This window comes from Nocardiopsis coralli (assembly GCF_014892575.1).
Lineage (GTDB): Bacteria > Actinomycetota > Actinomycetes > Streptosporangiales > Streptosporangiaceae > Nocardiopsis > Nocardiopsis coralli.
On record NZ_JADBGI010000004.1, the window covers coordinates 285,631 to 343,301 of the forward strand.

50 protein-coding genes (2 of these 50 only partly in view) are annotated in these 57,671 nt (G+C 71.6%); 26 read left to right on the forward strand and 24 right to left on the reverse strand.

The window, feature by feature from the left end:
* The 7 genes from IDM40_RS06350 to IDM40_RS06380 form a co-directional block, all read left to right on the forward strand.
* Positions 1-333 carry the end of an ABC transporter permease gene (locus tag IDM40_RS06350; protein ID WP_193120957.1) on the forward strand. It extends 678 nt beyond the left edge of the window, so 333 of the gene's 1,011 nt are visible here — the last part of the coding sequence; its start codon lies beyond the left edge, outside the window; its stop codon occupies positions 331-333.
* Positions 326-1,243, forward strand: a complete 918-nt coding sequence (locus IDM40_RS06355) for an ABC transporter permease (protein ID WP_193120958.1) — start codon at positions 326-328, stop codon at positions 1,241-1,243. The genes IDM40_RS06350 and IDM40_RS06355 overlap by 8 nt, the downstream gene beginning before the upstream one ends.
* A complete protein-coding gene (locus IDM40_RS06360) occupies positions 1,240-3,441 on the forward strand; it encodes an ABC transporter ATP-binding protein (RefSeq protein ID WP_193120959.1) in 2,202 nt (733 codons plus the stop codon). The genes IDM40_RS06355 and IDM40_RS06360 overlap by 4 nt, the downstream gene beginning before the upstream one ends.
* Before the next feature lie 128 nt (positions 3,442-3,569).
* A complete protein-coding gene (dacB, locus tag IDM40_RS06365) occupies positions 3,570-5,210 on the forward strand; it encodes a D-alanyl-D-alanine carboxypeptidase/D-alanyl-D-alanine endopeptidase (protein ID WP_193120960.1) in 1,641 nt (546 codons plus the stop codon).
* Between the two features lie 298 nt (positions 5,211-5,508).
* The gene (locus IDM40_RS06370; protein WP_193120961.1) at positions 5,509-7,509 is read left to right on the forward strand and encodes an ABC1 kinase family protein; all 2,001 of its coding nucleotides are present in this window, start codon (positions 5,509-5,511) and stop codon (positions 7,507-7,509) included.
* A 192-nt stretch (positions 7,510-7,701) separates the two neighbouring features.
* A complete protein-coding gene (locus IDM40_RS06375) occupies positions 7,702-8,523 on the forward strand; it encodes a helix-turn-helix transcriptional regulator (protein ID WP_193120962.1) in 822 nt (273 codons plus the stop codon).
* Positions 8,524-8,567: 44 nt separating this feature from the next.
* Positions 8,568-10,619, forward strand: a complete 2,052-nt coding sequence (locus IDM40_RS06380) for a HelD family protein (protein ID WP_193120963.1) — start codon at positions 8,568-8,570, stop codon at positions 10,617-10,619.
* A gap of 69 nt (positions 10,620-10,688) precedes the next feature.
* On the opposite strand, the gene atzF is transcribed toward IDM40_RS06380, so the two are convergent.
* The 4 genes from atzF to IDM40_RS06400 form a co-directional block, all read right to left on the reverse strand.
* Positions 10,689-12,377 carry an allophanate hydrolase gene (gene atzF / locus IDM40_RS06385; protein ID WP_193120964.1) on the reverse strand — a complete coding sequence of 563 codons (1,689 nt, stop codon included), beginning with the start codon at positions 12,375-12,377 and terminating at the stop codon, positions 10,689-10,691.
* The gene (uca, locus tag IDM40_RS06390) at positions 12,377-15,982 is read right to left on the reverse strand and encodes an urea carboxylase (RefSeq protein ID WP_193120965.1); all 3,606 of its coding nucleotides are present in this window, start codon (positions 15,980-15,982) and stop codon (positions 12,377-12,379) included. Before uca ends, atzF begins: the two co-directional genes overlap by 1 nt.
* Positions 15,983-16,014: 32 nt before the next feature.
* A complete protein-coding gene (locus tag IDM40_RS06395; protein ID WP_193120966.1) occupies positions 16,015-16,740 on the reverse strand; it encodes a GntR family transcriptional regulator in 726 nt (241 codons plus the stop codon).
* 223 nt (positions 16,741-16,963) lie between these two features.
* Complete coding sequence (locus IDM40_RS06400; protein WP_193120967.1) at positions 16,964-18,526, reverse strand: SLC13 family permease; 1,563 nt, start codon at positions 18,524-18,526, stop codon at positions 16,964-16,966.
* A 272-nt stretch (positions 18,527-18,798) separates the two neighbouring features.
* Between IDM40_RS06400 and IDM40_RS06405 the strand changes: the two genes are divergently transcribed.
* Positions 18,799-19,746, forward strand: coding sequence for a TAXI family TRAP transporter solute-binding subunit (locus IDM40_RS06405; RefSeq protein WP_193120968.1), 948 nt, complete (start codon positions 18,799-18,801; stop codon positions 19,744-19,746).
* A 64-nt stretch (positions 19,747-19,810) separates the two neighbouring features.
* Here IDM40_RS06405 and IDM40_RS06410 read toward each other — a convergent pair whose 3' ends face one another.
* Entirely contained in the window at positions 19,811-20,677 is an 867-nt protein-coding gene (locus IDM40_RS06410) for a CPBP family intramembrane glutamic endopeptidase (RefSeq protein ID WP_193120969.1), read from the reverse strand.
* A gap of 37 nt (positions 20,678-20,714) precedes the next feature.
* Between IDM40_RS06410 and IDM40_RS06415 the strand changes: the two genes are divergently transcribed.
* Positions 20,715-21,392, forward strand: coding sequence for a TetR/AcrR family transcriptional regulator (locus IDM40_RS06415; RefSeq protein WP_193120970.1), 678 nt, complete (start codon positions 20,715-20,717; stop codon positions 21,390-21,392).
* A gap of 55 nt (positions 21,393-21,447) precedes the next feature.
* On the opposite strand, the gene IDM40_RS06420 is transcribed toward IDM40_RS06415, so the two are convergent.
* Together IDM40_RS06420 and IDM40_RS06425 are read right to left on the reverse strand one after the other, a co-directional pair.
* Entirely contained in the window at positions 21,448-23,865 is a 2,418-nt protein-coding gene (locus IDM40_RS06420; RefSeq protein ID WP_193120971.1) for an ABC transporter permease, read from the reverse strand.
* The gene (locus IDM40_RS06425) at positions 23,862-24,626 is read right to left on the reverse strand and encodes an ABC transporter ATP-binding protein (protein ID WP_193120972.1); all 765 of its coding nucleotides are present in this window, start codon (positions 24,624-24,626) and stop codon (positions 23,862-23,864) included. Before IDM40_RS06425 ends, IDM40_RS06420 begins: the two co-directional genes overlap by 4 nt.
* A gap of 110 nt (positions 24,627-24,736) precedes the next feature.
* On the opposite strand from IDM40_RS06425, the gene IDM40_RS06430 reads away from it, so the two are divergent.
* Together IDM40_RS06430 and IDM40_RS06435 are read left to right on the forward strand one after the other, a co-directional pair.
* Complete coding sequence (locus tag IDM40_RS06430; RefSeq protein WP_193120973.1) at positions 24,737-25,987, forward strand: sensor histidine kinase; 1,251 nt, start codon at positions 24,737-24,739, stop codon at positions 25,985-25,987.
* Positions 25,984-26,637: a response regulator transcription factor gene (locus IDM40_RS06435; RefSeq protein WP_193120974.1), complete on the forward strand. Its 654-nt coding sequence runs from the start codon at positions 25,984-25,986 to the stop codon at positions 26,635-26,637. Before IDM40_RS06430 ends, IDM40_RS06435 begins: the two co-directional genes overlap by 4 nt.
* Before the next feature lie 9 nt (positions 26,638-26,646).
* Here the strand turns inward: IDM40_RS06435 and IDM40_RS06440 are convergent, their stop codons facing one another.
* The 9 genes from IDM40_RS06440 to IDM40_RS06480 all read right to left on the reverse strand — a co-directional run bounded on the left by IDM40_RS06440 (position 26,647) and on the right by IDM40_RS06480 (position 35,743).
* On the reverse strand, positions 26,647-28,032 hold the full coding sequence (locus IDM40_RS06440; RefSeq protein ID WP_193120975.1) for a HAMP domain-containing sensor histidine kinase: 1,386 nt from the start codon (positions 28,030-28,032) through the stop codon (positions 26,647-26,649).
* 3 nt (positions 28,033-28,035) lie between these two features.
* The gene (locus tag IDM40_RS06445) at positions 28,036-28,713 is read right to left on the reverse strand and encodes a response regulator transcription factor (protein ID WP_193120976.1); all 678 of its coding nucleotides are present in this window, start codon (positions 28,711-28,713) and stop codon (positions 28,036-28,038) included.
* A gap of 62 nt (positions 28,714-28,775) precedes the next feature.
* Positions 28,776-29,114, reverse strand: a complete 339-nt coding sequence (locus tag IDM40_RS06450) for a CU044_2847 family protein (protein WP_328806950.1) — start codon at positions 29,112-29,114, stop codon at positions 28,776-28,778.
* Positions 29,111-30,751 carry an SAV_2336 N-terminal domain-related protein gene (locus tag IDM40_RS06455; protein ID WP_193120977.1) on the reverse strand — a complete coding sequence of 547 codons (1,641 nt, stop codon included), beginning with the start codon at positions 30,749-30,751 and terminating at the stop codon, positions 29,111-29,113. Before IDM40_RS06455 ends, IDM40_RS06450 begins: the two co-directional genes overlap by 4 nt.
* Positions 30,748-31,875: an AAA family ATPase gene (locus IDM40_RS06460; RefSeq protein ID WP_193120978.1), complete on the reverse strand. Its 1,128-nt coding sequence runs from the start codon at positions 31,873-31,875 to the stop codon at positions 30,748-30,750. Before IDM40_RS06460 ends, IDM40_RS06455 begins: the two co-directional genes overlap by 4 nt.
* A gap of 34 nt (positions 31,876-31,909) precedes the next feature.
* Positions 31,910-33,394: a hypothetical protein gene (locus IDM40_RS06465; RefSeq protein WP_193120979.1), complete on the reverse strand. Its 1,485-nt coding sequence runs from the start codon at positions 33,392-33,394 to the stop codon at positions 31,910-31,912.
* Complete coding sequence (locus tag IDM40_RS06470) at positions 33,384-34,367, reverse strand: trypsin-like serine peptidase (RefSeq protein ID WP_193120980.1); 984 nt, start codon at positions 34,365-34,367, stop codon at positions 33,384-33,386. The genes IDM40_RS06465 and IDM40_RS06470 overlap by 11 nt, the downstream gene beginning before the upstream one ends.
* Positions 34,368-34,654: 287 nt before the next feature.
* Complete coding sequence (locus IDM40_RS06475; protein ID WP_193120981.1) at positions 34,655-35,119, reverse strand: DoxX family protein; 465 nt, start codon at positions 35,117-35,119, stop codon at positions 34,655-34,657.
* Between the two features lie 141 nt (positions 35,120-35,260).
* Positions 35,261-35,743, reverse strand: coding sequence for a MarR family winged helix-turn-helix transcriptional regulator (locus IDM40_RS06480; RefSeq protein ID WP_193120982.1), 483 nt, complete (start codon positions 35,741-35,743; stop codon positions 35,261-35,263).
* A 171-nt stretch (positions 35,744-35,914) separates the two neighbouring features.
* Between IDM40_RS06480 and IDM40_RS06485 the strand changes: the two genes are divergently transcribed.
* Both IDM40_RS06485 and IDM40_RS06490 read left to right on the forward strand, forming a co-directional pair.
* Positions 35,915-36,154 carry a hypothetical protein gene (locus IDM40_RS06485; protein WP_193120983.1) on the forward strand — a complete coding sequence of 80 codons (240 nt, stop codon included), beginning with the start codon at positions 35,915-35,917 and terminating at the stop codon, positions 36,152-36,154.
* 64 nt (positions 36,155-36,218) lie between these two features.
* Positions 36,219-36,842, forward strand: a complete 624-nt coding sequence (locus IDM40_RS06490) for a hypothetical protein (protein WP_193120984.1) — start codon at positions 36,219-36,221, stop codon at positions 36,840-36,842.
* On the opposite strand, the gene IDM40_RS06495 is transcribed toward IDM40_RS06490, so the two are convergent.
* Positions 36,830-37,264 carry a MarR family winged helix-turn-helix transcriptional regulator gene (locus IDM40_RS06495; protein WP_193120985.1) on the reverse strand — a complete coding sequence of 145 codons (435 nt, stop codon included), beginning with the start codon at positions 37,262-37,264 and terminating at the stop codon, positions 36,830-36,832. The genes IDM40_RS06490 and IDM40_RS06495 overlap by 13 nt on opposite strands.
* 161 nt (positions 37,265-37,425) lie before the next feature.
* Here IDM40_RS06495 and IDM40_RS06500 point away from each other — a divergent pair, with 161 nt between their 5' ends.
* Together IDM40_RS06500 and fmdA are read left to right on the forward strand one after the other, a co-directional pair.
* Positions 37,426-37,641 carry a transcriptional regulator gene (locus IDM40_RS06500; RefSeq protein ID WP_193120986.1) on the forward strand — a complete coding sequence of 72 codons (216 nt, stop codon included), beginning with the start codon at positions 37,426-37,428 and terminating at the stop codon, positions 37,639-37,641.
* A 36-nt stretch (positions 37,642-37,677) separates the two neighbouring features.
* The gene (fmdA, locus tag IDM40_RS06505; protein WP_193120987.1) at positions 37,678-38,934 is read left to right on the forward strand and encodes a formamidase; all 1,257 of its coding nucleotides are present in this window, start codon (positions 37,678-37,680) and stop codon (positions 38,932-38,934) included.
* Positions 38,935-39,007: 73 nt separating this feature from the next.
* Here the strand turns inward: fmdA and IDM40_RS06510 are convergent, their stop codons facing one another.
* Positions 39,008-40,285 (reverse strand): L,D-transpeptidase, encoded by a 1,278-nt coding sequence (locus tag IDM40_RS06510; RefSeq protein WP_193120988.1) that lies wholly within the window; start codon positions 40,283-40,285, stop codon positions 39,008-39,010.
* 301 nt (positions 40,286-40,586) lie between these two features.
* Here IDM40_RS06510 and IDM40_RS06515 point away from each other — a divergent pair, with 301 nt between their 5' ends.
* Together IDM40_RS06515 and IDM40_RS06520 are read left to right on the forward strand one after the other, a co-directional pair.
* Entirely contained in the window at positions 40,587-40,910 is a 324-nt protein-coding gene (locus tag IDM40_RS06515; RefSeq protein ID WP_193120989.1) for a DMT family transporter, read from the forward strand.
* A 17-nt stretch (positions 40,911-40,927) separates the two neighbouring features.
* Positions 40,928-41,488, forward strand: a complete 561-nt coding sequence (locus IDM40_RS06520; RefSeq protein WP_193120990.1) for a TetR/AcrR family transcriptional regulator — start codon at positions 40,928-40,930, stop codon at positions 41,486-41,488.
* Between the two features lie 7 nt (positions 41,489-41,495).
* Here the strand turns inward: IDM40_RS06520 and IDM40_RS06525 are convergent, their stop codons facing one another.
* From IDM40_RS06525 to IDM40_RS06550, 6 genes are all read right to left on the reverse strand, one after another.
* Complete coding sequence (locus tag IDM40_RS06525; RefSeq protein WP_193120991.1) at positions 41,496-42,200, reverse strand: hypothetical protein; 705 nt, start codon at positions 42,198-42,200, stop codon at positions 41,496-41,498.
* A gap of 48 nt (positions 42,201-42,248) precedes the next feature.
* Positions 42,249-43,007, reverse strand: a complete 759-nt coding sequence (locus tag IDM40_RS06530; protein WP_193120992.1) for an iron ABC transporter ATP-binding protein — start codon at positions 43,005-43,007, stop codon at positions 42,249-42,251.
* Positions 43,004-44,029, reverse strand: coding sequence for an iron chelate uptake ABC transporter family permease subunit (locus tag IDM40_RS06535; protein ID WP_193120993.1), 1,026 nt, complete (start codon positions 44,027-44,029; stop codon positions 43,004-43,006). The genes IDM40_RS06530 and IDM40_RS06535 overlap by 4 nt, the downstream gene beginning before the upstream one ends.
* Positions 44,016-45,050, reverse strand: coding sequence for an ABC transporter permease (locus IDM40_RS06540; protein WP_328806951.1), 1,035 nt, complete (start codon positions 45,048-45,050; stop codon positions 44,016-44,018). Before IDM40_RS06540 ends, IDM40_RS06535 begins: the two co-directional genes overlap by 14 nt.
* A gap of 15 nt (positions 45,051-45,065) precedes the next feature.
* Positions 45,066-46,013, reverse strand: a complete 948-nt coding sequence (locus IDM40_RS06545) for a siderophore ABC transporter substrate-binding protein (RefSeq protein WP_193120994.1) — start codon at positions 46,011-46,013, stop codon at positions 45,066-45,068.
* Between the two features lie 243 nt (positions 46,014-46,256).
* Positions 46,257-47,144 carry an alpha/beta fold hydrolase gene (locus IDM40_RS06550; RefSeq protein WP_193120995.1) on the reverse strand — a complete coding sequence of 296 codons (888 nt, stop codon included), beginning with the start codon at positions 47,142-47,144 and terminating at the stop codon, positions 46,257-46,259.
* 514 nt (positions 47,145-47,658) lie between these two features.
* Between IDM40_RS06550 and IDM40_RS06555 the strand changes: the two genes are divergently transcribed.
* The 9 genes from IDM40_RS06555 to IDM40_RS06595 all read left to right on the forward strand — a co-directional run.
* The gene (locus tag IDM40_RS06555) at positions 47,659-50,562 is read left to right on the forward strand and encodes a DUF4040 family protein (protein ID WP_193120996.1); all 2,904 of its coding nucleotides are present in this window, start codon (positions 47,659-47,661) and stop codon (positions 50,560-50,562) included.
* A complete protein-coding gene (locus IDM40_RS06560; RefSeq protein WP_193120997.1) occupies positions 50,559-50,867 on the forward strand; it encodes a sodium:proton antiporter in 309 nt (102 codons plus the stop codon). Before IDM40_RS06555 ends, IDM40_RS06560 begins: the two co-directional genes overlap by 4 nt.
* The gene (locus tag IDM40_RS06565; RefSeq protein ID WP_193120998.1) at positions 50,864-52,372 is read left to right on the forward strand and encodes a monovalent cation/H+ antiporter subunit D family protein; all 1,509 of its coding nucleotides are present in this window, start codon (positions 50,864-50,866) and stop codon (positions 52,370-52,372) included. Before IDM40_RS06560 ends, IDM40_RS06565 begins: the two co-directional genes overlap by 4 nt.
* Positions 52,372-52,767, forward strand: a complete 396-nt coding sequence (locus IDM40_RS06570) for a Na+/H+ antiporter subunit E (protein WP_193120999.1) — start codon at positions 52,372-52,374, stop codon at positions 52,765-52,767. Before IDM40_RS06565 ends, IDM40_RS06570 begins: the two co-directional genes overlap by 1 nt.
* On the forward strand, positions 52,767-53,024 hold the full coding sequence (locus tag IDM40_RS06575) for a monovalent cation/H+ antiporter complex subunit F (protein ID WP_193121000.1): 258 nt from the start codon (positions 52,767-52,769) through the stop codon (positions 53,022-53,024). Before IDM40_RS06570 ends, IDM40_RS06575 begins: the two co-directional genes overlap by 1 nt.
* A complete protein-coding gene (locus IDM40_RS06580; protein ID WP_193121001.1) occupies positions 53,021-53,380 on the forward strand; it encodes a cation:proton antiporter in 360 nt (119 codons plus the stop codon). Before IDM40_RS06575 ends, IDM40_RS06580 begins: the two co-directional genes overlap by 4 nt.
* A 541-nt stretch (positions 53,381-53,921) precedes the next feature.
* Positions 53,922-56,807, forward strand: a complete 2,886-nt coding sequence (locus IDM40_RS06585) for a DUF4040 family protein (protein WP_193121002.1) — start codon at positions 53,922-53,924, stop codon at positions 56,805-56,807.
* Complete coding sequence (locus IDM40_RS06590; RefSeq protein WP_193121003.1) at positions 56,804-57,112, forward strand: sodium:proton antiporter; 309 nt, start codon at positions 56,804-56,806, stop codon at positions 57,110-57,112. Before IDM40_RS06585 ends, IDM40_RS06590 begins: the two co-directional genes overlap by 4 nt.
* On the forward strand, positions 57,109-57,671 hold the 5' end (the start) of the coding sequence (locus tag IDM40_RS06595; RefSeq protein ID WP_193121004.1) for a monovalent cation/H+ antiporter subunit D family protein. Its footprint extends 946 nt past the window's final position; the window shows 563 of its 1,509 coding nt (coding positions 1-563); its start codon is at positions 57,109-57,111; its stop codon lies beyond the right edge, outside the window. Before IDM40_RS06590 ends, IDM40_RS06595 begins: the two co-directional genes overlap by 4 nt.

Genomic DNA, 57,671 nt, shown 5'->3' on the forward strand with positions numbered 1-57,671 from the left:
CTGGAGGTCCTCAACAGCGACTACGTGCGGCTGGCCCGGGCCAAGGGGCTGCGCAACAAGACGGTGATCCGCCGCCACGCGCTGCGGACGGCGCTGATCCCGCTGACCACGGTATTCGCGCTCGGTGTCGCCGGCATCATCGATGGCGCGATCCTCACCGAGACGGTCTTCCAGTGGCGCGGTCTCGGCGACTTCTTCATCACCGCCGTGGAGAACAACGACTCCTACGCGCTGATGGGATGGCTGCTGCTGAGCGGCGTCCTGGTCATCCTGGCCAACCTCATCGCCGACCTCCTGTACGGCGTGCTCGACCCGAGGATCCGCTATGAGTGACAACGGCACGCCCATCACCTCGCCCGGCACGGCCGCGCAGCGGTCGGCGGCCGACCGCACCCAGCTCCAGACGATCGTGATCCGGTTCGTCCGGCACCGCCCCGCGATGATCAGCCTGTTCCTGCTGGTGGTCATCGCCGGGTTCGCGTTCCTCGGACCGCTGTTCTGGAAGTGGGACCACACGGTCTCCTCGGACATCCTCAGCAACCAGCCGCCCGGTGGTGACCACCCGCTCGGCACGTCCTCGGCCGGCCACGACGTGCTCGGCCAGCTCATGCGCGGCGCCCAGCAGACCCTCAAGGTCGCGCTGACCGTCTCGCTGTCGGCCACCGCGTTCGGGTCCCTGTGGGGCGCCACCGCCGGCTACTTCGGCGGGCGGACCGACGCGATCATGATGCGGATCGTGGACGTGTTCCTCATCGTCCCGCCGCTCGTCGCGGTCGCAGCGCTGTCGGGCAACACCAGTGGCGGCACGACCTGGGCCACGATCGCGGTCATCATCGCCCTCTTCTCGTGGGCACAGATCGCCCGTGTGGTGCGCGGCGTCGTGCTGTCCCTGAGGGAGCAGGAGTTCGTCGAGGCGGCCAAGGCCTCCGGCGCGTCCGCTCCGTGGATCATCATCCGCCACCTGCTGCCCAACGCGGCGGGCCCGATCATCGTCGCCGCGACGCTGCTCGTGGCGATCGCGATCCTCATGGAGGCGGGGCTGTCCTTCCTCCAGTTCGGGATCCAGCTGCCCGACATCTCGCTCGGCCAGATGATCGGCGAGGCCCGCACGGCGGTCTCCACCCGGCCGTGGACCTTCTACCCGCCGGGTGTGCTGCTGGTGCTGATCTGCCTGACGATCAACTTCATCGGCGACGGCCTGCGGGACGCGCTCGATCCGAAACAGACCAGGGTGCGGCGATGACGACAGAGAACACCATCACCACGGACACGGCGCTCGAGGTCGACGCGCTCAGTGTCACCTTCCCCTCCGACGACGGGCCCCTGCCCGCGGTCCGCGAGGTCTCCTACACCCTGCGCCGGGGCGAGGCCCTGGGCATCGTGGGGGAGTCCGGGTCGGGCAAGTCGGTGACCTCGATGGCGGTCATGGGCCTGCTGCCCAAGAACGCGAAGGTCGAGGGCTCGGTCCGGCTCATGGGCGAGGAGATCCTCGGCCTGCCCGACAAGGCCATCAGCGAGGTGCGCGGGCAGAAGATCGCGATGATCTTCCAGGACCCGCTGACCTCCCTCAACCCCGTCTACACGATCGGGTACCAGATCGCCGAGGCGGTGCTGGCGCACAACGCCGTCGGCAAGCAGAAGGCGTGGGAACGCTCGCGCGAGCTGCTCGAGATCGTCGGCATCCCCTCGCCGGACCAGCGGCTGCGCCAGTACCCGCACGAGCTCTCCGGCGGTATGCGCCAGCGTGTGGTGATCGCGATCGCGATGGCCAACGACCCGGACGTCATCATCGCCGACGAGCCCACCACCGCGCTGGACGTGACCGTCCAGGCGCAGGTGCTGGAGGCGCTGCAGTCCGCCCGCCGGGAGACCGGCGCGGCTCTGGTGCTCATCACCCACGACCTGGGTGTGGTCGCCGGGCAGGTCGAACGGGTCGCCGTCATGTACGGCGGGCGCATCGTGGAGTCCGGGCCGGTCGAGGAGGTCTTCTACCGGCCGCGCATGCCCTACGCGCTCGGCCTCCTCGGGTCGCTGCCCCGGTTGGACGAGGCACGCGCCGAGCGCCTCACCCCCATCCTGGGCACACCGCCCTCGCTCGTGGCCATGCCGCAGGGGTGCACGTTCGCGCCCCGCTGCCCCATGGCCCGGGAACAGTGCCACACCGAGGAGCCGGTGCTGCTGCGCACCCTCGACAACGGCGACCGGGTCCCCGCGCAGCCGGGGGACGCCGACGCCCACGTCGCGGCCTGCCACTTCAGCGACGAGCTGCGCGCCGACACCCGGCCCGAGGACCTCTTCCGGGCCACGGCCGTGGACACCGAGGGCGTGGAGTCGGTCGAGGAGCTCGACGAGGCGGAGGCATCGGTCGCCGGGGCCGCCGAGGGGTTCGGGAGCGCCGGCGAGGGCCCCGAACCGGAGCCCGAGGGCGAGCCCGAGGTGCTGCTGCGCGCCGAGGACCTGGTGAAGAACTTCCCGATCCGGTCCAAGGGCCTGCTCAAGCGCAAGGTCGGCGACGTCCAGGCGGTCTCCGGGGTCTCCCTGGAACTGCGCGAACGCGAGACCCTCGCGCTGGTGGGGGAGTCGGGGTGCGGCAAGTCCACGACCGCGCGGCTGCTGCTCAACCTCGTGCGGTTGACGTCGGGCGGCGTGAGCTACATGGGCAAACCGCTGCAGGGGCTGACCGACAAGCAGATGCGGCCGCTCCGCCGCGACCTGCAGATCGTGTTCCAGGACCCGTTCGCGTCGCTGGACCCGAGGATGACGGTGGCCGACATCATCGCCGAGCCGATGCTGATCCACCGCACCCGCAACGGGGACGCGAAGAAGCGGGTCAAGGAGCTGCTGGAACTGGTCGGGCTCAACCCCGAGCACGGGTCCCGGTACCCGCACGAGTTCTCCGGCGGTCAGCGCCAGCGCATCGGGGTGGCCCGGGCGCTCTCGCTCAACCCGAAGGTGCTGGTGCTGGACGAGCCGGTCTCGGCCCTGGACGTGTCGATCCAGGCGGGCGTGATCAACCTGCTGGAGGACCTCCAGGAGGAGCTGGGGCTGTCGTACCTGTTCGTCTCGCACGACCTGTCGGTGGTCAAGCACATCGCCGACCGGGTGGCGGTGATGTACCTCGGCAAGATCGTGGAGACCGCCACGACCGAGCAGCTGTTCGAGGCGCCCGCGCACCCGTACACGCAGGCGCTGATCTCGGCGATCCCGCTCCCGGACCCGGTCAAGGAGCGCACGCGCGAGCGCATCGTGGTGACCGGCGACGTCCCGAGCCCGGCCGACCCGCCGTCGGGGTGCCGGTTCCGGACGCGGTGCCCGAAGTTCGCGAACGAGCTGTCGGAGGCCGAGCGGAGCAAGTGCGTCGACCAGGTTCCCGAGCTGCGGGAACGCGGGTCGGGGCACCGCGACGCCTGCCACTACTCGGAGGTGGTCGAGCTCCTCTGAACAGAGGGTGACCGGAACCGGGCGACTTCCCATTGGGTTCGATACGGGGACATACCGGCGCGCAAGCATGGCGCACGCCCGGTTCCGGGGGTACCTTCGTGGCTTCGTTGGTGACCGGTAGGAGACACATGAATCACGTTCCGTCACCGGACCGCACTCGTCGCGGCCCGTCCCGCACCGTCCGTCCCCGACGTGAGCGCACGTGGTTGGCCGCGGCGGCCGTCGCCGCCGTCCCCCTGGTGCCGCTGGCCCCGGTCGGAGCGCCCGCGGCCCACGCCGACGTGGCCCCCGGCGCCGGCTCCGAGGAGCTCGTCGAACGCATCGAGGAGGCGCTCGACGACCCCGCCCTGGAGGGCGCGACCTCCGGGGTGCTCGTCGAGGACCCCGAGACCGGCGAGGTCCTCTACGGGGACGAGACCGGCGCCCAGTTGATGCCCGCCTCCAACATGAAGATGTTCACCGCCGCCGCGGCCCTGGAGGCCCTCGGCCCCGACCACACCTTCGAGACCCGGGTGGTGGCCGAGAACGCCGACGGGGCCCCGTCCTCGGTCGAGGACCTCCACCTGGTCGGCGGCGGCGACCCCACGCTGTCCGCCGACGACATCGACACCCTCGCGGCCGAGGTGGCCGACGCCGGTGTCGAGGTCGTCGAGGGCGACCTGCTCGCCGACGACAGCCGCTTCGACGGGGAGCGCCTGGTCGACGACTGGTGGGAGGAGGACGAACCCTTCGCCTACGGGGCGCAGATCTCCGCGCTGACCGTCGCCCACGGGGACCGCTTCGACACCGGTGTCACCGAGGTCGCCGTCGAACCCGCCGGCGAGGGCGAGGCCGTCACCGTCGACCTCGGTGCCGCCGACGGTTACGCCGAGCTCGACAACAGCGCCGAGACCGGTGCCCCCGGCAGTGAGGACACCCTGCAGATCGACCGGCCCACCGGCACGAACACCATCGAGGTCACGGGCTCCCTGCCCGCGGACGCCGGCGCGGTCGAGGAACTGCGCACCGTCGACGAGCCGGCGGGACTGGCCGGGCACCTGTTCGCCGGGGCGCTGGAGGAGCACGGTGTCGAGGTGCAGGGCGACCTCCAGTACGGGCAGCTGCCCGGCGAGTGGGACGACCCGCTCGACCTGGCCGGGCACACCTCGCCCGAGCTGGCCGAGATCCTCGTGCCGTTCATGAAGTTCAGCAACAACGCCCACGCCGAGATGCTCGTCAAGGAGATGGGTCAGGAGGCCGCGGGCGAGGGCAGCTGGGAGACCGGGCTCGCCGAGCTCGAGTCGACCCTCGAGGGGATCGGCGTGGACACCGCGCAGCTCGAACTGAACGACGGTTCCGGGCTCTCCCGCAGCAACCTCGTCACCGCCTCGACCGTGAGCGACCTGCTGGTTCAGGCCCGCGGCGCCGAGTGGTCCGAGGACTTCCGCACGTCACTGCCGGTGGCAGGGGAGTCCGACCCGTTCGTGGGTGGGACGCTGTCCGAGCGCATGACCGACAGCGCCGCCGAAGGTGTGCTGACCGCCAAGACCGGGACGCTGTCCGGGGTGAGCGCGCTGTCCGGGTACGTGCCCGCGCCCGACGGCGGCGAGCTCGTCTTCAGCGTGGTCAACAACGGCCACGAGGGCGCGGCCCCCACCCACGTGCAGGACGCGATCGGCATCGCGGTGGCCGAGCACCTGGGCCACGGGGCCGGATCCGGCGCGGCACCGCTGCGCGCCGGGGAGTCCTCCGGCGGTGAGGTCGAGTGCTCCTGGTCGGGCACCTGCTGACCGCACGCCCGCGCTGACGCGGGACCGACACGGTCGGGCCCCGGTTCACCGGAAACCCTCCGGTGAACCGGGGCCCGACGTGTGTCCGGGGCGGTGCCGGGTCGGTGATCCGAGCGGTTGTCCACAGGTGGGAAAACCCGGATGTCGCTCCGTGGAAGAGGCTGGCAGTCTGGACATGGAGGAGACACCGACCCCTCGCGCGCCGGGCCAGGCACTGACCCGCCGGACCCCGGTCGGCCCTCCGGATCACCCCCTCCTGCGCCCCTGACCGGGGCGCGACACCACCCGGAAGGCACGTATGGCTCTGCCCGACATCGGCGCGTGGATCGGCCAGCTCCTGTCCGTCCTCGTCTTCCTCCCGATCCTGCTCCTGCTGGGGTTCCTGGCCAGCCGCATGATGGGCGTGCCCTTCAGCGTGCCGCGCCTGGTCTTCTCCGGCGCCGTCGGCATGCTCCTGGGCAGCGTGCTCTCGGTGGTGCTCTACTACGGCTCGTTCGAGGTGGCCAACCAGCGGGGCGACACCTACGAACCCGCGTTCGTGGCTGTGGTGTATGTGGTGATGGCGGCCCTGGCGATGCTCGCCTTCGTGGCCACCGAGCTGGTCGTACCGCGCGGCACCCGGGTGCGGCCGGTGGCGATGGCGCTGGAGGTCAAGGACTGGGCCGGCCGGGTGCGCCGCTACCGCACCATCACGTGGATCCTCGCCCGGCACGGCCTGTGGGGTTACGTCGGCGGGCGCCGTGACGGAGGGGAGGACGCCTCCACCCAGCGCCGCCTCGCACGGTCGCTGGCGCGCTCCTTCGAGGAGGCCGGGGTCGTCTTCGTCAAGCTCGGCCAGGTGCTGGCCACCCGCCGGGACCTGCTGCCGCCGGTCTTCGTCGAGGAGCTCGGCCGGCTGCACAACGAGGTCGCGCCCGTGCCCTTCGACGCGGTGCGCACCCGCGTCGAGGACGAGCTCGGCCGCCCCCTCGACGACCTCTTCGCCGAGTTCGACCCGGTCCCGCTGGCCGCCGCCTCCATCGGGCAGGCGCACGCCGCACGCCTGCACACCGGCGAGCAGGTCGTGGTGAAGGTGCAGCGCCCCGGCATCGCGCCCGTCGTCGAACGCGACCTCGACATCATCGGCCGGCTCGCACGGCGCTTCCACGAGCACACCGACTGGGGCCCGGCGATCGGGGTGGTGGACCTGGCCGACGGGTTCGCCGAGGCGCTGCGCGAGGAGCTCGACTTCGAGGTCGAGGCCGCCAACATCGCCGCCATGGCGGAGGCCTCCGCGGGCTCGCCCGTGCGCATCCCCGGGGTGCACGAGGCCTGGACGAGCCGCCGCGTGCTCGTCATGGAGCGGTTCCACGGCACACCCATCGGCTCGGTCGACCCGGCGCGCATGAACGGCGACCGCATCGCACACGAGCTCCTGGAGTGCCTGCTCGACCAGGTGCTGATCAAGGGGATCTTCCACGCCGACCCGCACCCGGGCAACATCTTCCTGCTCGACACCGGCGAGGTGGGCCTGCTCGACCACGGGTCGGTGGGGCGCCTGGACGGGCACACCCGCGAGGCGCTGCAGCTGATGATGCTGGCCATCGACCGTGCGGACGCCGTGCTGCTCACCGACACGCTCCTGGACGTGGCCACCGACGCCGACGGGGTGGACTCCGAACGGTTGCGGCGTGCGCTGGGGCAGTTCATGGTGCGCTATCTCAACACGGGCACGGCCGCGCACGCGCGCATGTTCACCGAGCTGCTGCTCATCGTCACGCGCTTCGGGCTGGCGCTGCCGGGCGAGCTGGCGGCGGTCTTCCGGGCGCTGGCGACGGTGGAGGGCACGCTGGTGCGCCTGTCGCCGGGCTTCGACGCGGTCTCGGAGGCCAAGCGTTTCGTGAGCGCGCGGGTGGCCGAGCGGGTCAACCCCAAGGACCTGCGGGACATGGCGCTGGGGGAGGTCGTGGCGATGCTGCCGACCCTGCGCCGGCTCCCGCGCCGTATCGACCGCATCACCGATCAGCTGCACCGGGGCCGGTTCACCGTGCAGGTGCGCCCCTTCGCCCACCCCGACGACCGGCGCATGATGCGGGACATGGTGACGCGGGTGGTGCTCATGGTGCTGACGGTGGTCACGGGGCTCATGTCGGTGGGCCTGTTCATCGCTACCGACGGGTCCCGGACCACGTGGGCGGAGATGTCGATCCAGGCTCAGGTGTTGGACGCTGGTGCGTGGGTGCTGTTGGGAACGGCGGCGCTGATGATGCTGCGCCTGTTGGTCGGGGTGGCGCGTGACAACACCGACCGAAGACGCTGAGCCTCACGGGGCACAGCGGCGCGGCGTCGTCCCCAGCCTGTGGACAACTTCTCGCCCGGAGCTGGGACGTTCCCGGGTGCGCGGGCCGTTGCCAAGAGCGCAAGATCGCACAAACCAGGCGCGTCGTCCCTGGTTAGCCTGGGTTCGGTCGGCGAGCCGAAGCGCCGCCGCGACGGACACCGCGAGGAGATCATGCGCTCGACCGACCATGCCGCGACGGTCGACCACGTCGAACGTTTCCTGCACACCGACCTGCGTCTGGACCGCATCGCCGCGGCGGTGGGGTACTCACCGCACCACCTGCACCGTTCCTTCCGGGGCACGTTCGGGCTGACCCTGCACACCTACATCCGGCGCCGGCGCCTCACCGAGGCCGCGCTGGCACTGGCCACGACCTCCGAACCGGTCCTCGACATCGCCATGGATCACGGCTTCGGCTCCCAGCAGTCGTTCACGGCCGCGTTCTCGGCCGTTTACGGGGCGCCTCCGGCCACGTGGAGGCGCACGCGGCGGTACTACCCGCTCCTGCTGCCCTACCGGTTCGAGGCGGCGGACTGGGAGCTCAGCGGTACCGACCGGTTCGAGATCACCGGACGGGCCGCCGTCGAGGAACTCCTGTCGCTGTCGCTGTCGGCGGTCGACATGCTTCCGGCGCTGGAGGCCGACCGGCACGCCGAGGCGCTGGCGCGGTGCGCGGAGACCCACCGGGCCATGGTGGCGCACCGCGGGGGAAGGCCGGCCGCGGCGCTGCTCGTCGACCCCGAGAGTGGCCACATCGACTACCTCGCCGCGCATCCGCTGGCGCGCGGAGCCATGGTGGTGTCGGCTCTGCTGGGTGAGGCCCGCTCGCTCCACCCGCGGCTGTCGGTGACGACCTTCCGGGAGGGTGACCGAGCCGATCTCGGGCACCGGCGGACCTTGCTGGGGATGGCGTTCCGCCCGGCTCCGCTGGAGGTGGAGTTCGGATACCCGACGCAGCGACTCGACTCACACCCTCAACCTACCGTCCGTTAGGTAGTCTGAGGGTGCACTCCACCACGACCATCAGGAGCACCGCCATGACCGGGGAACCATCGGACGTACAGACCGAAGAACGCGAGCACCTCGCCGCGACCCTCGACCGCCTCGAGGCCAAGATCGCGGCGCTCACCGAGACGCTCGGATCCCACGACACCGACTACCGCGGCCTCAAGGCCTACATGGCCGAGAACCGGGGCGAGCTCGACCCCGCGGAGATGTACCAGAACGAGCTGATCCTCAACGGCATCGACGCCCGGGGTGCCCACGCCATGCGTGCGCGCGAGCGGTTGGAGACCATGCGCGGCTCGCCCTACTTCGCGCGCCTCGACTTCACGCCGGACACCGCCGCCGGGGCGGAGGCGCACTACATCGGCCGCCAGGGCCTGCAGGACGCCGAGGGAACCGCGGTCGTGGACTGGCGCACCCCGCTCGGCGGCATGTTCTACGAGTCCGAACCCGGACCGGCCGCCTACGAGGCGCCCTCCGGCGAGATCGGCGGGCGGATCGAACGCAAGCGCCAGATCAAGGTCGAGGGCGGCAAGCTCCGGTTCGCCGTCGACACCGCCGAGGCGATCCGCGACGAGATCCTGCTGGAGGAGATCGGGCGCACCAGCGACGCCCACATGCGCTCGATCATCTCCACGATCCAGCGCGACCAGAACGCCATCATCCGCAACGAGTCGGACAGCACCCTGCTGATCCAGGGGGTCGCGGGCTCCGGGAAAACCTCGATCGCCCTGCACCGCATCGCCTACCTGCTGTTCCGGCTGCGTGGGCGGCTGCAGGCGCACAACATCGCGATCGTCTCGCCCAACGGCCTCTTCGCCGAGTACGTCTCCGAGGTGCTGCCGGAACTGGGCGAGGAACCCGTCGTCTCCCTCGACCTCGAGAGCATCGCCCGCACCCGGCTGGCCGAGCACCGCATGGACTTCACCGCCCCCGTCGACCCGGTCGAACCCGGGGACGGGGCCGAACACGAGCGCGCCCGCGCCAAGGCGACCCTGGCCTTCCACCAGTGGCTGGAGCGGGCGGTGACCGAGGCGGTGGAGGACAGCTTCGTCGCCCGTGACCTGCGGGTGCGCACGTTCCGGGTGGACGCCGAGGACCTGCGCACCCGGTTCGCCGCCCTGTCGCACGTCCCGCTCAGGGCCCGGCTGCGCTCCATGGCCGAGCACCTGTGCGCCGCCGCCCGCCTCGAGGACCCCTCCGCCGCGTTCCCGCCCAAACCCGGGGAGGTGAACAAGGAGCTCACCGCGATGCTCAAGGTCAAGACCGCGCGGGCGTTGTACCGGGATCTGTACCGGCGCCCCGACGCCCCGGCCGCGTTCCGGGCTCCGTCCGCGAAGACCTTGGAGTGGGGGGACGTCTACCCGTTCCTGTTCGTGGCCGCACGCTTCCACGGGAGCACGCCGGACCAGGAGATCCAGCACCTGGTGATCGACGAGATGCAGGACCACTCGCCGACCCAGTACGCGGTGCTCCAGCAGCTGTACCGGTGCAACATGACCGTGCTCGGCGACGTCGCCCAGGCGTTGGGCAACACCGAGGACTACACCCCGGGTTCGCTCGGCGGGCTCTTCCGCGACGCCCGGGTCATGGAGCTGACCCGCAGCTACCGGTCCACGGCCGAGATCATGCGGTTCGCCTGCGGGATCCGGGGCGACGAGGTCACCACGATCGACCGCCACGGCGACGAACCCGAAGTGCTGGGCTTCGGCACCGGGGCGTCCGAGGCCGGGTGGCTCGCCGAGGAGATCGCCCGCTTCCGCGCGGCCGGCGGCGGACGGCTCGCGATCATCACCCGCTCGCACGCCCAGGCGCGGGCGCTCCACGGCGAGTTGGCGGAGAAGGTCGAGGGCCTCACCCTGGCGAGCGCCGATTCACGCGGGATCCTCGGCCACGACGTCACGGTCCTGCCCGTGGGCCTGGCCAAGGGGCTGGAGTTCGACGAGGTCGTCGTCGCCCGCGCCTCCGCCGAGGAGTACGCGGCCGACGCCGACCGGTCGCTGCTCTACATCGCCTGCACCCGCGCGCTGCACCGGCTCACGGTGACCCACCCGGGCCGCCCGAGCCCGCACCTGCCCGTCTGATCGCGGCCGAGAGCCGGACCCGCGCGGTGGGCGTGTGCGGGGGCGTGGCACACGCCCGCCACGGGGCCGTCAGGAGCCCAGGTAGGCGACCCACCCGCCGTGGGCGGTGATGTCGGGGGCGCCCTCGGCGGCGGAGGCCTCGCACCCGAAACCGACGACGGTGGAGCCGTCCGCCAGGGTGACCGCGCCCAGCGACATGGGGGCGGGCAGCTCCGCGAGGAAGCTCCCCAGCGCGGCGGGGGACAGGCGCCACACCTCGCACGCCAGCCGGCGTCCGTCCTCGGTCACCCGCTGCAGTCCGGGCTTGGGCGGGGTCGTGGGCAGCGCGACCATCCGGTAGTCGGCGCTGGTCTCCGTCGCGCGCAGGAACCGGGCTCCGCGTCCGGTGAGCTGGTGGCCGAGCGGCTGCCCGCGCAGGTGCGCGCCGAAGACCGCGAGCTCCACACCGGGCGCGAGCAGGCCGGGGCCGGGTTCCCCGCCGGTGAGGACGGCGGCGAGGTCCAGCCCGACCTGGTCCTCGAAGGCGCGGGTGACCACGCTGACCCCGAACTCGAGCCCGTCCGCCTGCCCCGCGGGCACGGCGACCGCCGCCATGTCCAGCAGGTTCACGAAGTTGGTGTACGTGCCCAGGCGCGAGTTGGCGACCACGGGGTCGGCGTCGACCTCCGCGCGGGTCGGGTGCCCGACGGTGGTGGGCAGAAGCAGCGCGTCGCAGCCGTGCAACAACCGCTCGGCGACCACCCGGTACTCGGCGAGGCGGGCCTGGTCGACGGCGAGTGCGGCGGCGGGGATCCCCTCCGCGTCCAGCACGATCCCCGCGACGGTCGGGTCGGTGCCGGGTGCGTCCCGGTGTTTGTCGAGGAACGCGCCGACGGCGGCATGGCGTTCGGCGACGAGGGCACCGTCGTAGAGCAGCCGCGCCGCCTCCAGCAGGGGCGCGATGTCCACCTCGGTGACGATCGCCCCGGAACGTGCGAGGTTGTCCACAGCCCTGTGGAAAAGTTCGCGCTCCGAATCGCTCAGCGGGGCCAGCCCGTCGGCGCCGGGGACCGCCACCTGCGCGGGCACACTCGGGGCCAGCCGCAGGTCCGAGGGCGCCTCGCGGCTCGACGGGTCACCCGGTTCGGGCCCGGCCATCACCGCCATGGCGCGTTCCCCGGTCGCCAGGTCGGGCGCGAAGACCGTCACGCAGTCGTAGGGCCGGGCGGCGGGCACCACCCCGTCGGTCGGGACCAGGCCCAGCGTCGGCTTGAGCCCTACGATGCCGTGCAGCGCCGCCGGAACCCGCCCCGACCCCGCGGTGTCCGTGCCCAGGGCGATGTCGGCCACGCCCAGCGCCACCGCGACCGCCGAACCGGAGCTCGACCCGCCCGAGACCCGCTCGGGCCGGAACGCGTGGCGCACCTGCCCGTACGGGCTGCGCGTGCCCACGAGCCCGGTCGCGAACTGGTCGAGGTTGGTCTTGCCGAGCACGAGCGCCCCGGCCTCCACCAGGCGCCGCACCGCGGGCGCGCTCTCCTGCGGGGTGTACACGAAGTCGGGGTGCCCGGCGGTCGTGGGGAGCCCGGCCACGTCGATGTTGTCCTTGACCGCCACGAGCGTCCCGGCCAGCGGCAGGTCCTCCCCGGCCCGCCCCTCCAGCTGCTCGGCGAGGGCGACCACGTCCTCCTCCGGGCGCAGGTGGATCCAGACCTCGGGCCGGTCGGCCTCGCGCAGGCGGCTGTAGGCGGCGCGGACCCGTTCCACGGGGGCGTGCATCAGGCGTCCTCTTCTCGGGTCAGGACGGCCACGGCGCCGCCCGGGTCCAGCTGCTGTCCGGGTTCGACGAGCACCTCGGAGACCGTGCCCGCGGAGGGTGCGCGCACGACCACCTCCAGCTTCATCGCCTCCAGACGGGCGATCGGGTCGCCCTCGGCCACGGTCGTACCCGGCTCGACCTCCACGGTCCACACCGAGGCCGACAGCGACGACTCCACGAGGGTGGCGCCCTCGGGAAGGTCGAGGGAGGCGGGCATCACCGGTTCCGGTTCCGGCTTGTCGTCGAACTCGCCGGCGGCCTCCCACCGCTTGCGCTCCTCCTCGAACGCGGCGGCCTGACGGTCGCGGAACGCCGAGATCGAGGCGGCGTTCTCCTGCAGGAAGCGCTCGTGGTCGGCGAGCACGAACTCGCCCTCGGTGACCTCCAGCTCGTGCCGGCCCGCGAGCAGGTCGGCGCGGATGTCCATGAGCTCGTCCGGCTCGACCGGGTACCAGGTGAGCTGGTCGAAGAAGCGCAGCAGCCACGGGGTTCCGGGTTCGAACGCCCCGTACTGGCGCAGCCCCGCCCAGATCGGCACGCTCCGGCCGATGAGCTGGTACCCGCCCGGGCTCTCCATCCCGTACACGCACAGGTAGGCGCCGCCGATGCCCACGCCCGCCTCCGGCGTCCAGGTGCGGGCCGGGCTGTACTTGGTGGTGACCAGGCGGTGGCGCGGGTCCAGGGGTGTGGCGGCCGGCGCGCCCAGGTAGACGTCGCCCAGGCCCAGCACCAGGTAGGACGCGTCGAAGACGGTCCGGCGCACGTCGTCGACGTGGTCGAGGCCGTTGATGCGCCGGATGAACTCGATGTTGTCCGGGTTCCAGGGGGCGTCGTCGCGTACCCCCGCCTCGTACCGTGCGATCGCCTCGTGGATCGACGGGTCGTCGTAGGACATCGGGAGCCGCAGGGTCCGGCTCGGCACCCGCAGTTCGGAGGTGGGCGGGAGCTCCCGTTCGATCTCCTGCAGCACCCCGAGCAGCCGGCGCAGCGGCAGGACCCCGGGATCGGTGTGCAGGTGCAGCGACCGCACACCCGGGGTGGTGTCGACGATCCCGGCGGGCGCGTTGCGGTCCAGCGCCTGCATGAGGGCGTGGACCCGCATACGCAGCCCCAGGTCGAGCACCATCGGCCCGTACTCGACCATGAGGTTGTCGTGCCCGCTGCGCCGGTAGGTCACCTCGGGCGTGCCCGGGCCGGCCGGGATGCGGGCCAGGACCCCGTCGTCGCCGTCCGCGCCGCTGCCGCGCACCAGGGGCGCCGCGGTCGACTCGGTGTGCAGGCGTTCGGCGGCCCGTTCGGTGACGGGGTGGAACCGCACGGTGTCGCCGGGGCGCAGCTGCGCGATCTTCCACCGCGCGCCGGTGACGACGGTGACCGGGCAGACGAACCCGCCCAGGCTCGGGCCGTCCGGGCCGAGCAGCACGGGGGTGTCGCCGGACAGGTTGACCGCGCCCACCGAGTACGCGGTGTCGTGCACGTTGGAGGGGTGGAGCCCGGCCTGGCCGCCGTCGGAACGCGCCCACCCCTGCTTCGGCCCGGACAGGCGCACACCGTTGCGGGCCGACTGCGGGTGGACCTTCCACTCCGCGGCGTAGAAGTCGGCCAGCCCCTCACGCGTGAGGAACTCGGGTGCGGCGTGCGGGCCCTCGGAGACCTCGATGTCCCAGTGCACGCCCGTCGCACCCTCGACCGGATCCGGGAACGCGGGACGGTCGCCCTCGGGCACCGGGGCGGGCGCGGCGTCGGGGACACGGCCGGGGCGCAGCACGTCGCCCGGCAGCAGGGCCCTGCCCGCGTGGCCGCCGTACTCACCCGCGGTGAACGTGGACGCACTGCCCAGGTAGGACGGTACGTCGATGCCGCCGCGCACCAGCACGTACGTGCGCATGCCCGGTCCGCGCGCGGGCCCCACGTCGAGCAGGGCGCCCGCCGGGATCTCGACCGGTTCCCACTGGGCGACCGGCGACCCGTCGACCGCCACTCGGGCGGGCGCTCCGGTCACGCACACCGTCGTCGGGTGGGAGAACCGCAGGGACGGGCCGTCGATGGTGCACTCCAGGCCCGCGGTGCCCTCCGGGTTTCCGAGCGCGGTGTTGCCCAGGCGCAGCGCCTGGTCGTCCATCGCGCCCGACGGGGGAACGCCGACCTGCCAGTACCCGGTGCGGCCGGGGAAGTCCTGCACGGTGGTGAGGGTCCCCGCGCGCTCCACCTCGATGCGGGGCTCCGGGTCGCCCACCCCGGCGCACGTGGCGGTCGTGTGCTCGACCGCGTGCACGTCGTCGTGGTCGGCGAGCGCGCGCAGCAGACCGAGGTTGGTCTGCACCCCGTCGACGCGGGTCTCCTCCAGGGCCCGGCCCAGGCGCTCCACCGCGGCGGAGCGGTCCTCGGCCCCGACGACGATCTTGGCGAGCATCGGGTCGTAGTCGCTGGTCACCCGCTGCCCGGTCTCGACCCAGCCGTCCACGCGCGCCCACTCGGGCGTCTCCACCCGGGTGAGCGGACCGGAACTGGGACGGAAGCCGTGCGCGGGGTCCTCGGCGTAGACCCGGGCCTCGAAGGCGTGCCCGATCAGGGGCGGGCCGTGGTCGGGGACCCCGGTGAGCACGTCCTCGCCGCGCGCCAGCCGCAGCATCCACGCGACCAGGTCGACCCCGGTGATCTCCTCGGTGACGGGGTGCTCCACCTGCAGCCGGGTGTTGACCTCCAGGAACGAGGCCTCGCCGCGGTCCACGTCGTAGACGAACTCGACCGTGCCCGCGCTCCGGTAGGACACACCGGCCAGGAGCGAGCGGGCCGTGCGGTGCAGTTCCTCGCGCACGTGCTGCGGCAGGCCGGGGGCGGGCGCCTCCTCCACGACCTTCTGGTTGCGGCGCTGGAGTGTGCAGTCGCGGTCGCCGAGGCTGACCACCCGCCCGGCACCGTCGCCGAAGACCTGCACCTCGATGTGGCGGGCGCGCGTCACGAAGCGCTCCACGAACACCCCGCCCCCGCCGAAGTGGGTCTCGGCCATGCGGCTGACCCGCGCGAACGCCTCGCGCAGGGCGGCCTCGTCGGCGCACGGGCTCAACCCGATCCCGCCGCCCCCGGAGGTCGACTTGAGGATCACCGGGTACCCGATGCGGTCGGCGGCGGCCACCGCGGCGTCGGCGTCGGGCAGGGTCTCGCTGCCCGGGACCATGGGGAGCCCCGCGGCGGAGGCGGCCTTGCGTGCGGTGTGCTTGTCGCCGAACTCCTCCAGGTGGTGGGGGCCGGGGCCGACGAAGACCATGCCGGCGGCCTCGACGGCGTGCGCGAACTCCGCGCTCTCCGACAGGAACCCGTAACCCGGGTGGACGGCGCCCGCACCGGTGCGCTCGGCCGCCAGCAGCAGGCGTTCGATGTCGAGGTAGCTCTCGGCGGCGGGCGCGGGGCCCAGCCGGACCGCCTCGTCGGCCATACGGGTGTGGGGCGCACCGGCGTCGGCGTCGGAGTACACGGCGACGGTGCGCAGGCCGAGGTCGCGGGCGGAACGGATGATGCGGCAGGCGATCTCGCCGCGGTTGGCGACGAGGACGGTGTCGAACACGGGGAACTCCCTGGTCGTACTACGGGGTGCCGTCAGAACACGTCGGTGTGCAGGGCCATGTGGGTGAGTGCGCTCTCGGCGCGTTCGAGGACCACCGCCATGGACGCGCCGACGTGCTCGTGCATCGCCCGGTAGGCGGCGTCGAGCTCGTCGGCGAGGAGGTGTTCGACGATGGCGATGTGCTCGTCGATGGTGGAACCGATGCGGTCGGCGGTCCGGAAGTCGTGCATGCGCACCCGGCGGATCCGGTGGTTGACCGAGATCAGCGCGTCGGTGAGCGCCCGGTTTCCGGAGGCGCGTGAGACGGCCGCGTGGTACTGCTCGTCCAGCAGCACGAACGAGGGGTCCGGCTCGGGCGGGGAGGCGCGCAGCAGTTCCCAGCGTTCGAGCTCGGCGGCGAGGATCCGGCGGTCGTGGCGCACCGTGGGGTCCTCGATGGCGCGGGAGATGCCGCGCAGCTCGAGGGTGACCCGCAGTTCGTAGAGGTCGCGCAGTTCGGCCAGGTTGGGGACGGTGGCGTAGAAGCCGTTGTCGCGCCGTTCGACCAGACCGTCGGAGTGCAGGCGGGCCAGCGCCTCCCGGACGGGGGTGCGGGAGACCCCGAAGCGTTCGGCGAGGCGGACCTCCCCCATGCGGGTGCGGGGGGCGATACGGCCGCTGAGGACCTCCTCGCGCAGCAGGACGTAGACCCGGTCCCGACGCGAGGTCGGGGCCTCGGCCCCTGGGGGACCGTCCTGTGTATACATCGGTGTGTCCATGGGGCCCGACGCTAGGAAGCCCGTGTTTCCGGCCCCGTGCTGCCGTGTGAAGCGTCGGTTTCGCCGTGTTTCACGGGGTCCGGACACGCCGAAGGGGCGCCCCGGGGGAGTGGTCCGGGGCGCCCCTTCGTGGTGTGGCGCGGGCTCCTGGGACGGGCAGGGCCGCGCCGGTGTCCCGGGGTGTCCGCCCTCGTGCGAGGGGCGCCCGGGTGGCCCGTTCAGGTCAGAGACTCACACCCAGAGCCCAGCCGACAAGGCCGTACATGGTGCCCAGGATCAGGACCATGGCGATCAGGTTGAGCCAGATCCCGCCCTTGAGCATCTGTCCGATGTTCACGTAGCCGGAACCGAAGGCGATGGCGTTGGGCGGCGTCGCGACCGGGAGCATGAAGGCCATGCTGGCGGCGAGTACCGCGGGCACGATGAGCACGAGGACGTCGACGTCCATGCCCACGGCCACACCGCCCAGGATGGGGAGGAACGTGGCAGCGGTCGCGGTGTTGCTCGTGAGCTCGGTGAGCGCCAGGACCAGCCCGGCGACCGCGAGGACGAGGACCCAGGTGGGGACACCGGCCAGAGCCGTGACCTGACCGCCGATCCACTCGCTCAGACCGGAGTCGGTGAATTGTGCCGAGATGGCCAGCCCGCCGCCGAAGAGCAGGAGGATGCCCCAGGGCAGCTTGACCGCGGTGTCCCAGTCGAGGAGTCGTGTGTGGCGGTCCACCGGGATGAGGAAGAGGGCGACGGCCACGGTCATGGCGACTACGGCGTCCTCGACGCTGGCCAGCCAGGGCAGGGCTCCGCCGATGATGTCGGTCTCGGCCAGCATCGGGACGAAGATCCAGGAGAAGGCCGCGGAAGCGAACACGAGCAGGACGAGCTTCTCGCCGCGTCCCATGGGCCCCATCTTCTGCAGCTCGTCACGGATCATTTCCTGCGCGCCCTCGACCTTCTTGGTCTGGGGCCGGAAACAGAACTTCACCAGGACGAACCAGGCCAGCAGCATGAACACGACCGCCAGCGGGACGCCGACCTGCATCCACTGGCCGAAGCCGATGGACATGTCGTGGGCGTCGTTGAGGTAGCCCACCATGAGCACGTTCGGCGGGGTACCGATGAGCGTGGCCACGGACCCGATGGAGGCGGAGTAGGCGATACCGAGCATGAGCGCGGTCGCGAAGTTGGCATCGGTCCGGCCGTTGCGGAACTGTGCGATCAGGGTGATGACCGACAGGCCGACGGGCAGCATCATCACGGCCGTCGCGGTGTTGCTGACCCACATGGAGATGAAACCGGTGGCGATCATGAACCCACCGACCAGGCCTGCGGTGTTGGAGCCGACCTTCGAGACGATCGTCAGCGCGATGCGCTTGTGGAGGTTCCACCTCTGCATGGCCAGGGCGAGCATGAAACCGCCCATGAACAGGAAGATGGTGTCGGAACCGTAGGAGGGGGCGACGTCGCCCACCCCGACGTCCTCGAGGAGAAGCGGGAAGAGGACCAGGGGGAGCAGCGAGGTCGCCGGGATCGGGATGGCCTCGGTCGCCCACCAGATGGCGATCCACGCCGTGACGGCGGCCACTGCCGCACCGTTGGCGGAAAGGGCTGTGTCCCCGTCACCGAACTCCATGCGCATCTCGGGCAGGAGCGCGTACACGACCGCGGCCAGTAGGGGGCCGAGCACGAGGCCGATGAGTTTCGAGCGTGTCCAACCACCGTTGGCCGGCTGCCCGTCCTGAGTGGACGAGGACGCCTCCGGCGCCTCGGGACGAGTCTGGGTCGCCATCACAGTCCTCCTGGTCACGAGGGGTCGCAGTTGTTGTCTTGAAGCCCCTCCTGTGGAACCCGAGCCGGACCGCACGTTTCACTACGGTTTCTCTCGGGTTGCCTCCTTCTGACCCTGTGATCCTGGTTACTGGGTGATGATGTGTGCAACGCAACTGCGGAAGACTTGGGATTCCCCTGACATTGCGCCACCCAACGTGAGTGACCTGAGACACTTCGTCGCTCGGGGTGAGCGGGGAGGCCTCCCGAGCAAACCGTGTCTAAGCTGCACCTATGCACCTCAGTGGACCGAACCGCCGTGACGCGCTCCTGACCTTGGCCGGCGCTGCTGTTGCCGCCGGGGTGAGTGGATGCACACGCGGTCAGGTGCCCGGTCCAGGTGAACTCGTGGTGGCCACCGGCCCGCCCGGGGCGGTCTACCGGGAGATCGGGTCCCGGATCGCGATGCTGCTCGACCAGGAGCTCGCCGGCACCGACGTCGGCACGGTCGAGACCGGCGCCTCGCACGACAACCTCGTCCTGCTGGAGGACGGTGAGGCCCACCTGGGGCTGGCCAACCTCGACTCGGTGCTCTCCACCGAGGTGGTCGAGGGCAGCGGGATCCGCGCGGTCGGGCGCCTGTACGACAGCTTCGTGCACCTGGTCGTCATGGGCGACTCCCCGGTGCGCTCCATCGAGGACCTCGACGGGCGCCCGGTGTCGGTCGGCGAGGTCAACTCCGGGACCGAGTTCACGGCGGAGCAGATCCTCGCCGAGACCGGGGTCGGCGCCGAACCGGTGCGCCTGGACCAGGCCGCGTCGGCCGAGGCGCTGGCCGCCGGGGAGATCGACGCGATGTTCTCCCTGACCGGCCTGCCGACCCCCGCGATCGCCTCCCTCGCGGAGGACCACGACGTGCGGCTGATCGACCTGTCGGCGACCGCCGACCTCATGGTGGGGATCTACCCGGACGCGTACTTCCCGGCGAACATCCCCGCCACCACCTACGAGGGCATCGCGGCCTGCCCGACCATGTCGATCCCGAACCTGCTGCTGTGCCGCACGGACCTGCCCGACGGCCTGGTCGCCCGCATCACCGACTCCGTCTACCGGGGCGCCGAGGCCTTGGCCGAGCAGCGGCCCGAGGCCGCGCAGATCAACGTGCGCACCGGCATCTCCACCGGCGTCGTGCCCCTGCACCCCGGCGCCGCCCAGTGGTACCGGGAGAACAAACCCGCCTGAGTTCCTCGAGGTCCGGACATGGGCCGGGGGCCCGCGGCGGCGGGCCCCCGGTGCGGTGGACGGGTCAGGCGGGGCGCAGGCCCAGGCGCCCCCGGGTGGCGAGCACGAGCACGCCGGCGGCGAGCAGGACGAGCGCGACCTCGGTGACCCCGGCCGGGTCGTGCACGACCACCGCCTTCAGCCCCGAGACGACGTTGACGGCGGCGTGCACGACGACCGCGGCGAGTACCCCGCCGCGTGCGGAGTTGAAGACGTGGGCGAGCACGATCGTGAGGCCGACGCACAGCATCGTGTAGGCGGGGAAGGACATCTGCGACTGCATCGTGCCCGCCAGGGAGAACAGGGGCGCGTGCCACACGGCCCAGACGATGCCGAGGACCACGTTCGCGCCGAGCGGGGTGAGCACCCCCTGCAGCCGGGGCTGGGCGAAGCCCCGCCAGCCGAGCTCCTCGTTGCCGCCGCCGGCCAGGGCGATGACCAAGAACTGCACGGGCACGGTCATCAGCGCCGCGCGCAGCGCGGGCTCGTCGAGCTGGACGATTCCCGTGTAGACGGGCAGGGCCGCGGCCGCGGCGATGGCGACCAGGGCGAGGGCCCCGATCAGGTACGGGACGGCGCCGCCCCTGCGCCCGATCGAGTACCGCCGGAACAGCGCGCGGACCCCGGCCCCGCCCTGGGTAGCGGCGGTGACCACGACCGCGGCGACCATCGGGCCGAAACCGCCGGCGACGACGAACGGCATCGTGCTGTCCGCGGGGATCACCTGGGGCGCGGCCCACCAGGCGGTCCAGGAGAAGGCGAAGGCGATCACGAGGAACGCGGTGAGTCCGTGGGGGTGCACGGCGGTCGTGCGCGCGGGGTCGGGGGCCTGTTCGGGGGAGGGGGTGTGCGGTCGCTGGGTGGAGGGTTCGTTGATCATGCGCATCAACATACACTGTTGGAGAGCGTCATACAACGTATGAGTTCCTATGCTGGCGACCATGAGCGACCCCGGATCCGCGCAGCAGTTCGACAGCGTCTTCCACCGAACGGAGCGCCGCCGTTCCCAGCCCTCCCTCACCCGCGAACGCATCGTCGAGGGCACCATCGCGCTGCTCGACCGCGACGGCGCCCGGGCGCTGACCATGCGCAAGGTCGCGACCGAACTCGGCGTGCACGCGACGAGCCTGTACTGGTACGTCAAGCGGCGGGAGGACCTCGTCGACCTGGCCGTGGACGGGATCCTGGCCGAGGCCGCCGCCGAGCTCCCGCCCGCAGACGCCCCCTGGGACACCGCGATCAAGGAGACCGCCCGACGCTTCTACGCGGCCCTGACCGCACACGCCTGGGCGGCCGAGTTCGCCGGTGCACGCCCGCTCATCGGCCCGAACGCGGTCGCACTGGGACGGCGGATCGTCGAGGCGCTCCACGGGCTCGGCGACGAGGAACAGCAGGCCGTCGCGATCCGCGCGGTCTCGAACCAGATCATCGGCGCGGCCACCTCCGCCGTCGCGATGCGGACCACGAAGGCACACGCCTCGCACGAGCACGAGGCGACCCTGGCCACCGCGGTGTCGGAACCGGACGGGCTCGCCGTCGAGCACACCTACTTCGACCAGGTCCTCGACCTGATCGTGGACGGCATCTCCGCACGCCGCGACGCGTAGCGGGGCCGGACGCGCGCTCTTCCGCGTCCGGCCCCGCACACCGCCCACCGCCCCCTCAGGCGACGGGCGGCCGGCGCAGCGCGCGCACGGCCGGAACGAGCGCCGCGGCCAGGGCGATGGTCAGGGAAGCGGCGCCCACCGCGCCGAGCTCGGCCCACGGCAGGTGCACCGCCACCTCCGCGGGCCCCTCACGCGGGTCGAACTCGTCGCGCAACCCCACGGTCAGCGCGAACAGCCCGGGCAGGGACAGCAGTGCCCCCAGGGCCAGCCCGACCGCGGTGACCAGGCCGGTCTCGGCCGTCAACAGCCCCAGCACCTGGCGCCGGTGCGCACCGGTCACCCGCAGCAGGGCCAGGTCGCGCCGGCGCGCGGAGGTCGACAGCGACAGCGTGTTGGCCAGGGAGACGGCCGTGTACCCCAGGGACAGCGCCAGGATGATCCCGGTGAAGAGCCGGAGCAGGCGCAGTTCCTCGGCCACCCCGTCGTCGAACAGCCGGTCGGTGGCCACCACCCGCGAACCCTGGTCGGCCAGCTCCGCCGAGAGCGCCCCCGCGTCCCTCGGGTCGAACGCCGCGCTGATCGCGAAGGTGCCCGGGTCGTGCTCGCGCGCCAGGTCGTGGGGGAGTGCCAGCTCCGCCCACAGCTCCAGTTCGGGAGGGAACGGGGCGACGGTCACCGGGACCCGCCCGTCGCTGCCGTCGCGCCAGGTGAGGTCCACGGTGTCGCCCTCCTCCCAGCCGAACTCCGCGGCGGTGGCGGGGGAGGCCCACACCGTTCCCTCCGGCGGGGAGTCCAGGTGGCGTCCGACTGCCTCCACCCAGCGGCCGTCGACGTACACCCCGGTGGAGAGCTGGCTGGCGACCTCGCCCTCGGCGTGCTCGCGGGTCCGTTCCAGGGCGCGGTCGGTCAGGCCCAGGTTTCCGTCCTCCTGCACCACCATCGCCTCGCCCGGAACCTCCCCCCGGGAATGCTCGTCGATCGCCGCGCCGAGCGTGTCGGTCTGGCCCAGCACGGTGACGGCGAGCGCGGCCACGAGCAGGGCCGGGAGCATGGTCGCGGCCGCCCGGCGGGGATCGGCACGTGTCTCGGCCCGCAGCAGTTCCGCGAGCGCGGACCGCCCCGGGACCAGACCGACGACCCGGGGCAGGAACACGGGCGCGGCCACGGCAGCGGACACGACCAGGGCCAGGCTCGTGCACAGGGCGAAGGAGATCGAGGCCTCCATGTCACCCCGCGCGGTCGCGACCACCAGCACGCCGCCCAGCGCGGCCGCGGCGATCCCCGTCCACAGGCGCCACCGAGGGACCGTTCCGCCCCGTGCCTCCACCGGACGCAGCGCCTCCAGCGGGGCCACCCGGGCGGCCCGGCGCGAGGCTCCCAACACCCCGGCGACCGCGGCGGCCACCCCGGTCACCACGGCCACACCGACCGGAAGGGCGACGGTGCGCACCTCCCAGCCGGGCGACAGCAGTTCCATGCCGACCATCCAGCGGCCGAGCAGGAACGCCCCGGCGATCCCGGCGACCGCCCCCACCAGGGACGCCGCGGTGCCCACGACCGCAGCCTCGCCGAGCAGCATCCGGCGCACCTGGCGCGGTGTCGCACCGACCGCGCGCAGCAGGGCGAGTTCGCGGCGGCGCACCTCCACCTGGAAGGTGAACGTTGTGCCGACCACGAACACGGAGACGAACACGGCGAGCAGCCCGACCAGGACCAACAGCTGCTGGCCCACCCAGTTGTCGGCGTCGTCGAACTCCGCGGCCATGGCACCGCGGTCCGCGCCGGTGAACACGTCCGCGGACGGCCCCAGCACGCCGCGCACCCGGTCACCGGCGTCGGCGGGGTCGATGCCCGGGGACGCCACCACACCGATGACCGAGACGGCCGTGGCGGTCCCCTCCGCGAGGCGGTCGGGAACGAGCACGTCGTCCCCGTCGGTGACACCGGAGACGGTCATCGGCCACTCGGCGCCGGCCGTCAGCACGGTGACGGTGTCGCCCACCGAACGGTCGTAGGAGGCCGGCAGCACCACCTGGTCCGTCCCGGTCGGCGCCCCGCCCTCGAGCATGCGGACGCTTCCCAGACCGAAGGAGGACCATCCGGCGCCGCCCGCGCCGTCGGCGGTGTCGCCGACCGGCTCTCCGAGGGTCCGCTCGCCGTCCATGACCCGGACGTCGAAGCGCCGCTCGGCGACCGCGGTCTCCACCCCGCCCGAACCGGCGATCTCCTCGGCGAGGGCGTCGGCCTCACCGTGGCCCCAGACACCGCGGGCGGTGGTGACGTCGTCGGACCTGGTGCCCGCGGCCTCCGGGACGGCCAGGACGTCGGCCTGCCCGTAACGCGGCGGCACGTCGGGCAGCGAGGAGGCGATGACGATCCCGGAGGCCGCGATCAGCGCCACCCCGAGGACCAGCGCGACGAACCCGCCCAGGACCGACCGCAGCCGGTGGCGGACCATGGAGAGCGCGATCATGTCTCCTCCAGCCCGGCCATGCGCACGGCGATCTCCCCGGCGTCGAGGCGGCCGCTGCCGTCGCCGCCGATCCCGTCCACGACCTGGCCGTCGGCCATGAACACGACCCGGTCGGCGCGCGCGGCCACGGACGGGTCGTGGGTGACCACGAGCACCGTCCGGCCGTGCAGGTCCACCGCGGCGCGCAGGTGGTCCAGCACCTGCCGGCCGCGGGTGAGGTCGAGGGCGCCGGTCGGCTCGTCGGCGCAGATCAGGGCGGGCCGGTTCAGCACGGCCCGGGCGATCGCCACCCGCTGTTGTTCGCCGCCGGAGAGCTGGTGCGGCCGGTGGTCGGCGCGGTCGCGCAGCCCCACCCCGTCCAGGGCGTCGAGGGCTTCCTCCCGCGTGGTTCGCCGTCCGGCCAGGCGCGCGGGCAGCACCGTGTTCTGTGCCGCGGTCAGTGCGCCGACGAGGTTGTAGCTCTGGAAGACGAACCCGACCCGGGCCCGGCGGAACTCGGTGAGCCCCCGTTCACCGAGGCCGTCGAGCACCGTCCCGTCCACGGTGATGCTTCCCGAATCGGGTCGGTCCAGACCGACGGCGCAGTGCAGCAGGGTCGACTTGCCCGAGCCGGACGGCCCCATGACGGCGGTGAAGGTGCCCTCCGGCACGGAGAGCGAGACGCCGTCCAGGGCGTCGACCGTGTGCCCGCCGGTGGTGTAGCGCTTGGTCAGGGAGATGATCTGCAGGGCGCCCCGTGCGGCGCCGACGGTGGTGTTCATGTCTCCAGCACAGCGGAGCGGGCGGCCCTCGCGCGGGTGCCTGTGGTGGAGAGACGGAGGTAGACCCTGGTCCACCGCGCCGGGGCGGGGTGCCGGTCTAACCTCGGGATGTGACCGTCCGAACCCTGCGCGCGGCGATCACGCTCGCGCCCCACCGTTTCCTGCTGTCGGCGTGGCCGTGGCGGGCTCTGGCCTACCTGGCCTCGGGCCTCGTGGCGGGTTCGCTCCTGTACGGGACCGTGCATCTGCTGGCCGTGCACTGGCCCGAGCAGGGGCGCCAGTGGCAGATCCTGGCGCTGCCGCTGGGGATGCTGTTCCTGGCTGCGGTCCTGGGCAGTACCCCTCTGGTGGTCCGTTGGGGCCGGTGGTGCGAAGGGCTGGTCGGGGAGCAGCTGGAGCCTCCGCCGGAGACCGCCCCCTCGGGAGCGGGACGGTGGGCCCGGCTGCGGGCCCGCGCGTTCTCCACCCGTACGTGGCGGGACGTGGGGTACACCGTGCTCGCCCTCAGCGTCCTGTACGTGCTGGACCTGGCGGTGCTGGTCGTCGCGCTCGGCTCCCCGCTGGCGGGGGTGCTCAACTACTGGGGCGCCGCCTGGCTGCGGCCGGCCGAGTGGGTGGCGAGCGTGGCCGGCTGGGCCTCGCTGTGGCTGGTCGGCCTCTACCTCGTGGCCGCCTGGGCGTCGGCGCGCTCGGAGATCGTGCGCGCCGTGCTCTCCCCGCGTGAGGAACGCCTGGCCGCGGAGCTGCGCGACGTCACGACCTCCCGCGCGGCCCTGGCGGAGGCCTTCGACGACGAACGCCGCCGCATCGAACGCGACCTTCACGACGGCGCCCAACAGCGACTGGTCGCCGTGAAGACCGCCCTGGGGCTGGCCCGGCTCGACCTGCCTGACGGCTCCCCGGCGGCAGGCGCGGTCCGGGAGGCCCAGGACCAGGTGACGGCGGCCCTGAGCGAGCTGCGCGACCTGGTCCGCGGCATCCATCCCCAGGTGCTCACCGAACGCGGGCTGCGGGCGGCGCTGCTGGACGTGGCCGCCCGTGCGTCCTCCCCGGTCTCGGTCGAGTTCGACCCGCCCGACCGCCTTCCCCCGGCCGTGGAGTCCACCGCCTACTTCGTGGTGTGCGAGGCCCTGGCCAACGCCGCCAAACACGCACCCGGCGCCCCGGTCCGGGTCAGCGGGGACACACACGACGGAACACTGCGCGTGGACGTCACCGACGAGGGCCCAGGGGGCGCCGACCCCGACGGCGGCGGGCTGGGCGGCCTGCGCCACCGGTTGGCGGTCCTGGACGGGGTACTGACCGTGCACAGCCCCGAGGGCGGGCCGACCACCGTGCGATTGGAGATCCCGCAACGATGACGCACCCACTGTCCGTCGTGGTGGCCGACGACTCGGTCCTGCTCCGCGAAGGGGTGGAAGGGGTCCTGACCCGGTTCGGCCACGACGTGGTCGCCTCGGTCGGTGACGCCGACGCCCTCGAGGAGGCGGTGCGCGCCCACGGTCCGGACCTCGTCGTCACGGACGTGCGCATGCCGCCCGGGTTCCGGGACGAAGGGCTCCTGGCGGCCGTCCGCATCCGCCGCGAACGCCCGGGACTCGGGATCATCGTGCTCAGCCAGTACGTGCAGCCCGCCTACGCCTCGGAGCTCCTGGAGGTCGACGCCCCCGGCGGCGCGGGATACCTGCTCAAGGAGCGCATCGGCGACGTCGAGGAGTTCGCGGAGGCGGTCACGAAGGTCGCGTCGGGCGGCACGGTCCTGGACCGGGAGGTGATCCGCGTGATGATGGCGGCCCGGTCGAGCCCGCTCGAACGCCTGGCACCCCGCGAGCGCGAGGTCCTGGGGCTCATGGCCCGGGGCGAGTCCAACGCCGCCATCGCCCGCACCCTCGTGGTGTCGGACGCGGCGGTGCGCAAGCACATCGGGTCGATCTTCACCAAGCTCGACCTGGATCCGCAGACCGACGGGCACCGCCGTGTGCTGGCGGTCCTGGCCTACCTGGACCGCTGACCGGGCCCCTCAGGCCGGCGGGAGCTCGATGAGCACACCGAAGCCGGGGCGGTCGCCCTCGCCGATGCCGTCGGTCAGCGACAGCCGTCCGCCGCTGCCGCGCACGAGGTCGGCGACGATCGCGAGGCCCAGCCCGGTGCCCTCGGTGTTCTGGTGGCGGGTCGAGCGCCAGAACCGGTCCAGGGCCGACTCGCGCTCCTCCTCGGGCAGCCCTCCGCCGTCGTCGAGCACCCACAGGTGCACGGGGTCGCCGTCGCGCGCCCGCACCGCGATCCGGGTCCCGCCGGAGAGCCGCGTCGCGTTGCTGACCAGTTCGTCGAGGATGCTGCCGAGCCCGCCCGCGGGTGCGAGCGCGCGCAACCCCTCGGGCACGTCGGTCTCGACCTCGATGCCGCGCGAGGAACCCAGGGCCCGCCAGCGTTCCACCCGCGTCTGCAGCACCTCCGACACGTCCACGGGTTCGGAACCGGTGACGCTCTCCAACCGGGTCGCGGCCAGCAGCGAGTTCAGCATCCGGTGCATGACGGTGGTCTCGTCCACGGCGATCGCGTGGGCCTCCCGCGCCTCCTCGGTCCGCAGGTGCGGGGCGAGGTTCTCCACCGCCAGGCGCAGGCTCGCGAGCGGGTTCCGCAGCTGGTGGGAGGCCTCCGAGACGAACGCACGCTGGCGTTCGAGCGCGGCCTGCACCACCGAGACCATGGTGTTGAAGGAGTCGGTGAGGTGGCGGAGTTCGGGCGGCCCGCGTTCGGCGTCCACACGCACCTCCAGGTCGCCCGACGAGACCGCCTCGGTGGCCTCGTCCAGGCGCCGGATCGGGCGCAGCACCCACCGGGAGAGCGGCAGGGCGGCGGCCACGAGCAGCGCCAGCGGCACGAGCCCGCCGACCGCCGTCCAGGCCCAGGCGTCGAGCACCTCCGAACCCAGCCGGTCGGTGGGCGCGACCAGCACGACCGCCCCGGCGACCTCGCTGTCGCGGCCCACGGGTTCGACGACCACGAGCGGGTCGTCGCTCCAGGGCCACACGGTCTCCGGCGGCGGTGGACGCTCACCCGCCAGGGCGGTGCGCACCTGCGCGTCGAGGGGCAGCGAGTCCAGCAGCTCGGCCGAGCGCTCGTCGTCCTCCGAGCCCGCGACGACCTGCCCGTCGGGGGCGACCACCAGCACGGGGGTCCCGTACAGCTGCCGGTAGCGCTCCAGCTCCTGGTTGAGCGCGGACAACCGTTCGGCCTCCAGCGCGCTCTGTGCCAGGGACGCGAACCGCCCGGCGTCACCCGTGCGGTCGACGTAGGCCTCCTGGGTGCGCTGCTGCGCGGTCATCGTGCCCAGCGGCATCAGGACCGCCACGACCAGCACGACCGCGAACGGGACGAGGATGACGAGCAGGCGACGCAGCACGGGTCAGGCCCCGTCGAGCATGTAACCGACGCCCCGCACGGTACGGATGCGCACCGAGTCGCCGAGCTTGGCGCGCAGCGACGCCACGTGGGTGTCGAGCGTGCGAGAGGACGCCTCCCACGCGGTGCCCCACACCTGGTCGAGGATCTGGTCGCGCGCCACCACCGAGGGCGAACGCCCGGCGAGCAGAGCCAACAGGTCGAACTCCTTGCGGGCCAGGCGTACCGGTTCGCCGTCCACGGTCGCCGTCCGGGAATCGGGGTGCACGACCACGTCACCCACCCGGATCGGCGGTTCGGCCTCCTCGGGTTCGGCGCGGGCGGGACGGGTGCGGCGCAGGACCGCGTCGACGCGGGCGAGGAGTTCGGCGACACCGAAGGGTTTGACCACGTAGTCGTCGGCGCCCGCGCGCAGTCCGCGCACCCGGTCGCGTTCCTCGCCGCGGGCGGTCACGGCGATGATGGCGGTCTGCGGCCGGCCGCGCAGCCGGCGCAGCAGCTCGATGCCGTCGGCGTCGGGCAGGCCGAGGTCGAGCAGGACGACGTCTGCGGGCGGGGCGCTGAGGGCGCGCTCCGCGGTGGCCACCCGTTGGACCTCGAACGAGGCCGACCGCAGGGCGGTCACCAGCCCGCGTGCGACCCGGTCGTCGTCCTCCACCACGAGAATGCGCATGAGCAGCATGGTAGGCAGATTCGGCGACCTCCCGAGGACACCCGGCCCGCGGGGCCCTGACCGGCCGTCGCTCAGCCGCCGGTCCCGTCCCTGCGGTCCCACTCCATCTGGACGCGCAGGTTGCCCTCGGCGGACGAGCGGGCGATGATCGCGCCGGTCTCCGCGCTGAGCTTCACCCCGACGGTGACCCGGATCACGTCCGGGCCGAGGGCGGTGCCGAGCTCGTCCAGGGTGGCGCCCACCGCGCGCCGCACCGACGAGAGCCGTTCGGTGAGCGTGCCGACCGCCTCCTCGATCCGGTCCCCGCCCGAGACCAGCTCGGTGCCGTGGGGATCGCCGTCGACCTCCACGTACACCTCGTCCTCCTCCGGCCCCTGGTCGCCGATGCGCAGACGCACGAGTCGTGTCACGGCCTGTCTCCTTCCCGGGGGTGCCCGTGCCCGTTGCGGGCGTAGACGTCGACGGGCGCGCGGTACCGGCGTGCGACCGCGGCGCTCTCCACCGCGGGCAGCATCGCCTCGACCCACACCCGGGCCCCGGCGCCGGCCTGGGGCGTGCCCACGTGTTCGCCGTCGAGCATGCGGGCGAGGTCGTCGAACCAGGGGTCGCGGCCGCCCAGCACCCGTACCGCCAGGCGCAGCATCCGCCGGATCTCCGGCACCTGCCCGCCCAGCGCGAGCAGCCGGGCACGCACCCCGGTGCGGAAGTCCCAACGGACCTCCTCGCCCGGGTCCTCGTCCAGGACCCCGTCGGCCAGGCGCACGAGCCCGCTGAAGAAGACCTCGGTGAGCTCGGAGGGGGAAGCCGCTCCCAACACGTCGCGGCACACCTCGGAGACCACGGCCGGGTGCAGCGGGACCGCAGCCAGCGCCACCGCCAGCTCGAACGCCTCCGGGCTGGCCGTGCGCCGGAACCGCAGCACCGCCTCCCCCTCGGGCACCTCCGGTTCGGCCCGCGCCCCGGGGTCGGGGTACTCGGCGGCGTGCACCCACAGGCGCGAGCGGCTGCGCACCATCGTGAAGGACGCCCAGTCGTGCAGGGCGGCCGCGCGCAACGGCAGCACCGGGATCAGGGTTCCGCGCGGGTGTTCCTCCTCGATCGCGCCGGCACGGGAGCTCTCGCGCACGTACCCGGTGTTGGGGCCGCCCGGGCTCGCCGGCCACGACGCGCGGATGCGTGTGGGCACCGTGCGGATCGACCCGCGGCGCCACAGTTGCGGGCGCAGCAGGTGCAGCACGGCCACCGCACCCCCGCGGGCGGCACGGGCCACCCAGTCCTGGAACCCGGCGTCGCCCCAGGCCGCGCCGAGCCCGTCGGTGACGATCAGGGTGACGTGCGGGCCGCCCTCCCCGGGCGGCCGCAGGTGTCGGGGGCGCCCGTCGGGGTCGGCGAGCAGGGGAGGACCGGGCCGCCGGGAGTCGAAACCGAGCAGGTCGACGGAGCGGAAGATGCCGCTGCGGCGCAGGAGGCGCGTGAGGTCGTCGGTCACACCGCGCTGGAACAGCATGGACACGCCGGTGTCGGTGACCAGGGCCAGGCGAACGGTCCGCGCGGCCCCCGGGCGCAGCGCGGGCAGCACCGGCACCCCGGAGGCGCGGCGTTCCCCGGGTCCCCAGTGCGCGGTGTCCAGGAGCGCGCGTGCATAGTTGCGGGCGGTGTCGGCGAGGTCGGGGTGCTCGGGGCGGCCCCTCGGAACCTTGAGGTTGAACAGGCTGAACGCCGACAGGAGGCCGGAGCGGTCCTCCAGGCGCTGGTGGGCGGGGTCGTCGATGGGCACGGCCGGTACGGACGCCGGCCCGACCGGAGGCCTGTTCGCCGGTTCGGGGTCCTCGGCCGGGGCCTCGTGCCGTCGCGGGAGCGCCCCCGGCGACGCGGGGTCCGGAGGCAGGGGTTCGGTGAAGGGCAGGTGCGCCAGGTGCCCGTACCGCAGCCGGGACGTGCCGTCCGCGGCCTGTTTCATGACCGCGGCCAGGTGCACGGCGTCGGCGAGGTCGGTGGCGTCCAGGCCGTACTCGCCCAGCGGCAGGGGCTCCTGGCCGCCGCTCATCCGGGTGATTCCGTGAGCCGGTGCCAGAGGAGCTCGGCCAGGTGGTCGACCTGCTCGGGGGTGGGACCGCCGTCGTGGTCGAGCTGCCCGACCAGGTGGACGGCGTTGAGCAGCTGGTCGAGGGCGAGCTGGTCGCCGTGCACACCCGCGTCGAGGAACTTGGTGACCAGATCCCGTGTACCGGTGGGGAGGTTGCCGTCGAAGTGCCCGGCGACCGCGGCCAGGAGCTCCTCCTCCCGGGGCAGTCCCATGCGCACGGGGATGCACCGCCGCATGAACGCGGGTGGGAGGTCGCGGTCGTTGTTGCAGGTCAGAACCACGATGGGGAAGGCAGAGCACAGAACGCGGCCGCGCTCGACCGCGACCGGGCGCCCCGGGTCGTCGGTGGCGACCTCTATGCGCTCGGCGACCCCGGCCAGGCGCGCGAGCTCGGGCACGTCGAACCCGCCGCTCTCGAACAGGTCGAGCAGGTCGCCCGACAGGTCGAAGTCGCCCAGGTCGAAGTCGTCCACGAGCAGTACCCGCGGCAGGTGCGCCGGGAGGAACGCCGTGCCCAGCGGGCCCAGCGTGAGGTACCGCCCGATGGAACGCGCGCTGCTGCCCAGCCGGCCGTCGTCCCCGCCCGGGGGTTCGTCGCCGGTGAGCCGCACACGGGCGTTCTCCAGGTTGAGGTCGTGGATCTGGGTGAGCGGATCGTAGGAGTACAGGCCCTCGCGCACCGTCGACCGGCTCGTGACCGGCCACCGCAGGACCCGTCCCAACTGCAGCTCGCGGGAGATCTGGTGGGCCAGGCTGGACTTGCCCACACCGGGGGGACCCACCAGCAGCAGGGGGCGCCGCAGGTGGATGGCGGCGTTGACCTTGTCGAGCAGGTCCTTGCGTTCGGGGCCCAGGGGGATGGCGAAACCCCGGGTGCGGGCCGGTCCCAGGTAACGGCCGCTGGTCTCGTCGTGAGGCGGGTCGGTGGGGTCCGGCCGCCCGCCGAAGGTCCGCCACTGGGGTGGGGGCGGCAGCTGGGTGAGCAGGTCCAGGTGCGGGCGGGGTTGGCCCGTTCCGTGGAAGATCCACCACTCCGGCACGTCCGGCACGGGATCGGTCGATCCTGATTCGGCTGGTGTGGTCATGGGGGGTTGTCCTTCGAACCGCGCCCGACGCGGGCTACTGGATGCTTCGGTGGGACATCGGTGGGGGCGGAGGGGGCAGGACCGGCAGGGTGTCGTGGTAGATGACAGCGATCTGCGAGCTGCTCTCGATGTACCCGTAATCACTGGGCGACACGCGCCCCGACCGGGAGCGCAGCAGGGCGGCGGGCAGCTCGGACATGTCGTCGGGGGACACCGTCACCTCGCGTTCCATCTGCACCGGGCTCAACCAGGATCCGACCGGACGGGGGGAATCCCCGAAATGCCAGATGACCACCGGAACGCCGCTCCGCACCGCCAGGGCCACGCTCAGGAAGACCTCGCCGAGACCGCGTGGAACGGAAATTCCGATGACTCTGTCGTCATCGAGCCTTTTGGCGATCAGTCTCTCATTCATGTCCGCCGTGTGGAAGAGGTCGAAAACCGCGGCACGGCCGTCGCGGAAAAGGCCGGACCAGCGTTGTGAGAAACGTTTCTGTGCACTTCTGACCTCGGGCGAGCGCCGGTCGAGGAGGGCTTCGTCGCGGTAGACGACCTCGGCGCGCTCGCCCAGGGGCCGGCCCTGGAGTGTGCGCCCGTTCTGCCAGCGTTCGGCGACGGCCTCGGCCATGAGGTCGAGCGAGGTCACCAGCTCCACGCGGGTGCTGCGGTGGTGGGCGGAACGCGAGTCGGCGAGCAGAAGGTCGAGCCGGGACCCCACCCGCACGCTGATCTCCTCGCCGGGCACGTCGCGGTCCATCCAGTGCTCGGCGAAGTCGGGCGGGCCGCCGCGGCCGTCGCTCAGCACCGACCAGCTCTCCAGGTCGTAGCGGTCGCGGCAGCTGCGGCTGACCCGCACCACGAGGCGGGCGGGCAGGTCCTCGGGCGCGGGCGCGGGCAGGGGGGCGGCGCCCAGGGCCCCGCCCCACTGTCCGAGCAGGTCGGCGCAGGACAACGCGGGGTGGGCGGCGGCGAGCCAGGCGCAGAACCGGGCGGCGGGGGAGGGGTCGTCGAAGGCCGGGAGCAGGGCGAGGTTGACCAGCGCCTCCCAGGCGGTCTCGGGCGGGGGCAGGCCGCCGCCCTTGCCGGCGTGGTCGGCGCGGATCGACCGGTAGGTCTCGCGGACCCCGGGTTCGCAGGGCAGCAGGGCGAGTTCGGCGCGCACGGTCGCGAGGTCCCCGGAGACGGTGGCGGCCCCGGCGGTGGCGGCGTCCACGAGCACGGACCCGAGCACGGTGTCCTCGGCCTCGCGCACGTACGGCGCCGCCTCCGCGGCCAGGGCCTCGGCGGCGACACTGCGCGCGTCCTTGCGCAGGACCCAGCGCACCAGCGGCAGCAGGGTCCCCTGGGTCTCACAGGCGGTGACCAGGCGCAGGGCGAAGCGGTAGACCGGCCCGGTGCCGACCTCGCGCCTGATGCGCAGGGGCAGGCAGCTCAGCAGATCGCTCTGGCCCTCCCTGTCCTGCACGTAGGCGACCTCGCACAGGGCGTCGACCAGGCTCTCGCGGTCCTCAGGTGTCACCGCACCCCCTCAACAGGGGAGCGGCGGCCTCCCGGACACGCCGCATGGGTGCGCTGGCCTCCTCCCACGCCGCCAGGTGGTCCAGGACCTCGCCGAGGATCCCGTAGTCGCGGTGGGCGCGCAGGACCAGCTCGTGGGAGAAGACGACGGGGACCGCCCCGGCGTCGATCCTGCGCCGCAGCCGGGGGTCGAGGGCGCTGACGAAGAGGGCGCGCACTTCGCGGGAGGCGACGGTCTCCAGGTCGGAGACGGCCTCGGCGAGGGTGTGCAGGCTCTCGTGGTCGAGGACGGGGGCGGGCCCGGGTCTGTGCCGGACGGGTACGGGCCCGGCGGGGTGCGGGGGACCCACGGGGCTCAGGTGACGCAGGGGGGCCAGTGCGGGCACGGCGGTGAGCGGGACCATCCAGGCCAGCCGCCCCTGCGCCCCGGCCTCCCGCACGATGCCGAGGAGCCGGCCGTCGTGGTCGCTCACCCCGCTCCCGCTGAACCCGCGGGTGACGGTGACCGGCGCGGAGGCGTCGACGTCGATCTGCACGTACTCGGGGCGGGCTCCGCCGGGGCCGCGCACGACCCCGGTGAGCCAGCGTCCGGCGGGGGAGTGCGGGAACCCGAGGATCCGTACGCCCAGGTCGGCCAGGGTGTGCGGCGCGCGGGTGTCGAGCGGCGCGGGGGCGGTGGGGGCGCGGCGGTCCAGGCGCAGGAGGGCCGCGTCCCACGGGGGAGCGTCCTCCCACCACCATCCGTCCTCGACGACCTCGGCCCCGGTGTGCCACGAGCGGTCGCCGCGGGGTGCGTCGAGGCGGACCCGGGTGCCGGGGCCGCCCTCGCCTGCGGCGGTGCGCACGACGTGGGCGCACGTGAGGACGTGGTCGGGGGTGACCAGAACCGCGGCACCGTGGAGGACTCCGCCGTCCCGGTCGGTGATCCTGAACTGCCAGTCGGGTGTGCTGTTGTGGTGGGCGGATGCGGACACGACGCTCCCGTTGTCGGAGGTTGGGCACCCGGGAAATGGGGGGACGGTCCCAGAACACCGGATCCAAACAACACGGCGTTTATTGGCTTCGACTCTACGTATTTACCCCCAAAACGCCTCAGGGCCACCATCCGGAGCCGACAGAACGAGGATTATTCTCGCGAAGTAATGGTGATACCTGTGGCCGTTGTTTCTGGTGTTTCAGAAGAAATATAAGAAACGAAAGAGGGCCGCGCACCGGGTGTGGTGCGCGGCCCTCCGTGTGGCTCGCTCGAGCGGCAGGCCGGTCAGGCGGAGGCCGGTGCCTCCTCGGCGGCCGGGGTCTGCTGCTTCTCGGCGCGGCGCTCGTTCCACGGCAGCGGCAGGAGGCTGTCCAGTGCCAGGCGTCCGCCGGAGAAGCCGAGGGCCAGGGCGGTCACACCCAGCGCCAGCGGGAGCTCGAAGCCGCCGACGAACACGTCGCCCACGTGCGCGAAGCCGAGGGCGGCGCCCATCATCGCGGCGAGGGCGATGCCGGTGAGCGGGAGCAGCAGGCCGAGGATCAGCGCGGCGCCGAAGCCCACCTCGATCACGGCGCCGACGATCGCGGCGACCTCGGGTGCGGGGATGCCCATGGCCTCGAAGCCCGCGGCGGTGCCGCCGATGTCGGTGGCCTTGGGCAGGCCGTGTGCGATGAAGGTGACACCGACGACCGCGCGGGCGGCCAGGGCGGTGACGTCGTGGACCTTGGAGGTGAGCGGGCGTCGGGGCATGGTGCACTCCTGCTTCGTGGGTCGGTTCGGCCGGGGTCGCACCCCACACTTGAAGGTACAACCTTTTCCCAGGAAGCTATCTCGTACCGCGGAGCCGCGACCGGATCGAGGCCCGCCCCGCGGCGGCGATCCACGGCCCGGTCAACGTGTGTACCGCGGCTCCACACCCTCGGGGTCGAGAGCCCCCAGCACCGCCGCGCTGATGCCGTCCAGCTGGCGCACCTGCTCCGGGGTCAGTGCGTCGAAGAGCACACGACGGACCTCCTCGACGTGGCCCGGCGCCGCCCCCTCCAGGGCCGCACGGCCGTCGCCGGTCAACTCGACCAGCGTGGTGCGGCGGTCGCCCGGGCGTTTGGAACGGCGCACCAGGCCCTCGCGTTCCAGGCCGGAGACCGCGTGCGACATGCGGCTCTGCGAGGCGCGCAGGTACGCGGCCAGGGCGCTCATCGTCATCATGTGCCCGGAGGTCTCCGACAGCGCCGCGAGTGTGGCGTAGGCCGAGTGGGACAGGCCGGAGTCCTGCCGGAGCCGGCGGTCGAGCCGGGCCTCCAGCAGGTGCACCGCAGTGAGGAAGTTGCGCCAGGTCCACTGCTCGTCCTCGTCCAACCACCGAGTCTCGGACAACGGGCCGCTCCCCACACCGCTCGCCTGTTCAATTGCCGCCAACGCTACCGGGGTGGTTCGGGATCTCGGATTCACCCGGGGGTCACTCACGATCCGCGCCGTTTTCCTCACGCAGTGTTATCGGGGTCGGTAGAGTCACGACCTCCGTCGAAACACACCAGGGAACCAGTCATGGCTCACTACCGCATACAGCTCGACGACGGCTCGTCCCACACCCTCCAGGCCATGCGTGTCCGGACCGACGCGCACAGCCTCTACCTCGAAGAACGCGCCGCCGGTGACTGGCGCGAAGTCTTCTCCCACCCCAAGGACCGCATCGAACGCATCCAGCGCCGCTTCACCGAGAACGACGGCTCCTGGACCTGGCTGCGCGAACGCCTGCCCGCCCCGATGGGCGTGCGCGCCTGGTAGGGCCCCGGGCCCCTCCCACCGTGGGTAATCTGCCTACGGCACGGGCTTCTCGGGAGGGATCGCGATGGGCGTAGGCGCAGCCGTGGGGCAGGTCGCACGCACCACGCGGCGGCACTACCGGGCGCTGCTGACGGCCCTGCTCATGCCCCTGCTGCCCGGCCTGCTCCTGGGAGCGCTCACCGCCGCCGCCCTCACCGCGCACGGCGCGATCACCAGCGGACAGGCGCCCGTGTGGTCCTCGCTCCCGCTGCTCACCCAGGTTTTTGCGGCCGCCGGCGCCCTGGCCCTGCTCGCGGGGGTCCCGATCGCCGTGTGCGCCGCGCTCCGGGTGGCCGCCGACGCCGTCCGGGGGCGTGCGCCCGACCTCGGCCGCGCCTGGCGTCCGAGGCTCCCGCGGCTGCGGTGGCCGCTCCGCCTCCCGGCGCTCGGGGTGGTGCCCGCCCTCCTGGGCCTGGTGCCCCTGTTCCCGGCGCTGCCCGTGGCGCGCATCGACCCCGCCCTGGGGCTGCTGTGGGTGCTGGTGGTGGCGCCGTGGACCGCGGTCGCCCTGTGCACGCGGATGTCCGCGGAACCCGTCGCGCCGGGTCCGCGGGCGCCCCACCCCGTTCCGGCCCCGCTGTTGGCGGCGCTCCTGGCCACGACCCCGTTCATCACACCCGGGCCGCTCTGGTTCGCCTACTGGGCCTGAAACCCCGCTGCCGCGCGGAGCAGCTGCGCCAGACGCTCGTGGTCGGCGCCGCCCAGGTTCGCCCACTGCTCGCGCTGGGCCTGCTCGACCTGTTCGGCGAGGTCCGCGCGCAGGTCGCGTCCGTTCCCCGTGACGCGCAGGACCACCCGCCGGCGGTCGTTGTCGTCGACGGAACGGCGCGCCAGCTCCTCGTCCACCAGCCGGTCGGCGACGCGGGTGGCGGTGGCCCCGGCCAGGCTGAGCTCCTCGCACAGCGCGGCCATCGGCAGGGGACCGGAGACCGCGAGCAGGTCGAGCATGCGCCACTGGTCGACGGTGAGTCCGTGGCCGCGCACGACCGAAGCTGCCCCGCGGTCGAGGCCGACCGCCATCCGGCGCAGGAACAGTGCGTCGAGGCCTTCGCCCGTGGTGTGTGAACCCATCCGCGTTCCGTCCCTTGCCCGGAGCCCGACCCTCCGGGAAACTTCCATTCGGATGTGAATGTAGCACCCCCGTCACCCGGCGAAAGCAACGCGGACACAGGGCCCCACCAGGATCGGGCCCGCACCCGGAGACCACAGCCCACCCGAGGAGTGAGGTCGCCATGGCCGCATACCTGTACCGCTGTCCGGAACGCCACGAGACCACCGCCGAAGCCCCCATGGGTGAGGCCCCCGAGAGCGTGCACTGCGCTTGCGGTGCCCGCGCCGCCCGCACGTTCACCGCCCCGATGGTGCGTTCCGGACCCCGGGCCGCCCACCGCATGCGCGACGTCGCGGCCGAGAGCGCGGAGAACCCCCGCATCGCCCACCGAGCCTGACCGGATCCCCCCCCCACCACAGGAAGGCCGTTGCCCATGCCCGAGGTGCTCTTCAGCCACGACCCCGACCGGCCCATGGCCCGGCAGGCCGTGCCCGGCCACAACCGTTTCCATCCCGACGTCCCGCCCGCAGCGACCGCCCGCCCCGGCCAGGAGTTCCGCATCGAGTGCCGCGAGTGGACCGACGGCCAGATCGGCGACAACGACTCCGCCGACGACGTGCGCAACGTCGACCTCGACCACTCCCACATGCTCAGCGGCCCCGTCCGGGTGGAGGGCGCCGAGCCGGGCGACCTGCTCGTCGTCGACATCCTCGACATCGGCCCGATCCCGCAGGAGACCTCCGAGAAGGGCCCGGTCTGCGGCCAGGGCTGGGGGTACAGCGGCATCTTCGCCAAGGTCAACGGCGGCGGGTTCCTCACCGACTACTACCCCGACGCCTACAAGGCCGTGTGGGACTTCAAGGGCCAGGTCGCGACCTCACGCCACGTGCCCGGCGTGGAGTACACCGGCATCACCCACCCCGGGCTCATGGGGGTGGCGCCCTCGCAGGAGCTCTTGGAACGCTGGAACCGGCGCGAGCGCGCCCTCATCGCCACCGACCCCGAACGGGTCCCGCCGCTGGCCCTGCCGCCCCTGGCGTCCGGCGCGCTCGCCGGCGCCGCCGAGGGCGACCTGTTCGACCGCATCGCCGCGGAGGGCGCACGCACCGTGCCTCCCCGGGAGAACGGCGGCAACCACGACATCAAGAACCTCACGCGCGGCTCGCGGATCCTCTACCCAGTGCACGTCTCCGGTGCGCTGCTGTCCGTGGGCGACCTGCACTTCAGCCAGGGCGACGGTGAGATCAACTTCTGCGGCGCCATCGAGATGGGCGGCTTCATCGACCTGCACGTGGACGTGATCAAGGGCGGGATGGAGTCCTACGGCGTGCACCGCAACCCGGTCTTCCAACCCGGCCGGGTCGCACCGCAGTACTCCGAATACCTGACCTTCATCGGGGTGGGCGTGGACCACCGCGACGACACCAACCTGTTCCTGGACGCGACCGAGGCCTACCGCAACGCCTGCCTCAACGCGATCTCCTACCTCAAGAAGTGGGGTTACACCGACGAGCAGGCCTACCTGATCCTGGGCACCTCCCCGATCGAGGGCCGGATCGGCGGGGTCGTGGACGTGCCCAACGCCTGCTGCGCCGTGTACCTGCCGACGGAGATCTTCACCGACGACATTCGCCCCGGTGCGGGCGGGCCCGTGTACAAGGACCGCGGGCAGGTCGCGGTGACGAGCTGACCCCCGAACACGAGAGCGGGGGCCGCGGAACCCCTCGGTTCCGCGGCCCCCGCCGGGCGTTCGGGCCGGTGCCTCAGACGTCGCCGTGGACCGGGGCGGGCGTGCCCGACCCGTCGGTCACCTGCGGCTCACCGGTCTCGCTGGCCTCCAGCCACTCGTCCCAGGACATCTGCCAGTAGCCCCAGCCGTTGTCCCACTTGAACTCGCGGTCGGTGCCGGTGGTGTCGAGGATGTCGCCCATCAGGGTGTTCTCGAAGAACCACTCGGCGTCGTCCATGCGCAGGTTGGTGCAGCCGTTGGAGGTGTTGGCCGAACCGATGTTGCCGTTGCTCGACATCTCGTGCACGAACTCGCCGCTGTTGGAGGTGCGGACGGCGTACTTGACGTCGAGGCGGTAGTAGTCGGGGTCGTCCTCGTCGATGCCGAGGGTGGCGGCGTCCATGGTGAGGTCCTCGTGGCGCTCCATGAGGACGTGCGTGCCGCTGGTGGTGGTGTCGAACTCGCGGTTGGCGGCGCCGTTGCTCACCTCGAAGGTGCGGTCGTGCTCGCCGTCGATCTCGATCTCCATCTCGTGGTCGGGCACGTGCATGGTGGCGATGAGCTCGCGGCCGACCTCGAAGTCGATCTTGTGGTTGCGGTTGCCGTAGACACCGTCGGCGGCCTCGACACCGGCGAGGTTCAGGTCGACGCTCACCTGCTGGTGCGGCTCCCAGTACTCCTCGGGACGGAAGACCGCCATCTGGTCGTCGACCCAGTTCCAGGCGCCGGCGATCTCCTCCTCGGACTCGACGTCCATGGAGTTCTCGACCTCGACCTTGTTGGTCACGGGGCGATCGAAGTTGATGACCACGGGCATGCCCACGCCGACGGTGTCACCGGAGTTGGGGAAGTTGGAGGCCAGGCCGAGGCGGCTGCCCTCGGGGGCCTCCTCGGTCGTGAACTCGTGGACCAGCTCGGTCTCCTCACCGGCCTCGTTCTCGGCGGTGGCGGTGACCACGACCTCGGCGCCGGGGCGCAGGTTCCAGTCGCTGACCCACTCGGTGTCGTCCTCGTTGAGGGTGCCGGTCATGTCGTAGAGGTCGGAGTCGTCCTCGTCGTCATCGCCGACGCTCTGGTCGACGGCGACGCCCGTGATGGACCCGCCCTCGGCCGCGACGTTGATGGGGGAGTTGGGCGGGAGGTTCTCCTCGCCGGTGTCGGGGGAGATGGAGAGCTCGGCGGGGGCGGCATCGGCCTCGTCGCTGCCCTGTGTCTCCGCGTCGCCGGAAGTGCAGGCGGTGGCGATCAGTGCCAGCGACGCCAGCACGACACCGAACCGGCGCGGGCGGGCCGCGTAGGTCTTCCCCGTCACGTCTGGACCTCCATGGATTGTCTCGAACGCCGTGTCCCTGTATTGGACGCACGAGAGCGAAAAAGGTTCGGACCCCGACCGCATCGGTATCGAGCGGTTACCGACGCCCCGCGGTTCCGGGGGGCCGGAGCCGCCGAGGGTACACCCTGGGGGTACATGTCAGGCCCTCCAGGATATGTGCCGGAAGCCCCTTGTTGTACCCGTTGTGGGCAGTCACTCCCCGCATCTAGAATATGGAGCGATCGAACTATTTTCTCCACAAACCTGAGCGATCGCTCAGGTTGTTCGGAAGGGGTACCCCATGCCGTGGATCTTCCTCGCAGGCGCGATCCTCGCCGAGGTGTTCGCGACGACCTCGCTCAAGTTCTCCGAGGGCTTCACCAAGCTCCTGCCCTCGATCTTCGTGGTCGTGGGTTACGCCACCGCGTTCTTCCTGCTGTCCCAGGCGCTCGTCAAGGGCATGGACCTCGGGGTCGCCTACGGTATTTGGGCGGCCGTCGGTGTGGCCCTCGTCGCCGTCATCGGTGTCATGTTTCTGGGAGAGTCCCTCACCTGGGTGCAGACCGGCGGCATCGCCCTCGTCATCGCCGGCGTGATGGCCCTGGAGATGGGCGGACAGCACTGAGACCGGAGGAAGAGGACGTGACCGACCCCGACCGCATCCAGGACGGCCGCAGGCGCAAGGGCGAACACCGCCGACGCCTGCTGGTCGAGGCGACCATGCGCGTCATCGAACGCGACGGCGCCGGATCCGTGAGCCAGCGGCGGGTGGCCGCCGAGGCCGGGGTGCCCCCCAGCGCGGTCACCTACTACTTCGCCGCCGTCGACGACCTGCTCGTGGCGACGCTGACCAGCGTGAACGACCTCTACGTCGAACGCATCGACGCCCTTGGCACGGGCGACGAGGGGCTCGCCGCGCTGGCCCGACTCATCGCGCCCACGACCGAGGAGGCCCGGGCCCACCTGGTCGCCGAGTGCGAGCTCTTCCTCATGGCGGCCCGGCGCCCGGCGATGCGCCCGGAGATCCAGCGCTGGACGGCTACGCTCGATGCCTTCCTCGCGCCCTACGCGGCCGATCCCGTGCAGCGCACGGGCGTGGCCACCGCCATCGAGGGGATGTTCCTGCGCGGCGCCTACTCGGACGCCAACGCGCCGGGGCCCGACGAGGTCCACCGCATTCTGCGCGGCCTGCTCGGTCGCTGACGCCCGTTCACCGCTGGGGCGCGTTGCGCGGACCGGAGGCCCACGGCTCCCGCGGCGGGTCCGGGGCCGGAACCCCGTACCGGGCGTCGTGGGCGTCCCGGAACGCCCGAGCTCGGCGGAGGCGCGTCCGCAGCACGAGCGGAAGCACCACGAGCACCGCCACCACGAGCACGAGCATGATCACCCGCAATGGGCTCACCTGGCCTCCCGCCAGTTGCAGCACCAGGCTCAGCCCGTGCAGCACCGTCACCACGACCACGGGAGCCCAGTAGAGCGGTGACACCATGCGTTCGGCCTGCACGCTCAACCGCCGCCCGAGCGCATCCAGCGCGGGGTCCCCGCTGAGCTCACCGCGGCGCACGTACCGCCCGGCCGTCCTCATGCGGCGCGGTTCGGTGTCGGCGGGCACCTCGGTACCGCCGACCGCCCACCGGAACAACGCCCGGCAGAGGGCGAACACCCCGAGGCCCACGAGCACGAGGCCGACGAAGGCCCCCAGCGCGAGCCACGCCTGGTCCGGCGCGAGGCCGTCCCGCGGCAGCACGAGCAGGACCGCCGGGACCACCACGAGCAGGGTCACGCCGGCGCACACCAGACCCGCCCGTCGCGCGTAGCGGCGCGGATCGCTCTGCGCGTGGATCTGCAGGCGCACGAGGGCGAGCCCGGGGGCGAACCGCCCGGAACCCGGTGCTTCCTTCGGTCCCTGCGCCATGGTCACCCCATAGCCGCACCACGGGACCGCAAACCCGGCCGCGCCGCCCTACCGGTAGTAGACGCCGATGAGGGAACCGTCGATCTCCTCCACGCGCACGTCGAGCTCGAACACGTCGCGCAGCACCTCGGGCGTCATGATCTCCTTCGGCGCACCCGCGTGCGCCACACGTCCCTCCCGCATCGCGACGATCCGGTCGGAGTAGGCCGAGGCGAAGTTGATGTCGTGGATGACGATCACGACGGTCTTGCCCAGGACGTCGGCGGCGCGGCGGATCTGCAGCATCATCGCCACCGCGTGTTTCATGTCGAGGTTGTTCAGCGGCTCGTCGAGCAGCACGTAGTCGGTGTCCTGGCACAGCACCATCGCCACGTACGCACGCTGGCGCTGGCCGCCGGAGAGTTCGTCCAGGAACCGGTCGCCGAGCGGCACCAGGTCCAGGAAGCCCAGCGCGGCCTCGACCTGGTCGTGGTCCTCGCCGGTCATCCGCCCCTGGGAGTGCGGGTAACGCCCGAACGCCACCAGGTCGCGCACGGTCAGGCGGGTGGTGAACCGGTTCTCCTGCCGCAGGATCGACAGGCGCTTGGCGAAGTCCCGCCCGCGCGCCCGGGTCACGTCCACCCCGTCGACGGTGACCGTGCCGCCGTCGGCCTTGAGCAGGCGCCCGACGATGGTGAGCATCGTGGACTTGCCCGCGCCGTTGGGCCCGATGATCGAGGTGACACCGCCGCGTTCGATGGTCAGCGACACCTGGTCGAGAACGGTCGCGGCCCCGTACGTCTTGGTGAGGTCGGTCAGTTCGATCAACGGGCGGCCTTTCGCAGCAGGAAGTACAGGAACAGCGCACCGCCGGTGAACTCGATGACCACCGTGAGGGTGCCGGCGTGGCCGAGCAAGTGTTCCAGGACGAACTGTCCGCCGACCAGCGCACACAGCCCGGTGAGGAACGCGATCGGCATGACGTAGTGGTGCTCGTGCCGCCCGGCGATCTGGTACGCGAGCGTGGCCGCCATGAACCCGAAGAAGGTCATCGGGCCGACCAGCGCGGTGGAGACCGCGGTGAGCACGGCGACGATCATGAGCGTGCGGATCGCGATCCGGGTGTGGTCGACGCCCAGGTTGACGGCGGTGTCCCGCCCGAGACCGACCACGTCGTAGAGCCGGTGCCTGCGCCACACGTAGACCCCGATGCCGACCACGAGCAGCGCCACCCACGGCAGCAGGTCCGGGTCGGCGCGGGTCAGCCGCGCGAACAGCCGGCTCTGCAGGGCGGTGAACTCGTTCGGGTCGAGCAGGCGCTGCATGAGCTGGGCGAGGCTGGTGAACAGGATCCCGAAGACGATCCCCACCAGCAGGGTCAGATGCAGGCTGCCGATCCCGCCGGTGAACAGGCGCTTGAACAGCAGCATCGCGAACAGCACCATGAGCCCGGCCTGGAGCACGAACGCGGCGACCGGCGGCAGCATCGACAGCCCCGCGAGCCCGAACACGAACACCATGCACGTCTGCACCAGTACGAACAGCGCTTCCATGCCCATGATCGAGGGCGTGAGGATGCGGTTGTCGGTGACCGTGTGGAACAGGACGGTGGCGATCGCACCGGCGAAGGCCACGATGAGCATGGTGAACAGGACGGTCGACCGGCGCTCGATCACGTAGGCGACGTTCCCGGTCACGCCCCAGGTCAGGTACGCGATCGAGAAGGCCGTGGCGAGGCCGGCGAGCACGGCGATGCGCGCCCAGGTGGGGAAACCGCGGCGCTCGGTGTCCGCCCGCGCTGCGGTACCCGCCCCCGCCGTGGTGGTGGGTTCGTGCTCAGCGACGGACATGGTTGCTCCTCCGCAGCAGCATGAACAGGAACACCGCGGCACCCACGACCCCGAGCACCGTGCCGACCGGGATCTCGAAGGGCGCCCGGATCACCCGGGCGAGGATGTCGCACAGCACGAGCACCCCGCCGCCGAGCAGGCACACCCACGGCACGCCGCGGCGCACGTGGTCGCCGACGGCCATGCTCACCAGGTTGGGCACGATCAGCCCGAGGAACGGCAGGGTCCCCACGACGGAGACCACGACCCCGCTGACCACGGCGACGATGCCCACGCCGAGCGCCATGACGGTCCGGTAGTTCAGACCGACGCTCACGGCGATGTCGCGTCCGAGCCCGGCGACGGTGAGCCGGTCGGCGACCAGGTAGGCCAGCAGGGCGAGCGCGCCCACGAGCCACAGTTGTTCGTAGCGCCCCTGCATGACTCCGGAGAAGTCGCCGGACTGCCACGTCCCGAGCGTCTGCAGCAGGTCGGTGCGCAGCGCGATGAACGTGGTGACGGCGCTGATGACGGCGCCGAGCATGATGCCGACCAGCGGCACGATCAGCGACGACTTCAGCGCGACCCGCTGCAGCACACCGAGGAACAGGAACGTGCCCACGAGCGCGGCCAGGCAGGCGGCGGTCATCTTCACCGGGAGCGGGGCGGCGGGCGCGAGCAGCGTGATGATGAGGATGCCCAGGGCCGCGGACTCGACCGTCCCGGCGGTGGAGGGCTCCACGAACCGGTTCTGGGTCAGCATCTGCATGATGAGCCCGGCCACGCTCATGGCGGCGCCGGCCAGCAGCAGGGCGAGGGTGCGGGGCAGTCGGCTGATGAGGAAGAGTTCGCGCGCCTCGGGGTCCTCGATCAGGCGCTGCAGGGTGATGTCACTGGCGCCGACGAACAGGCTGACCACGGCGAGTGCGAGCACGGCCAGCCCTGCGGCGGTGAGCTTGAGGTAGGGGGCGACGCGGCCCGGGGCGCGGTCGGCGGACCGTCCCCCGGGCCGTGCCGGCGCGGTGGTGGTGGAGGAGGTCACGGGGACCCGTGCTTCCTAGGAGAGGGCGTCTTCGATGTCGTCGAGGACGTTGAGGTGGGCCTGCACGCCGCCCACCAGGTAGACCTCTTCGGAGTCCAGGTACAGGATCTGGTCCTCCTCGGCGGCGGTGGTGCGGTTGACGAGCTCGTTGTCGAGGACCTGCCCGGCCGGGGAAGCGCCCTCCTCGCCGATGGCGGTGTCGCGGTCGATGACGTAGAGCCAGTCGGGGTCGGCGTCGGCCAGGGCCTCGAAGGACAGCACCTCGCCGTGGCGGGCGTCGTCGCTGGTCACGTCGAGGGTGGGCTCCAGGCCGAGGTCGTCGTAGAAGAAGCCGTAGCGGGATCCGGGGCCGTAGGCGCTGATCTCGCCTGCGGTGGTGATGATGACCAGGCCGTCGCCGGACCCGGAGACGAGCTCGCCGACCTCCTCGGTGCGCTCCTCGAACTCGGCGGCCAGGGCCTGGGCCTCTTCGGCCTTGTCGAAGATCTCGCCGTAGGCCAGCACCCGTTCGTTGAGGCTGCCGAGGGTGTCGGCGGAGTCGGTGCTCATGTCGATCGTGGGGGCGATCTCCTCGAGCTGCGGCGTCGCGTCGGAGCTGCGGCCGCCGCTGATGATGAGGTCGGGGTCGAGTTCGGCCACGGTCTCGAAGTCGGGCTCGAAGAGGGAGCCGACGTTCTCGACGGTGTCGTCCGCGGCGTAGTGGTCGAAGAAACCGGGGACTGCGTCGGCGGCGGGGATGCCGGCGATGTCGACGTCGAGGGCGTCGAGGATGTCGAGCTGGGTGTTGTCGAAGACGACGACCGTCTCGGGGTTCGCCTCGACCTCGACCTCGCCGTTCTCGGCCTGGACGGCCACGGTCCGGTCCGCGGCCTCGTCCTCTCCGGACGCGTCGGTGCCGCACCCGGCCAGAACCAGGGCGGAGACGGGGAACAGGGAGAACCAAGCGGCGGAACGTGGGGACACGACGACTCCAGACTCGGGGCAGCCTCATCGCAGGTAAGGCTTGACTTAGTAAGGCAAGGCTAAAGTTACATGCCGTGCAATGGGAGGCAAAGGGAGCGCCGGCGCCAGGCAGGCCTCATTCGGGGTGGACTGTCAACTGAAACCCCGTCCCGCCAGGGGGAGCGGCTCTTCTCGGGGCATGGGTATGATCCGCGTCACCAACACGAAGGGGGCGCGGGGTCTCACGTTCAGTGGCGGGCTCGGTCAGGCCCCGGGGTCCAGGCGGGTGAGCAGCTCGGACACACGTCCGGGCCGCTCGTACGGGGACAGGTGGCCCGCGCCCTCCAGCTCGACGACCTCGGCGTTCAGCAGCCGCCGGGCCGGGCCGTGCAGGCGCGCCGGGGAGAACAGCACGTCCTCGGACCCGGTCGCCACCACCGTGGGGGTGTCGTGCCACGGCCGCAGGCACTCGACCGTCAGGGTCGGCGGGGTCAGGACGTAGCGGCAGTGCGTGGCCACCAGCGTCCACCAGCGCGCCATCGGATCGGAGGCCTCGATGCGGTAGTCGTGCCCGTGCAGCACGTTGAGCAGGCGGGCGCTCTTGCTGTCGCGCGGTCCGATCATCCACGGCAGGGCCGCACGCATGAGGTCGCCGCCGGTCCCCGCGGCGGCCAGCCCGGCCGGGTCGACCAGCAGCAGGCCCGCGACGCGGGAGGAGGGCGTGGAGTCCAGCAGCATCGCCGCGCCCAGGGAGTGGCCGAGCACCAGCACCGGACCGTCGGTGATCTGCGGAAGGAGCTCGTCGAACCAGGCGCCGTAGGCGGCCATCCGGTCGCCCTTGGGGCGCACGTCCCCGCTCAAGCCCGGCTGTCCGGGCGGGTCCACGCTGATCACCGGCCGGTCCTCGGCCAGCACCCGCAGGACCTCGATGTTGGTCGCGGTGTTGAGGTTGGGACCCGGCAGCATCACCACGGGCATGCCCTGGCCCCCGGACGCACGGAAGACGCGCGTGGGGCCCAGGGCGGTCTCGACCGCCGGCAGGCGTTCCAGCTCGGGCCAGGCGGCCAGCCGCTCCTCGCACCAGGAACGGATCGCCTCCGCGCCGGAGGGGGTGCGGTAGATGTGCGTGCCTCGGGGCGCACTCTCGGTCATCACAGTCGACGATCATCCCATGTCACCCGTCCCCTGGCTACCGAGATCGGGGTCATGTGACGGGGGTGACGCCCGCTTCATCCGGTCACGCGTGATTGGTAGAGTTCCGGCGACGTTCATACGAGTCGGTTGAGGAGGGGAAATGGTCGCCACGCGCAGCCACGAGCGGCACCGTGTTCCCGCCTCCTCCCGCTCTCCGCGCGCTTCTCATGCGACGCGCCGCAGCCGGTTCGCCGAGGCAGAGAAGCCCCCGGTCGGCAATTGCCGACCGCACGGAACCAACGGTTACACGACCTCTTGGGGCACCAACGCACACGGTGAGCTCGCTGCGTGCCCGCCGGGACGCCGTTGACTTCCACACTCGACCACCGCCGGGGCGCCAGGACGACGGCACCCCCGGCGGGTGGTTCCGCGATCGACGCACCCTCATTCCCGCCGCGACCCTGATCACGCGCGCCTCCGGGCGCCGCTGTGTCGTTTAGGGCGCGGCGGCAAGTTGTGAAAGGACAGTGGCGTGGTGCTGCTGACTTTGATCCTGGTGCTCGCGGCGACGGTACTGAGCATCCCGCTGGTGGAGCGCTTCATGGGGCGCAACACGGGCTGGTTCGCTGCGGCGGTCCTGACCGCTCTGACCGTACTGGTAGCCGCGCAAGCACCCCAGGTCCTCGGCTCCGGCGAGGCCCTGACCTACTCCGTGCCCTGGATGCCCCAGATCGGCGTGGAGTTCCACCTGCGCATGGACACCCTGGGGTGGATGTTCACCCTGCTGGTGACCGGTGTGGGCGCGCTGATCATGGCCTACTCCGCCAGGTACTTCCCGGCCGGACGGCGACTGGGCTTCTACTTCCTCATGACCCTCTTCGCGTTCGCGATGACGGGACTGGTGCTGGCCGACGACGTCGTGCTGCTCTTCGTGTTCTGGGAGCTCACGACCATCGCGTCCTTCTACCTCATCGGGCTCTCCGGCCCGACGGCCAGCCGGCCCGCGATCCGCACGTTCCTCGTCACCGCCATGGGCGGGCTCGCCCTCCTGGGTGCGGTGGTGCTGCTCGTGGTCCGCACGGGCACCACTCAGCTCAGTGCGATCCTCGCCGACCAGACCTGGACGCAGGACACCGGTTTCGTGTCGCTGGTCGCGGTGCTCGTGGTCGTCGCGGTCTTCACCAAGTCGGCGCAGTTCCCGTTCCACTACTGGCTGCCGGACGCCATGGCGGCCAGCACACCGGTCAGTGCGTATCTGCACGCCGCGGCGATGGTCAAGGCCGGCATCTACCTGGCCATGCGGTTCACACCCGCCTTCGGTGACGTGCTCGTGTGGAACGCCGCGCTCATCGCCTTCGGTCTGACCACGGCCGTGATCGGCGCGGTCTTTGCCCTGCAGCAGCACGACCTCAAGCGCCTGGCCGCCTACTCCACCGTCAGCCAGCTCGGTTTCCTCGTCGCCGTGATCGGTGTGGGGACCCCCGAGGCGCTGGTGGCGGCGGCTGCGCACACCGTCGCGCACGCCCTGTTCAAGTCGGCGCTGTTCATGACGGTCGGCCTGGTCGACCACGAGGCCGGGACCCGGGACCTGCGCGACCTCGGCGGGCTCGCGAAGAAGATGCCCGTCACCGCGGGGATCGCCACCCTGGCGGCGCTGTCCATGGCGGGCATCCCGCCGTTGTTGGGCTTCGTCAGCAAGGAGTACCTGTTCGCCGGCCTCCTCGGCACACCCGGCGGCCCCTGGGTGGGCGTGCTCGCCGGGGCCGTGGCCGTGGGCGCTGCAGCGTTCACCTTCGCGTACTCGTTCCGCTTCGTGCACGGCGCCTTCTTCGGGGAACCCCGCGGGGAGCGCAAGGCCGACCAGGAGGGCACCCACGAGGCCCCGGTCACCTTCTGGGGCCCGGCCGCCCTGGCCGCGCTCGGCGGGGTGCTCCTCGGCCTGGCCGTGCCGGTCCTGGACCCCCTCGTCAACGGGGTCGCACAGGACACCACCGACACCGCCGCCGACGCACACCTGTTGCTGTGGCACGGGTTCAACCCCGAGCTGGCGATGTCCGCGCTGGCCATCGGGTTCGGCGCGCTGCTCGTGTGGCGCACGGCCTCCGGCGAGTCCTACGCCGGCCGTCCGCTGCTGCCCGTCGACGGGCCCTCGGTCTTCGAACGCCTCCACGGGGCCACGATCCGCGCCGGGCGCAGGGTCGGCGACCTCACCCGCACCGACGCGATCGCCTTCCACCTGGGAGCGCCCATCGTCCTCGTGCTGGTTCTGGCCGCCCCCGTCGTGTACTTCGGCCTCGACCTGCCGGCCCCGGCCGGACAGACGAGCCGACCGTTGGACTGGCTCCTGGTCGGGCTCATGGCGGTGGCCGTCCTCGGCGCCGTGCTCACGCGTTCCCGCCTCGCCGCGCTGGCCCTCATCGGTGTCGCCGGGTTCACGACCGCCCTGTGGTTGTTCTTCCTCGGCGCCTTCGACGTGGCTCTGACCCAGCTGCTCGTCGAGGTACTGACGGTCGTCGTGGCGGTCCTGGTGCTGCGCCGTCTGCCCCGGACCTTCCACACGGTGACCCGCAGGCGTTCGGCCCTGACCGCAGTCATCGCCATCGCGACCGGCCTGGTGGCGGGCGCGGCCGCGTTCGCGCTCACCGGGCGCCGGGAACTCTCGCCCGCCGCCGAGTACTTCCTCAACAACGCGCCCGAGGACACCGGTGGTGACAACGTCGTCAATACGATCCTGGTCGATTACCGGGCGCTGGACACCCTGGGCGAGTTGGTCGTGTTGGGTGTGGCCGGCCTGATCATCATCTCCGTGCTCGGAAGCACCAACCTGCTTCCGGTGAACAAGGGCCGCAAGGTCACGGTCCCCGTGGCGAACCCGGCGTTCGAATCGGCACCGAACACGGTACTCATGCGCACGGTCGCCAAGTTCCTGCTTCCGTTGCTGGTCGTCTGGTCCTTCTACCTGCTGGCCCGCGGCCACAACGAGCCCGGGGGCGGTTTCATCGGCGGCCTCGTCGGTGGTTCCGCGTTCGCACTGACCTACCTCGCCGCGTCCAGTGACGCCTCGGCCCGGATCCGCCTTGCCTACCCGGCGATCATCGGGAGCGGCATCCTCGTGGCGATCGGTTCGGGCCTGTTGGGCTTCTTCGAGGGTTCGTTCCTGCTACCGCTCCACGCCGAGATCCCGCTGCCCGGCGGGGACTACTACCACTTCACCACCGCGCTGATCTTCGATGTCGGTGTCTACCTCGCCGTCGTGGGTGTGCTTCTGGCCGCCCTCAACGAGCTGGGGCTCGACAACGGGGGCGGAGCGGCGGTCTCAGCACCGCCGTCACCGGCGGCGTCCGGGGGCGACCGCGGCGGGGCCACCGCTCCCGCAGGCACCGCCGGGGCCACCGCCGTCGAAGTGGACACGACCACCTCCGGAGGTGCCCGATGACCCTCGCTGTCACCATCGCGATCATGGTCGCCGGAGGCGTCTACCTGATGCTCCAGCGCGGGATGGTCCGCATCGTCCTCGGGCTGTTGCTCGTGGGGCACGCGGCGAACCTGTTGCTCATGTCGGCCGGCGGCATCTTCCGCCGCGACCAACCCCTCCTGGGCATCAACCCACCCGATTGGGCCGCTGATCCGTTGCCGCAGGCGTTCGTGCTCACCGCGATCGTGATCGCCTTCTCCATCGTGATCTACATGCTGACCCTCGCCGCCTCCGGCAGCGACGACGACACCGAGGACGCCTCATGAACACCGCGCTTCTCCCGATGTTCGCCGGGGTGCCGTTGGCCGTGGCAGGCCTGCTGGCCGTGATCACCCCGCGCGGGTGGCTGCGTACAGCGCTCTTTCTGGGGCCGAGCGCCCTGGGGCTGGCCGCATCGTCCTACTTGCTCTGGCTCACCCGGGACGGGGAGGTCTACTCCCACAACGTCGCCCTGTGGGCCGACGGGATCTCGATCCCCTTCGTCGTGGACACCTTCAGCGCACTGATGCTGTGGACGACGGCCCTGCTGGTCCTGGTCTGTTCGGGGTTCGCCGTCGCCGTCCGGGACCACATGCAGCCGTTCTTCCCCGCACTCGTTCTGGTGCTCTACGCAGGTGTGTCCGGTGCTCTGCTCACCGGGGACCTGTTCAACCTGTTCGTCTTCATCGAGGTCATGCTGCTGCCCTCTTACGGGCTGTTGGCGATGCTGGGCGCCCTCGGGCGGCTCAGGGCGGGGCGGATCTACGTGACCGTCAACCTGCTGACCTCGACGATCTTCCTCGCCGGTGTCGCGCTGGTCTACGGCGCTGCCGGCACCGTGCACATCGGTGAACTGGCCGGGCAGGCCTCCGAGTCGCCCATGGTCGCCGTCGGCATGGGTGTCATCATCCTCGCCCTGTCGATCAAGGCCGCGGTCGTGCCCGTTCACGGCTGGCTGGCGCGCACGTACCCGCGGGCCTCCCCTGCGGTCACGGCGCTGTTCTCCGGCCTGCACACGAAGGTCGCGATCTACGCGATCTACCGCCTGTACGCGATGGTCTTCGACGGAGACTCCACCTACCTGTGGATCGGCATCGTGGCCTTCTGCGCCACCATGCTCATCGGTGTCATGGGCGCCGTCGGTGAGGACACCACCCGGTCGATCCTGGTGTTCCACATGATCAGCCAGATCGGTTACATCCTGCTGGGCGTCGCGCTCTTCACCGAGATCGGCCTCATGGCGGGCATCTTCTACCTGATCCACCACATGATCGTGAAGGCCTCGCTGTTCTTGTCCACGGGGGCGATCGAACACACCCACGGAACCGGGGCGCTCGACAGACTCGGGGGGATCGCCAAACGCGAACCCCTGCTCGGGCTGGTCTTCATGGGTGCGGCGCTGTCACTGGCCGGTCTCCCGCCCTTCTCCGGGTTCGTCGCCAAACTGACCCTGGTCATCGGCGCCGTGGACGCCCAGCAGTGGGCCGCCGCGATCATCATGATCGTGGTCAGCCTCATCACGCTCATGTCCATGCTCAAGATCTGGGGTGGTGTCTTCTGGGGGAAGGCACCCGACACCGACGCCGTCCACGAGCCTTCGGACGAGAGCGGTTCCGTGGCCACAGCCGTGGCTCCCCCGAAGATCCGGGCCGGTCTGCTCCTGCCCGGGCTGATCCTGACCGCAACGACCCTGTGCATCGGGCTCGGGGCCCAGGTCCTGTTGTCTCTGAGCGCTGAAGCCGCCCAGGGCTTGTTGGACACTTCCGCTTACATCGAGGCGGTGCTCGGCTGATGTCTTATCTGCTCTGGGTGCTACGCACCCTCCGTTTCCCGTTCTATTTCGGCTTCGAGGTCGTCAAGACCACCCTGGTGGTGCTCTGGGACGTCCTGACCCCCGGCAGCTCTTCGGTCCCGGCGTTCGTCGAGGTTCCCACACGGTGCCGGAGCGACTTCGAGACGACCATGCTCGCCAACATGATCTCGCTGACCCCGGGGACCGTCACCGTCGCCGTCGGCGAGGAGCGGCCGGCGACCCTGTGGGTCCACGGCCTGTACGTGGAGGACCGCCCGTCCTTCCGGGAGGACATCCACACGATGGAGGACCATTTGCTGGCTGTGACGCGCCCCCGAGCCGGGGTTCCGCCTCGGCCGGAAACCGCGGACAGTGCAGATCGGGGTGAGCGCTGATGCAGCCCATCGACATCGGCATCGTGGCCGTGATCATCGGCATGGCCGTGGCTGCGTACAGGATCATGATCGGTCCCTCCAGCGCTGACCGCGGGGCCGGGGCCGACGTGGTCTTCTTCGGGTTCGTGAGCCTGGTCGCCCTCCTCGGTTTCCGACTCGGGACCGACCTCGTCGTGGACATCGTGCTGGTGTGCACCCTGGTCGGGTTCTTGTCCGCCCTGTCCATCGCCCGTCTGATCTCCGGAGGCAAACGATGACACCGTTGGAGATCGCCAGCATGGCGTGCATGATCGCCGGAGCGCTGGTGTTCCTGGCCGGCGCGTTCGGTCTCCTGCGCCTGCGTGACTTCTACGCGCGCCTCAGCGGCGTCACCATCACGGCCGGGCTGGCGCCGGCGCTCATCCTGCTGGGGTTGTTCCTGGACTACCCGACGCTGGAGAACGCTTGGAAGATCGCCCTGGCGTTGCTGATCCAGCTCGCGACGGCCGCCATCGGCGGCAACGCCATGGCCCGCGCCGGTTACCTGACCGGAACGCCGCCGACCCCGGGGACCGCCTTCGACGATCTGGAAGAGGCCGGTAAACGCCGCCCCGAAGAGGACGGAAAGGCCTGAGAACAGGGGGCCGAAGCCCCGAACAACAGACCCCTTGGTGTCCGGAAGAGGGCGCCAAGGGGTTTTTCATTTCCAGATGCGCCCGGGTTAAACATCACATAAAGCGAGCGTGCGGTTCCCCACTCCGGGGGCACCCCGGTGTCGCCCGCCGGTCAACCGTTGGTACAGTTATTGGCGCTAACGGGCGTATCGGGCGGCACCGCTGCCGCCCCTGTCGGGCTCCACCCGTCACCACATCGAGCCCCGAGCACCACGGGAGCGTGGACCACCCAGGTCCGGTCGCACCCTTGCCCACCCGACCGTTTTCCGACGGCGACGCTGCCTCGAGCACTCGCCCAGCGCCTTCTGGCCGCCGGAATCACCCCGCAAGCGCCGGGACCGGGCACCCAGGACGGAGCTTCAGGCCGCCCTTTTCTCGAAGATAAATCCATAACAAAAACACATAACAAATTTAAAGCGTGAATACTGACATGTACACCCAGGTCTCCCCTGGGCGCTGTGTCGCCTAGGTGGAAGTCCCTCATTATGAAATGACGGTGACGTGGTACTGCTGATACTGCTTCTGGTCCTCGCCGCCGCCGTAATCGGCACACCCCTGGCAGACCGCCTCCTCGGGCGCAACGCGGGATGGCCCCTGGCGGCCGTCCTGCTGGCTCTGGCAGGGGTCGTGCTGGCCCTGGCTCCGAGCGTGCTCGCCGACGGGCGCACCATCGAGTTCACACAGCCGTGGATGCCGCAGATCGGCGTCGAACTACGGCTGCGCATGGACGGCGTCGGTTGGTTGTTCACCCTCCTGGTGACCGGTGTGGGCGCGCTCATCATGGCCTACTCCACCCGGTACTTCCCAGGTGGACGCAGGCTCGGCTTCTACTTCCTCATGTCCCTCTTCGCGTTCGCGATGACGGGGCTGGTGCTGGCCGACGACGTCGTGCTGCTCTTCGTGTTCTGGGAGCTCACGACCATCGCGTCCTTCTACCTCATCGGTCTGTCCGGCCCCACGGCGAGCCGGCCTGCCATCCGTACCTTCCTCGTCACCGCCATGGGCGGACTCGCGCTGCTGACCGCGGTCGTCCTCATGTCGCTGCGCGTGGGAACCACCCAGCTGAGCGTGATCCTCGCCGACCCGGTGTGGTCGCAGGACCCGGCCTTCGCCACGACCGTGGCCGTGCTGGTGATCCTGGCCGCCTTCACCAAGTCGGCGCAGTTCCCGTTCCACTACTGGCTGCCGGACGCCATGGCCGCCAGCACCCCCGTCAGCGCGTACCTGCACGCCGCGGCGATGGTCAAGGCCGGCATCTACCTCCTGATGCGCTTCACGCCGGCCTTCTCCGACCTCGTGGTGTGGAACGCGGTCCTGATCAGCTTCGGTCTGATCACCGCGATCCTCGGTGCGGTCTTCGCGCTGCAACAGCACGACCTGAAGAAGCTCGCCGCCTACTCGACGGTGAGCCAGCTCGGTCTGCTCGTCGCGGTGATCGGTGTGGGGACGGAGGCCGCGCTCATCGCGGCGACCGTGCACACGCTCGCGCACGCGCTGTTCAAGGCCGCGCTGTTCATGATGGTCGGCGTCATCGACCACCGGGCCGGAACCCGCGACCTGCGTGAGCTCGGCGGCCTGGCCCGCCGCATGCCGGTCTCGGCCGGGGTGACGGTGCTGGCGACGCTGTCCATGGCGGGAATCCCGCCCCTGCTGGGCTTCGTCAGCAAGGAGAACGTCTTCAAGGGCCTGCTGGAGGCGCCCGGTCCGGAATGGGCCGGCGCACTGGCCGGAACCGCGGCGGTCGTGGCGTCGGTCTTCACCTTCGCCTACTCGTTCCGCTTCACCTACGGCACGTTCTGGGGCACCCCGCGCGGCAGTACCGACGTCGGCGAGGCGGGCCCGGCCTTCCTCACCGGCCCCGTGGTCGCCGCCGGTTCCGGGCTCGCCCTGGGCCTGGCCGTGCCCACCCTGAACCAGCTCGCCGAGCGCGCCACGGTCGACACCACCGGCGCGTACTACCCGGCCGAGCTGACCCTGTGGCACGGGCTCTCCGTCGACCTGTTCATGTCGATGGCCGCCATCGGCCTGGGCGCGCTCCTGGTGTGGTGGACCGCCTCCGGCGAGCGCCTGGCCGGGCGCACCCTGTTCCCGGTCACCGGCCCGACGGTGTTCGAGGCGATCTACAACGCGGTCATCCGGCTCGGACGCCGCGTCGGCGACCTCACGCGTTCGGACTCGCCCACCCGCCACCTGGTCATGCCCATCCTGGTGCTGACCCTGATGGCGGGCACGGTCGCCGGCGTCGGCCTCGACGTGCCCGACCAGTTCGCCGAGACCACCTACCCGCTGGACTGGCTGCTCGTCGCGCTGGCCATCGCCGCCGTCATCGGCGCCGTGGTCACCGGCTCGCGCATGGCCGGGCTGGTCATGGTCGGTATCGCCGGGTTCACCACCGCGCTGTGGCTGTTCCTGCTCGGCGCCTACGACGTGGCCCTCACCCAGCTGGTCGTGGAGATCCTGACGGTGGTCATCGCGGCCCTCGTGCTGCGCCGCCTGCCCAAGCGTTTCCACAAGGTGCCGCGCACCCGCACGGTGCTGACGGCGCTGGTCGCGGCCGCGGCGGGCCTCTCCGCGGCGATGGGTGCTTACTTCCTCACCGGGCGCCGCGACATCTCCGAGACCGGCCAGTACTTCCTGGACAACTCGGTGGAGGACACCGGCGGCAGCAACGTCGTCAACACGATCCTCGTCGACTACCGCGCCATGGACACCCTGGGCGAGCTGGTCGTCCTGGGCGTGGCCGGGCTCATCATCATCGCGGTGCTCAACTCCAGCGGCCTGCTGCCCTCCTACGGCGACCGCCGTGTGGTGGTCAGCCGCACCAGCGCCGCCTACGACGCCGACGACAACACGCTGATCATGCGTGCGGTGAGCTACATCCTGCTGCCGCTGCTCGTGATCTGGTCGTTCTACCTCATGCTGCGCGGCCACAACGACGTCGGCGGCGGGTTCATCGCCGGCCTCGTCGGCGGTGCCGGGTTCGCCCTGGTCTACCTGGCCGCACCCAGCGCCGAGGTGGCCCGGATCCGGTTGGCCTACCCGATGATCATCGGCGCGGGCATCGTCGTGGCGGTCTTCTCCGGTGTGCTCGGTTACGTCGACGGGTCGTTCCTGCGACCGCTGCACACCGAGATCACCCTGCCGTGGGGCGACTACATCCACCTCACGACCGCGCTGGTCTTCGACATCGGTGTCTACCTCGCCGTGGTCGGCGTCATCCTCACCGCGCTCAACCAGCTGGGTCTGGACGAGTCCAGGCCCGGTGACTCGACGCTCGGGATCATGGCGCCCACACCCGACCAGCCTCCGGCGAGCACGCCGGAGGAGGACCCGGGCGACCACCCCGAGGACCCGCTGGACGCCGTACCGAACGGAGGCACACGATGACCCTCGCCATCACGATCGGCGTCCTGGTGTTCGGGGCGGTCTTCCTCATGCTCCAGCGCGGCCTGGTCCGGATCATCCTGGGCTTCGTCATGTTGGGGCACGCGGTCAACCTGATGCTCATGTCGGCCGGAGGCACGTTCCGCCGCGCCCAGCCGCTGCTGGGTTACAACGACGCGGACGTGGCCTCCGACCCCCTGCCTCAGGCCTTCGTCCTGACCGCGATCGTGATCGCCTTCTCGATCACGATCTACATGCTCACGCTCGCCGCCACCGGTAGCGACGACGACACCGAGGACGCATCATGACCACAGCGCTCCTTCCCCTCCTGGTCGCCGCGCCCCTCACTGTCGCGGGGATCCTGGTCCTGACCAGACCCCCGCTCTGGCTGAGCCGCACCCTGCTGCTCGCGCCCAGCGCCGCCTCCCTGGTGATCAGCACGGCCCTCCTCTGGGTCACCCGGGACGGGGAGATCCTGTCCCACAACGTGGCCCTCTGGGCGGACGGGATCTCCATCCCGTTCGTCGTGGACACCTTCAGCGCCCTGATGCTGTGGACGACGTCCCTGCTGGTGCTGGTCTGCGGGGCCTTCGCGGTCGCCGTGGGCGACGACAAGGCGTCCTACTTCGGGCCCCTGGTGCTGGTGCTGTCGGCGGGTGTCACGGGCGCCCTGATGACCGGCGACCTGTTCAACCTGTTCGTGTTCATCGAGGTCATGCTGCTGCCCGCGTACGGGCTGCTGGCCATGCTCGGGTCGCTGCGGCGGCTCAGGTCCGGCCGGATCTACGTGACCCTCAACCTGCTCACCTCGACGGTCTTCCTCGCCGGTGTCGCGCTGGTCTACGGCGCGGCCGGCACCGTCAACAT

Bases quoted from the DNA above. Each gene is read 5' to 3' on its own strand.
- IDM40_RS06445 (WP_193120976.1), bottom strand. From the start codon at position 28,713: ATGCTGCTCATGCGCATTCTCGTGGTGGAGGACGACGACCGGGTCGCA.
- IDM40_RS06525 (WP_193120991.1), bottom strand. From the start codon at position 42,200: ATGGCGCAGGGACCGAAGGAAGCACCGGGTTCCGGGCGGTTCGCCCCC.
- IDM40_RS06370 (WP_193120961.1), top strand. From the start codon at position 5,509: ATGGCTCTGCCCGACATCGGCGCGTGGATCGGCCAGCTCCTGTCCGTC.
- IDM40_RS06575 (WP_193121000.1), top strand. From the start codon at position 52,767: ATGCAGCCCATCGACATCGGCATCGTGGCCGTGATCATCGGCATGGCC.
- IDM40_RS06490 (WP_193120984.1), top strand. From the start codon at position 36,219: ATGGGCGTAGGCGCAGCCGTGGGGCAGGTCGCACGCACCACGCGGCGG.
- IDM40_RS06485 (WP_193120983.1), top strand. From the start codon at position 35,915: ATGGCTCACTACCGCATACAGCTCGACGACGGCTCGTCCCACACCCTC.
- IDM40_RS06590 (WP_193121003.1), top strand. From the start codon at position 56,804: ATGACCCTCGCCATCACGATCGGCGTCCTGGTGTTCGGGGCGGTCTTC.
- IDM40_RS06420 (WP_193120971.1), bottom strand. From the start codon at position 23,865: ATGATCGCGCTCTCCATGGTCCGCCACCGGCTGCGGTCGGTCCTGGGC.
- IDM40_RS06550 (WP_193120995.1), bottom strand. From the start codon at position 47,144: ATGACCGAGAGTGCGCCCCGAGGCACGCACATCTACCGCACCCCCTCC.
- IDM40_RS06415 (WP_193120970.1), top strand. From the start codon at position 20,715: ATGCTGGCGACCATGAGCGACCCCGGATCCGCGCAGCAGTTCGACAGC.
- dacB (WP_193120960.1), top strand. From the start codon at position 3,570: ATGAATCACGTTCCGTCACCGGACCGCACTCGTCGCGGCCCGTCCCGC.
- IDM40_RS06410 (WP_193120969.1), bottom strand. From the start codon at position 20,677: ATGTTGATGCGCATGATCAACGAACCCTCCACCCAGCGACCGCACACC.
- IDM40_RS06355 (WP_193120958.1), top strand. From the start codon at position 326: ATGAGTGACAACGGCACGCCCATCACCTCGCCCGGCACGGCCGCGCAG.
- IDM40_RS06435 (WP_193120974.1), top strand. From the start codon at position 25,984: ATGACGCACCCACTGTCCGTCGTGGTGGCCGACGACTCGGTCCTGCTC.
- IDM40_RS06405 (WP_193120968.1), top strand. From the start codon at position 18,799: ATGCACCTCAGTGGACCGAACCGCCGTGACGCGCTCCTGACCTTGGCC.
- IDM40_RS06570 (WP_193120999.1), top strand. From the start codon at position 52,372: ATGTCTTATCTGCTCTGGGTGCTACGCACCCTCCGTTTCCCGTTCTAT.
- IDM40_RS06500 (WP_193120986.1), top strand. From the start codon at position 37,426: ATGGCCGCATACCTGTACCGCTGTCCGGAACGCCACGAGACCACCGCC.
- IDM40_RS06515 (WP_193120989.1), top strand. From the start codon at position 40,587: ATGCCGTGGATCTTCCTCGCAGGCGCGATCCTCGCCGAGGTGTTCGCG.
- IDM40_RS06380 (WP_193120963.1), top strand. From the start codon at position 8,568: ATGACCGGGGAACCATCGGACGTACAGACCGAAGAACGCGAGCACCTC.
- IDM40_RS06565 (WP_193120998.1), top strand. From the start codon at position 50,864: ATGAACACCGCGCTTCTCCCGATGTTCGCCGGGGTGCCGTTGGCCGTG.
- IDM40_RS06455 (WP_193120977.1), bottom strand. From the start codon at position 30,751: ATGAGCGGCGGCCAGGAGCCCCTGCCGCTGGGCGAGTACGGCCTGGAC.
- IDM40_RS06495 (WP_193120985.1), bottom strand. From the start codon at position 37,264: ATGGGTTCACACACCACGGGCGAAGGCCTCGACGCACTGTTCCTGCGC.
- IDM40_RS06395 (WP_193120966.1), bottom strand. From the start codon at position 16,740: ATGGACACACCGATGTATACACAGGACGGTCCCCCAGGGGCCGAGGCC.
- IDM40_RS06400 (WP_193120967.1), bottom strand. From the start codon at position 18,526: ATGGCGACCCAGACTCGTCCCGAGGCGCCGGAGGCGTCCTCGTCCACT.
- IDM40_RS06360 (WP_193120959.1), top strand. From the start codon at position 1,240: ATGACGACAGAGAACACCATCACCACGGACACGGCGCTCGAGGTCGAC.
- IDM40_RS06475 (WP_193120981.1), bottom strand. From the start codon at position 35,119: ATGCCCCGACGCCCGCTCACCTCCAAGGTCCACGACGTCACCGCCCTG.
- IDM40_RS06560 (WP_193120997.1), top strand. From the start codon at position 50,559: ATGACCCTCGCTGTCACCATCGCGATCATGGTCGCCGGAGGCGTCTAC.
- IDM40_RS06580 (WP_193121001.1), top strand. From the start codon at position 53,021: ATGACACCGTTGGAGATCGCCAGCATGGCGTGCATGATCGCCGGAGCG.
- IDM40_RS06535 (WP_193120993.1), bottom strand. From the start codon at position 44,029: ATGTCCGTCGCTGAGCACGAACCCACCACCACGGCGGGGGCGGGTACC.
- IDM40_RS06425 (WP_193120972.1), bottom strand. From the start codon at position 24,626: ATGAACACCACCGTCGGCGCCGCACGGGGCGCCCTGCAGATCATCTCC.
- fmdA (WP_193120987.1), top strand. From the start codon at position 37,678: ATGCCCGAGGTGCTCTTCAGCCACGACCCCGACCGGCCCATGGCCCGG.
- IDM40_RS06460 (WP_193120978.1), bottom strand. From the start codon at position 31,875: ATGACCACACCAGCCGAATCAGGATCGACCGATCCCGTGCCGGACGTG.
- atzF (WP_193120964.1), bottom strand. From the start codon at position 12,377: ATGCACGCCCCCGTGGAACGGGTCCGCGCCGCCTACAGCCGCCTGCGC.
- IDM40_RS06375 (WP_193120962.1), top strand. From the start codon at position 7,702: ATGCGCTCGACCGACCATGCCGCGACGGTCGACCACGTCGAACGTTTC.